General features: G+C 60.7%; 46 protein-coding genes and 1 pseudogene. 17 read left to right on the forward strand and 30 right to left on the reverse strand.

From position 1 onward, the window contains the following. Nucleotides 1-448: 448 nt before the first annotated feature. Entirely contained in the window at nt 449-2,098 is a 1,650-nt protein-coding gene (locus VSR72_RS40745) for a thiamine pyrophosphate-binding protein (RefSeq protein ID WP_342957845.1), read from the reverse strand. Between the two features lie 453 nt (nt 2,099-2,551). Here VSR72_RS40745 and VSR72_RS40750 point away from each other — a divergent pair, with 453 nt between their 5' ends. Further along, the gene (locus tag VSR72_RS40750) at nt 2,552-2,977 is read left to right on the forward strand and encodes a tripartite tricarboxylate transporter TctB family protein (protein WP_342957884.1); all 426 of its coding nucleotides are present in this window, start codon (nt 2,552-2,554) and stop codon (nt 2,975-2,977) included. An 8-nt stretch (nt 2,978-2,985) separates the two neighbouring features. After that, nucleotides 2,986-4,545, forward strand: coding sequence for a tripartite tricarboxylate transporter permease (locus VSR72_RS40755; protein WP_342957885.1), 1,560 nt, complete (start codon nt 2,986-2,988; stop codon nt 4,543-4,545). A 511-nt stretch (nt 4,546-5,056) separates the two neighbouring features. On the opposite strand, the gene VSR72_RS40760 is transcribed toward VSR72_RS40755, so the two are convergent. The 10 genes from VSR72_RS40760 to VSR72_RS40805 form a co-directional block, all read right to left on the reverse strand. Continuing rightward, nucleotides 5,057-6,052: a tripartite tricarboxylate transporter substrate binding protein gene (locus VSR72_RS40760; RefSeq protein ID WP_342957846.1), complete on the reverse strand. Its 996-nt coding sequence runs from the start codon at nt 6,050-6,052 to the stop codon at nt 5,057-5,059. Between the two features lie 98 nt (nt 6,053-6,150). Beyond that, complete coding sequence (locus tag VSR72_RS40765; protein WP_342957847.1) at nt 6,151-7,881, reverse strand: FAD-binding protein; 1,731 nt, start codon at nt 7,879-7,881, stop codon at nt 6,151-6,153. Then, entirely contained in the window at nt 7,878-8,492 is a 615-nt protein-coding gene (locus VSR72_RS40770; RefSeq protein ID WP_342957848.1) for a fumarate hydratase C-terminal domain-containing protein, read from the reverse strand. The genes VSR72_RS40765 and VSR72_RS40770 overlap by 4 nt, the downstream gene beginning before the upstream one ends. A 1-nt stretch (nt 8,493) precedes the next feature. Next, a complete protein-coding gene (locus tag VSR72_RS40775; RefSeq protein WP_342957849.1) occupies nt 8,494-9,369 on the reverse strand; it encodes a fumarate hydratase in 876 nt (291 codons plus the stop codon). A gap of 70 nt (nt 9,370-9,439) precedes the next feature. Continuing rightward, a complete protein-coding gene (gene sdhC, locus VSR72_RS40780; RefSeq protein ID WP_342957886.1) occupies nt 9,440-9,793 on the reverse strand; it encodes a succinate dehydrogenase, cytochrome b556 subunit in 354 nt (117 codons plus the stop codon). Beyond that, a complete protein-coding gene (locus VSR72_RS40785) occupies nt 9,793-10,140 on the reverse strand; it encodes a succinate dehydrogenase (protein ID WP_342957850.1) in 348 nt (115 codons plus the stop codon). Before VSR72_RS40785 ends, sdhC begins: the two co-directional genes overlap by 1 nt. After that, a complete protein-coding gene (locus VSR72_RS40790) occupies nt 10,140-10,856 on the reverse strand; it encodes a succinate dehydrogenase/fumarate reductase iron-sulfur subunit (RefSeq protein WP_342957851.1) in 717 nt (238 codons plus the stop codon). The genes VSR72_RS40785 and VSR72_RS40790 overlap by 1 nt, the downstream gene beginning before the upstream one ends. Nucleotides 10,857-10,971: 115 nt before the next feature. Then, complete coding sequence (dctA, locus tag VSR72_RS40795) at nt 10,972-12,246, reverse strand: C4-dicarboxylate transporter DctA (protein WP_342957852.1); 1,275 nt, start codon at nt 12,244-12,246, stop codon at nt 10,972-10,974. 166 nt (nt 12,247-12,412) lie between these two features. Next, nucleotides 12,413-12,694, reverse strand: a complete 282-nt coding sequence (locus VSR72_RS40800) for a UxaA family hydrolase (protein WP_133180037.1) — start codon at nt 12,692-12,694, stop codon at nt 12,413-12,415. 41 nt (nt 12,695-12,735) lie between these two features. Continuing rightward, entirely contained in the window at nt 12,736-13,527 is a 792-nt protein-coding gene (locus VSR72_RS40805) for a sulfite exporter TauE/SafE family protein (RefSeq protein ID WP_342957853.1), read from the reverse strand. Nucleotides 13,528-13,761: 234 nt separating this feature from the next. On the opposite strand from VSR72_RS40805, the gene VSR72_RS40810 reads away from it, so the two are divergent. Then, the gene (locus VSR72_RS40810) at nt 13,762-14,640 is read left to right on the forward strand and encodes a LysR family transcriptional regulator (RefSeq protein ID WP_342957854.1); all 879 of its coding nucleotides are present in this window, start codon (nt 13,762-13,764) and stop codon (nt 14,638-14,640) included. A gap of 25 nt (nt 14,641-14,665) precedes the next feature. On the opposite strand, the gene VSR72_RS40815 is transcribed toward VSR72_RS40810, so the two are convergent. From VSR72_RS40815 to VSR72_RS40835, 5 genes are all read right to left on the reverse strand, one after another. After that, nucleotides 14,666-15,667 (reverse strand): Ldh family oxidoreductase, encoded by a 1,002-nt coding sequence (locus VSR72_RS40815; RefSeq protein WP_342957855.1) that lies wholly within the window; start codon nt 15,665-15,667, stop codon nt 14,666-14,668. Between the two features lies 1 nt (nt 15,668). Next, nucleotides 15,669-16,643: a hydroxyacid dehydrogenase gene (locus tag VSR72_RS40820; protein ID WP_342957856.1), complete on the reverse strand. Its 975-nt coding sequence runs from the start codon at nt 16,641-16,643 to the stop codon at nt 15,669-15,671. Next, entirely contained in the window at nt 16,640-17,983 is a 1,344-nt protein-coding gene (gene dctA, locus VSR72_RS40825; protein WP_342957887.1) for a C4-dicarboxylate transporter DctA, read from the reverse strand. The genes VSR72_RS40820 and dctA (VSR72_RS40825) overlap by 4 nt, the downstream gene beginning before the upstream one ends. 123 nt (nt 17,984-18,106) lie before the next feature. Beyond that, nucleotides 18,107-19,282, reverse strand: coding sequence for a UxaA family hydrolase (locus VSR72_RS40830; protein ID WP_342957857.1), 1,176 nt, complete (start codon nt 19,280-19,282; stop codon nt 18,107-18,109). A gap of 62 nt (nt 19,283-19,344) precedes the next feature. Then, nucleotides 19,345-19,614, reverse strand: a complete 270-nt coding sequence (locus VSR72_RS40835) for a UxaA family hydrolase (protein WP_342957888.1) — start codon at nt 19,612-19,614, stop codon at nt 19,345-19,347. A 250-nt stretch (nt 19,615-19,864) separates the two neighbouring features. Between VSR72_RS40835 and VSR72_RS40840 the strand changes: the two genes are divergently transcribed. Then, nucleotides 19,865-20,650 (forward strand): GntR family transcriptional regulator, encoded by a 786-nt coding sequence (locus VSR72_RS40840; protein ID WP_342957858.1) that lies wholly within the window; start codon nt 19,865-19,867, stop codon nt 20,648-20,650. Nucleotides 20,651-20,713: 63 nt separating this feature from the next. On the opposite strand, the pseudogene VSR72_RS40845 reads toward VSR72_RS40840, so the two are convergent. The 3 genes and pseudogenes from VSR72_RS40845 to VSR72_RS40855 all read right to left on the reverse strand — a co-directional run. Continuing rightward, nucleotides 20,714-20,926: pseudogene (locus VSR72_RS40845) on the reverse strand (hypothetical protein); the annotation flags it as partial. Nucleotides 20,927-21,070: 144 nt separating this feature from the next. Next, a complete protein-coding gene (locus VSR72_RS40850) occupies nt 21,071-22,285 on the reverse strand; it encodes a Xaa-Pro peptidase family protein (RefSeq protein ID WP_342957859.1) in 1,215 nt (404 codons plus the stop codon). A 95-nt stretch (nt 22,286-22,380) separates the two neighbouring features. Then, entirely contained in the window at nt 22,381-23,961 is a 1,581-nt protein-coding gene (locus VSR72_RS40855; RefSeq protein WP_342957889.1) for an ABC transporter substrate-binding protein, read from the reverse strand. Between the two features lie 989 nt (nt 23,962-24,950). Here VSR72_RS40855 and VSR72_RS40860 point away from each other — a divergent pair. After that, nucleotides 24,951-25,082, forward strand: coding sequence for a hypothetical protein (locus VSR72_RS40860; RefSeq protein WP_342957860.1), 132 nt, complete (start codon nt 24,951-24,953; stop codon nt 25,080-25,082). Nucleotides 25,083-25,086: 4 nt separating this feature from the next. On the opposite strand, the gene VSR72_RS40865 is transcribed toward VSR72_RS40860, so the two are convergent. The 7 genes from VSR72_RS40865 to VSR72_RS40895 all read right to left on the reverse strand — a co-directional run bounded on the left by VSR72_RS40865 (nt 25,087) and on the right by VSR72_RS40895 (nt 29,891). Next, complete coding sequence (locus VSR72_RS40865; protein WP_342957861.1) at nt 25,087-26,472, reverse strand: FAD-dependent oxidoreductase; 1,386 nt, start codon at nt 26,470-26,472, stop codon at nt 25,087-25,089. Nucleotides 26,473-26,893: 421 nt separating this feature from the next. Then, nucleotides 26,894-27,694, reverse strand: coding sequence for a CbtA family protein (locus tag VSR72_RS40870; RefSeq protein ID WP_342957862.1), 801 nt, complete (start codon nt 27,692-27,694; stop codon nt 26,894-26,896). Nucleotides 27,695-27,706: 12 nt separating this feature from the next. Next, nucleotides 27,707-27,916 (reverse strand): CbtB-domain containing protein, encoded by a 210-nt coding sequence (locus tag VSR72_RS40875; protein ID WP_342957863.1) that lies wholly within the window; start codon nt 27,914-27,916, stop codon nt 27,707-27,709. A gap of 115 nt (nt 27,917-28,031) precedes the next feature. Further along, the gene (locus VSR72_RS40880; protein WP_342957864.1) at nt 28,032-28,418 is read right to left on the reverse strand and encodes a hypothetical protein; all 387 of its coding nucleotides are present in this window, start codon (nt 28,416-28,418) and stop codon (nt 28,032-28,034) included. Then, nucleotides 28,415-29,140: a thiocyanate hydrolase subunit gamma gene (gene scnC / locus VSR72_RS40885; protein WP_342957865.1), complete on the reverse strand. Its 726-nt coding sequence runs from the start codon at nt 29,138-29,140 to the stop codon at nt 28,415-28,417. The genes VSR72_RS40880 and scnC overlap by 4 nt, the downstream gene beginning before the upstream one ends. Nucleotides 29,141-29,167: 27 nt before the next feature. After that, nucleotides 29,168-29,479, reverse strand: coding sequence for an SH3-like domain-containing protein (locus VSR72_RS40890; RefSeq protein WP_342957866.1), 312 nt, complete (start codon nt 29,477-29,479; stop codon nt 29,168-29,170). Then, nucleotides 29,466-29,891, reverse strand: a complete 426-nt coding sequence (locus VSR72_RS40895) for a hypothetical protein (protein ID WP_342957867.1) — start codon at nt 29,889-29,891, stop codon at nt 29,466-29,468. Before VSR72_RS40895 ends, VSR72_RS40890 begins: the two co-directional genes overlap by 14 nt. A 975-nt stretch (nt 29,892-30,866) precedes the next feature. Between VSR72_RS40895 and VSR72_RS40900 the strand changes: the two genes are divergently transcribed. Then, nucleotides 30,867-32,585, forward strand: coding sequence for a SulP family inorganic anion transporter (locus VSR72_RS40900; RefSeq protein WP_342957868.1), 1,719 nt, complete (start codon nt 30,867-30,869; stop codon nt 32,583-32,585). A 54-nt stretch (nt 32,586-32,639) separates the two neighbouring features. On the opposite strand, the gene VSR72_RS40905 is transcribed toward VSR72_RS40900, so the two are convergent. Then, entirely contained in the window at nt 32,640-33,635 is a 996-nt protein-coding gene (locus tag VSR72_RS40905; RefSeq protein ID WP_342957869.1) for a hypothetical protein, read from the reverse strand. A gap of 345 nt (nt 33,636-33,980) precedes the next feature. Beyond that, complete coding sequence (locus VSR72_RS40910; protein WP_342957870.1) at nt 33,981-34,226, reverse strand: hypothetical protein; 246 nt, start codon at nt 34,224-34,226, stop codon at nt 33,981-33,983. A 336-nt stretch (nt 34,227-34,562) separates the two neighbouring features. Here VSR72_RS40910 and VSR72_RS40915 point away from each other — a divergent pair, with 336 nt between their 5' ends. From VSR72_RS40915 to VSR72_RS40925, 3 genes are all read left to right on the forward strand, one after another. Further along, nucleotides 34,563-34,874 carry a hypothetical protein gene (locus VSR72_RS40915; protein WP_342957871.1) on the forward strand — a complete coding sequence of 104 codons (312 nt, stop codon included), beginning with the start codon at nt 34,563-34,565 and terminating at the stop codon, nt 34,872-34,874. A 479-nt stretch (nt 34,875-35,353) separates the two neighbouring features. Further along, nucleotides 35,354-37,738, forward strand: coding sequence for a heavy metal translocating P-type ATPase (locus tag VSR72_RS40920; RefSeq protein ID WP_342957872.1), 2,385 nt, complete (start codon nt 35,354-35,356; stop codon nt 37,736-37,738). Nucleotides 37,739-37,783: 45 nt separating this feature from the next. Then, the gene (locus VSR72_RS40925; protein ID WP_342957873.1) at nt 37,784-39,193 is read left to right on the forward strand and encodes a hypothetical protein; all 1,410 of its coding nucleotides are present in this window, start codon (nt 37,784-37,786) and stop codon (nt 39,191-39,193) included. Nucleotides 39,194-39,451: 258 nt separating this feature from the next. On the opposite strand, the gene VSR72_RS40930 is transcribed toward VSR72_RS40925, so the two are convergent. Then, a complete protein-coding gene (locus VSR72_RS40930) occupies nt 39,452-40,465 on the reverse strand; it encodes an SLAC1 anion channel family protein (protein ID WP_342957874.1) in 1,014 nt (337 codons plus the stop codon). A 624-nt stretch (nt 40,466-41,089) separates the two neighbouring features. Continuing rightward, the gene (locus VSR72_RS40935) at nt 41,090-41,254 is read right to left on the reverse strand and encodes a hypothetical protein (protein WP_342957875.1); all 165 of its coding nucleotides are present in this window, start codon (nt 41,252-41,254) and stop codon (nt 41,090-41,092) included. Between the two features lie 862 nt (nt 41,255-42,116). Here VSR72_RS40935 and VSR72_RS40940 point away from each other — a divergent pair. From VSR72_RS40940 to VSR72_RS40975, 8 genes are all read left to right on the forward strand, one after another. Next, nucleotides 42,117-43,328, forward strand: a complete 1,212-nt coding sequence (locus VSR72_RS40940; RefSeq protein ID WP_342957876.1) for a CoA transferase — start codon at nt 42,117-42,119, stop codon at nt 43,326-43,328. After that, nucleotides 43,325-43,780: a MaoC/PaaZ C-terminal domain-containing protein gene (locus VSR72_RS40945; protein WP_342957877.1), complete on the forward strand. Its 456-nt coding sequence runs from the start codon at nt 43,325-43,327 to the stop codon at nt 43,778-43,780. Before VSR72_RS40940 ends, VSR72_RS40945 begins: the two co-directional genes overlap by 4 nt. A gap of 65 nt (nt 43,781-43,845) precedes the next feature. Beyond that, a complete protein-coding gene (locus VSR72_RS40950; protein WP_342957878.1) occupies nt 43,846-44,802 on the forward strand; it encodes a sugar ABC transporter substrate-binding protein in 957 nt (318 codons plus the stop codon). After that, nucleotides 44,796-46,370 carry a sugar ABC transporter ATP-binding protein gene (locus tag VSR72_RS40955; protein ID WP_342957879.1) on the forward strand — a complete coding sequence of 525 codons (1,575 nt, stop codon included), beginning with the start codon at nt 44,796-44,798 and terminating at the stop codon, nt 46,368-46,370. The genes VSR72_RS40950 and VSR72_RS40955 overlap by 7 nt, the downstream gene beginning before the upstream one ends. Beyond that, on the forward strand, nt 46,367-47,599 hold the full coding sequence (locus VSR72_RS40960) for an ABC transporter permease (RefSeq protein ID WP_342957880.1): 1,233 nt from the start codon (nt 46,367-46,369) through the stop codon (nt 47,597-47,599). The genes VSR72_RS40955 and VSR72_RS40960 overlap by 4 nt, the downstream gene beginning before the upstream one ends. An 11-nt stretch (nt 47,600-47,610) precedes the next feature. After that, nucleotides 47,611-48,450, forward strand: coding sequence for an IclR family transcriptional regulator (locus tag VSR72_RS40965; protein ID WP_342957881.1), 840 nt, complete (start codon nt 47,611-47,613; stop codon nt 48,448-48,450). A 13-nt stretch (nt 48,451-48,463) separates the two neighbouring features. After that, entirely contained in the window at nt 48,464-49,663 is a 1,200-nt protein-coding gene (locus tag VSR72_RS40970; RefSeq protein WP_342957882.1) for a sugar ABC transporter substrate-binding protein, read from the forward strand. Then, the coding region (locus tag VSR72_RS40975; RefSeq protein ID WP_342957883.1) for a Gfo/Idh/MocA family oxidoreductase at nt 49,660-50,718 on the forward strand (1,059 nt) is incomplete at its 3' end. The genes VSR72_RS40970 and VSR72_RS40975, both read left to right, overlap by 4 nt.

Consider the following 50,718-nt stretch of genomic DNA (forward strand, 5'->3'; position numbering starts at 1 on the left):
CAGTGTCACCAGTTCGCCTGGTCGCATGGCTGGCTCCGCAGTTCGCACGAGCCGACCAGCATGCCAGTGGTCAAAAACACGACATCTGTAAATAGCCAGAACACGACATTAGGATATAGCTCCTACAACAAAAACTTCGCTAAATTATATTATGTAAAATTAGTGAGATTCCTAATTTAGTTCGAGCGACGGATCCTCACATTCAGCCGCATAACGCGAGGCCTCTGGAAGGCGAAAAACCGAGGCAATATCCCACCGCATCTGAGAATGAGAGCCAACAAATCATGGACCGAAAAATTTTTTAGTTCTCAACCTCTCGTTCCCGCCTTTTTTCCTGTTTAGCGCTCTTGCAATATTCGCAACAGCAGCGTTCCTGGCGCTCAAGCAGCATTAACTCCTGGCACGCGCCGTCTGATATGAGCATCTGACGGCGGTGCTCCATTGTGGGCTAGCTGGCGCGGCTCTTGAAAGACGGAGCCGCCACACCTTCGATCATGATGTTCACGCATGCTGGCAGCTTCGAGCCATGCGCTGCCTGCGCCTGTTCCATCGCGTCTTTTACGTCGTCCGCCTGTTCGACAAACGCGCCCGCTCCACCGAAAGCCTCGGTTACGCGATCGTAGCGCGCAGGCAGCAACTCGCAGCCAATCAACCGCTCAGGGCCATAACTGCGCAACTGGATCTGATATTCGGCGTTCCAGCGCGCATCGTTGCCAACGACGGCCACGAACGGCAATCCGTAGCGCACGGCAGTATCGATCTCCGCCGCATGAAAGCCGAAGGTGCCATCGCCCATTACGGCGATCACGGGCGCATCAGGGTGCGCAACGCGCGCGGCCAGCGCGAATGGAAGCGCGGCGCCGATCGCTCCGGCGACGCCGTTGATCACGCGGTTGGGTGCGCGCAGGCAGGCTTGCGCCCACTGCCCGAATTCGCCGCCATCGGAGATGAAGACCGCATCGGGATGGCTATCGAGCAACGCCTGAAACGGCGCGAGCGCCTGAACCGGATGAACACGCTTTGCAAGCGACGATGACGCCGTGCGCCACTGCTCGGGCCGCCATGCAATCGCGCCCCGCACGTCATGCGCCCATCGTTCATCGCACTTGTGGGCATTGCGGGAAACGGTAGCCAACATGTCGAGCGCGGGGAAGCTATCCGCGACAGCGCTGCCGATCAAGCGCTCGCCCACAGCGCGACGCGTGCGTGCAATCTCTTGCGGCTCCGGGTCGATCTGGGCAAACGTGCAACCCGGCGCAAACGCTGGCGATTTCCCGAAGGCCAGCGTGAAATCCATCCGCTTGCCCAGCAACATCACGCGGTCAGCTTGCGCGAGGACTTCAGCGAAGGCGCCGAGGCTCGGATCGTTGATGCCTCGCGGGCTCTCCATACCGATGACCGGAACGCCAAGCGCCGCCGCTAGCGCGTCGTTCCGTTCGCGGCCAGCGCCAGTCATGCACGCCGGCCCCACGAGAATCAGCGGGCGCGACGCGTCGGCCAGGCTCGAGACCAGGCGCCTCGCCGTTGTATCGTCAAGCATCTGACGTACCGGCAAAAAGCGCTCGGCGGTGATTTCATCAGGCATGTGAGCGGCGCCTTCCAATACGTCCGTTGGAAGGCTCAGGTGAACGCACCCGGGCCGCCCCGACTGCGCGACGCGCATTGCGTGGACCAGTTCGTCGACCAGCGTGTCTGGATGCTGTGCGGTGCCAGCCATCTTCACGAGCGGTGCCGCAACATCCGCCTGCCGCATCTCCTGAAAGGCGCCCATGCCCAACAGGTCGTGCGGTGCATGCCCGGAAAGAAGCAGAACGGGAGATTCCGCCATCTGCGCCGTATAGAGCGCCGAAACTGCATTCGCGTGACCGGGACCGCCCGTCACCAACGCCACACCAACTTTGCCGGTCAAGCGTGCATAGGCGTCCGCCATGTGCACGGCCGCGGCCTCATGGCGCGTGTGAAACAACTCGATACCCGCGCCAATGCATGCGTCGAACACCGGCATGATGTGGTTTCCCGACAAAGTGAAGATGTGCTTCACCCCTGCTTTCGACAACGCCTTTACCAGCGCGTCAGCGCCGCGGCATGCAATCGACATTGCAATATCTCCTGTTCACGAGCGGCTGATTTCCGCATTAAATGGGTGTCGAGTGAATTATTCGCGTCATCTATCGCGACGAAAAGTCAGTAATTCTTGAAGTCGACGAAAGAATCGCGTCGTCTCGCGTTCGATGCGCTGACACCCATGTTTTCCCTGATGGCAATCCGTAGGCTAACACATTACATTGCAACTCATACAGATGAGTTGTATGACCGTGTCGGACAGGTGACGCTCCTTGCGGAGCCGTATGCGTGCCCTGGTTACACAGCCAATTTCAATTCGCAGTGCTACCTTTATGCCCTGCCACACACGGGCCGGTCAACGTTGCCGGACCTCGTTCTCCAGACTTCATGCGCCGGGCTGCGCTGCGGATGTCAATCGCTCAGGCGGCGGAGGTGTGCGTTGAACCTCAGACTTTCTTTCAGCAAGGATTACTACGCCGGCGCACTGATGGTCGTGATCGGCGTGAGCGCGGCGTACGCCGGCATGTCCTATGACGTTGGATCGCTGACGAGCATGGGTGCGGGTTTCTTTCCCGTTGCCGTGGGCACGCTTCTGGCTTTTATCGGCATTCTGATTGCTCTCGCGGCCAAGGATCTGCCCAAACCCGCCTCGAACACGGGGGAGGCGCATTCGCGGCTGCCCGACCTGCGTGGTGCCGTTTGCATTATCTCGGGCACGCTCGCCTTCATCCTGATCGGCAAGTATGGCGGCCTGATTCCCGCCACGTTCGCGATCGTCTTCATTTCGGCGCTCGGAGACAGAACCAATACCGTGTTTCGCGCAGCCGCGTTGTCGATCGTCATGTGTGCGATCGCCCTCGTTGTCTTCTCATGGGCGCTAAAGCTTCAGCTGGCGCCATTTGCCTGGGGATAGTGAGCAACATGATCGAACAATCCTTGCACGACCTCTTTTACGGCTTCTCGGTTGCGCTTCAAGGCACCAACTTGATGTGGTCGTTCTTCGGCGTCCTCGTGGGCAACATGGTGGGCGTGTTGCCTGGCATGGGCGCGCTGTCGGCAATCTCCATCCTGTTGCCGCTGACCTATGTGATGCATCCTGTACCGGCAATATTGATGCTCGCCGGTATTTTCTACGGATCCCAATACGGCGGCGCAATCGGCGCCATTCTGCTCAATCTGCCTTCTCACCCTCCGCATGCGATTACCTGCCTCGACGGGTATCCCATGGCAAAGGCCGGCAGAGGCGGCGCGGCGCTGGGCATCACGATGTTGAGTTCGTTCTTTGCCGCGTCGACGGGCATTATCCTGATGATTTTCGCTTCGCCCTTGCTCACGGCAATGGCGTTCAAGTTCGGCCCCTCGGAAATTTTCTCCGTCATGCTGCTGGGTCTTCTTGCGGGCTCGACGATGTCGAGAGGCTCGGCGCTCAAAGGCATCGCCATGACGCTTTTTGGCTTGCTTTGCGGCATGGTCGGCACCGACGTCAATACGGGCACGTTCCGCTTCACGTTTGGCCTGACTGACATGAACGATGGGCTCGAACTGGTAGCAATCGCCATGGGGCTCTTTGGTGTGGCCGACTTCCTCTGCAACGTGAACAGAATGCAGGTGTCGAGCAAGTCTCTCAGCGTGCGTTTCAAGGACATGCGCCCCACGCGAGACGAACTCAAAGCCACCTTCTGGCCAATGACACGAGGAACGGCGGTGGGCGCGCTGTTCGGCGCCATGCCGGGAACCGGCCCTACGATCACAACGTTCGTGGCCTATGCGCTGGAGCGAAAGCTCTCGAAGCGTCCTCAAGACTTCGGCACCGGTGTGATTGCTGGCGTCGCGGCGCCCGAAGCGTCGTCGCACTCGAAAACGCAAGTCGATTTCATTCCGACGATGAGCCTTGGCATACCCGGCGATCCGGTGATGGCGCTGATTCTGGGCGCGCTCATCATTCAGGGCATTACGCCCGGCCCTCAGCTGATTTCCGAGCACCCCGATATCTTCTGGGGACTCATTGCGAGCTTCTGGATCGGCAATATTCTTCTCGTTCTGCTCAATGTGCCGATGATCGGCGTGTGGGTCAAATTGCTCAGGCTGCCGTACCGGTATCTCTTTCCCTCTGCGATGTTCTTTATTGCCGTTGGCGTATTCAGCACCCAGAACAGCCTTTTCGAAGTGTGGCAAGTTCTGGCGTTCGGCTTGATCGGCACCATGTTCAACTATCTTGGCTTTTCAGTTGCGCCTATCCTGCTCGGCTTCGTCCTCGGACCGATGATCGAAGAGAACTTTCGCCGTGCACTTCTCATTTCGCACGGGAATATGTCTATTTTCATCGAGCGGCCCATTAGCTGCGGATTCCTCATTGCATCGCTGTTGCTCGTCGTGATGGTCACGCTTTCCGCACAACGCAACCGCCGCCGCGCGAGTAAGACGGAACGCGTGCGCCAGAGTGCGGCGCGAGCCGAAATGCCTCGGGCAAGCAGCGATTAAACGGGGGCAGTAGAAGGACCGCCCGGCTGCAGTTTGCCCGGGCGGTTCCGTTTGTTCCTTTGGCGTAATGGCGCCCAGAAATCTGTTGTAAGCAGGCCATAGCATCGAATGCGTGCGAGCACCTGTCCATCGCAACACGCGTACAATACGGGTTACTACCTAACTGAAGACCCGGTTGCCCGTGAATACCCCCTCCTCGCCCGTTCGCACTTCCTCCGATACCTTCCAACGCATTCAACGCCAGATCGCCGCTGCTGCACGGTGGATGCTCGAATTGCACGACGACATCAGCGATCTCAAAGCGGCCGTCAATCGCCGCTCGATTCAGTCCTGACATCGGTCCGGCCATTGCGCTTGCGATACGGAGCCGAGAATCCGCTGACAAAATAAAAAGCCCGCCAGGATATCTCATCCTGGCAGGCTCAATAACAATGAAGTTCAGCGATTAGATAGTCACGCCAGCGTCTTTTTCATGTCGGCGCATTAGCTGGATCCGCAGTGGCGGTGCACGTCAATTCGCAGTGATATGGCTCGAGCTGACGATTTTTTGCCACTTCGCCGATTCCGTGGCGATCCTGGCCTGAAGTTGTTGAGGCGTGTCGCCGACCGGATCCATGCCGAGAACGGCCAGGTGTTGGCGAGTATCAGGCTGCGCTAGCACCTTCACCGTATCTTGCTGAATCTTGTTGATGACGTTCGCAGGCGTGCCGGCCGGCGCCACGAGTGCGAACCAGCCCGTCACATTGAAGCCGGGCAGCCCGGCTTCGCTCACGGTCGGAATATCGGGCCACGCCGCTGAACGATGGTCGCCGGTCACGGCGATCACCTTGATCGTCTTGCCCTTCATGAAAGGCATGGCCGCGGCGATGTTGGGCAATACGACCTGCACGCGGTCCGCCATCAGATCGTTGAGCGCAAGGACCTCGCCCTTATAGGGCACGTGAACCATGGGAATGCCCGCCGCGCCCGAAAACGCTTCGTCGGCCATGTGCACCTGACTCCCGATGCCGGCCGAACCAAAGTTCAGCTTGGGATGTTGCGTTTTCCCGTACGCGATCAGCTCCTTCACATTCGAAATGGGCAGCGAGGGCGCCACGGCAACGACCATCGGATTACTCGCGACCGTCGTGATATAGCTGAAGTCCTTGCCCGTATACGGGAGCTTTTTGTAGATGTACTGATTGACGGTGAACATGCTCCCCGACGCCAGCATCAACGTGTAACCGTCTGGCGGAGACTTCGCCTCCACCTCTGCGGCGATCATGCCACCCGCGCCGGGACGATTGTCGATCACCACGGACTGCTTCCATAGCGTCCCCAACCCCTGGCCGATCGTCCGGGCCAGCACATCGGTCGAACCTCCGGCAGAGAAGGGAACGATGATCCGGATCGGTTGGGAAGGCCAGGCGTCTTCTGCATGAGCGGCCGACTGCACTTGCAGGACAGCGGAAAGTGCGGCAGCGAGCACGAACCCGCGCCGAAGCGTCCGAACGAATTTGGGGGGCATTGCGTTGTCTCCGTTTGAAATAATATGGAACGGCAGTGATTCGATTCAAGCCGGACAGCAAAGTCGTTTCTGGAAATGCGCTTGTCACGCGGCATCCCTCATTGCGCCATCTGCTCGCAAAGAATCGTTTCTCCCGGCCGTACCCGGCTAAATGTCACTGGCTCCTGTTTGATCTCGACCTCTCCTCCACTTTTGCGAATCGTCGTGTAAGCGGACATCTCCAGATCGCCTGCCTCCGGATAGTCTTCACGGAAATGAGCACCTCGCGAATTCTCGCGGGAGATAGCCGCCTCGGTGATGATCTGGCTAACTGAAATCAGATTCTTCAGGTTCAGCCAGTCGTGCCACTGTGCGTTGAACGCGCGATCGCCATCCACGACGCCCGTGAGCATCAACCGTTCATGGAGCTCGCTCAGAACCTTGCGTGCCCGCAAGAGCCCATCGCGATCGCGAATGATGCCGACGTGCGTCCACATGCATTCGTAGAGCGCTTCCCGAATGCTCTCGAGCCCTTTTCCGTTTTTGGAAAACGGAACCTCGGCTTCCTTGATGGCGCCTTCGATGGCATGCGAATCGGGTTCGCGAAACTGGCCTTGCGCTTTCACCCACTTCGCCATGTTGTCGCCAGCAATTCCACCGAATACCGTGGAATTTGCCACACCATTGCCGCCTAGCCGGTTCGCTCCGTGCACGCCCCCCGTGTCTTCTCCCGCGGCGAAAAGACCATTGAGTTCGGTGCTGCAGTCGGTGTGGAACGTGACGCCACCCATCATGTAGTGCGCGGTTGGCACCACTTCGACGAGGCCGCCGGCTAGATCGAACCCGCAATCCGCGCAGCGTTCCACCATGCCCTTGAACTGCTTGCGGACCTTGTCCCGGCCAAGGTGGCTCATCTGGATGTACACGCCGCCGTTAGGCGAAGTTCGCCCCTCGCGCATTTCAGAATAAATGCCGCGCGATACGATATCGCGCGTTGCACGTTCGCCGCGCTTGTCGTAGTTATCCATGAACCGCGTTTTCGAGCCGTTCAACAGGTGCCCGCCTGCACCGCGAAGTCCTTCTTCGAGCACCGTTCCGGTCATCCGCGTGTGACTGCCGGCTAGCAACCCCGTAGGATGGAACTGCACCATTTCCATGTCGCGCAATGTGAGGCCTGCGCGCAACGCCATCGCAAGTCCGTCGCAGCTCTTGTCCCCTGATGGCGTATGGAACTTGTACATCGTCGGTCCGCCGCCCGTTGCGAGCAGCACCGCCCTCGCCTGCACGAATACGAACTTGCCCGTGCGCATGTCGATCATCAGCACGCCCGCGACATGCTTGCCGTCGGCGGTCTTGATCAACTCGATGGCCCGGTGCTCCTCCAGGCGATGGATGCCGCGGCTCCACACCTGCTCGGCCAGCCGGTTGATGATCTCGATTCCGGTGAGGTCGCCTTTGTGGACCGTTCGGTCGAACGTCTGGCCCGCGAACGCTTTCTGGTGAATCGACCCATCCGGGTTGCGGTCGAAAAAGCAGCCGAGTTCGTTTTCGAGTTCGCGCACGCGCTCGACAGCCGTGCTCACCAACGCCCACGCGAGGTCCTGATTGGACAACCACTTGCTTCCCTCGATCGTGTCCATGAAGTGACGTTCGACCGAATCTCCGGGAGCCAGCGCGACGTTATAGCCGCCCTGCACCATGCGCGTACAGCCGCACTTTCCGAGCAACCCTTTCACGGCAACTGTGATCGAGAGGTCGGACGCTTGCTTGTGCGCATGAAGCGCAGCAAAAAGACCGGCGCCGCCCGACCCCAGAATCAGGATATCCGTCTTGATGCGCTCGATATTCATTTTATCTGTACTCCAAGGCTTTCGAGCACTTCTGCCCGTCGCGCGGCGGTGTCGCCCTTCACTTCGTCGTACAGGCTCCCACCATGGCTGTCCATGGCCACCAGCAGCGGACCAAAACCCTTGATTCTGAATTTCCAGAGCGACTCAGGATTGAGGTCATCCAGATCGACGGCTTCGATCTTTTCGATCCAGGTGGTTTCGAGCGCTGCGGTACCGCCAATGATCGCGAGGTAGACGCCGCCCAGATCCTGGAACGCCGACTTCGATCCTTCGCGCAACCCGCCTTTTCCGACGATCATGCGCACGCCGTATTGCTCCATCAGCGGACGCGTGAAACGTTCCATGCGGTCCGACGTGGTCGTGCCAATGCAGACCGGTTGATATCCCGCCGGGAATTCGTTGCTCGGTGCCACCTTGCGTACGTTCGGCGCCGTATGAATGACCGCGTGCCCGCGAAGGTCGAATTCCGTCGTGCGCCCCTTGTCGAACAAATGAATCTGCGTGGCGTCGCGAATGCCGAATAGCGTTTGATGCAATGTCACCGTATCGTTCACTCGCAGCTTGCGGATCTGCGACTCGTCGACAGGCGTATGGAGGTCGTAGTGAGCCATTTCAGAATCCGTAAATGAGACCGTCTGTGGTAAGCCGCGCCTTCGCGCGCCGCGCGGAGTGACATTGCATGTTGACCGCAATGGGATTCATCGTGATGTGCGTCGACGCTAGTTCGATATGCACCGCAAACGCCGTACTGTCGCCTCCCAGACCCTGCGGCCCGACACCGAGGCGGTTCACCGCTTCGGTCAACTCACGCTCGAGCGCGGCGCCCTCCGGATCGGCGCACGCGGTGCCCAGCGCCCGCGTCGCGGCACGCTTGGCTAGCGCGATGGACAGATCGGACGTGCCGCCGAGGCCCACTCCCACGATCGTCGGCGGACATGTCTTGCCGCCTGCCGAGATCACGCAGTCGACGACAAACGTCTTGATCGCGTCGATTCCCTCGGCGGGCACGGCCATCTTCAGGAAAGAATTGTTCTCCGAGCCGCTGCCTTTCGGCACCATCTCGATCGTGGCGGTTTCGTTCTCGTCCGTGAAGTCGACGTGGATGACGGGAACCTCGATGCCGCACGACGTGTGATTGTTCTTGCGCGTAAGCGGATGCACGACCGACGAGCGCAGCGGGTGCTCCCGCGTGGCGCGCTCGCACCCTTTGCGGATGGCCGCCTTCAATTCGAATCCGTCGAACTCGACATTGCGGCCAAGCGCGACGTTGTAAATAGGAATGCCTGTATCCTGGCAAAGCAGGTTCTCCGTATCCTCGGCCACACGGATGTTGGTCCGCATCGTTTCGAGAACCCGCTGCGCGACCGGCGACGTTTCGCTAGCAGAAAGTCTTTTAATGCCATCTTTTACGTCGGGCGGGAGCAACTTGAGGGCGCGGATATACAGTTCTTTCGAGGCTTCCTCGACGACGTCAAGATCAAGTTTCATGACCGTCTCTTCCGGATTGGTGAAGCTGATTGTGGGTGTCTGGCTTGATGTGCACGCTCAAAGCGCGGCGCTAATGAATCAGCGCGAGCAGGAATGCGAGGCCGGTACAGGTGCTCGCTCCCAAACCGAAGGCGAGCCAGTTTTTTCTCAAGCCTGTCCACGGCAGAAATTCGATCAGCAGGAGGCGAATGCCGCCCATCATGTGAAGCGAGAGCAGAACCACGAGGCCCCACTCGCCAGACTTGAACAGCGGCTGATCGGTCACACGCAAAAAGCCGTCGAGAGAAGCCTCGCCCGTAATAGCGTGGCCGAGTGCCCAGAAATGAACCGGCAGGAACAAGGCCAGCGCGAGGCCAGAAAGACGATGCACCAGAAAAGCCCACCAGGCAGGATGCGTGCGGGCGCGATAGTCGTTCTTTCGCATCACGATACGACTCCATAAACGGCTCGCAAGCCCATCATCGCGATGACCGCGGAAAATGCGAAACAGGCGACCTGTGCCGGCTTTGCGCGCCAATGCAGCCACTCTTCCGCGATTCTGAGCAGACCGATAGGCACGTGGATCGCGCACGCCATCACGAATACCGTATAGAAGGCGCCAAACACCAGATTCCCGCGCGTGCGACCGAGAATGGCCGATGCGCTCAAGCCGCTATGGACGGCGTAGATGATCACGCCCAGATGAACGAACACGCAGAGCGCGAGCACGCTCGCACTCATGCGCTGCCAGTACCAAAGGCGGGCCTGCGTGCGAAGAGATAGGCCTTGCATTACAGGTCTCCTTCGCGCGCGGCCTTCATCGTCATGCGTTTGAGGCCGGCAATACCGGCTGTCGGCGAAAGATGCTTGGGACAGCGTTCCGTACACGTGGCCTGCGTATGACACGAGTGACACCCCGCATCGCCCGCCACGGCTCGCAGGCGTTCCAGTGTTTGCGTGTCGCGTTCGTCGTTGACGAGCGTCCACGCGCGATTCAGCGCGGCAGGCCCCAGATAATCCGGACGCCACGTCACGACGTCACAAGACGAATAGCACACGCCGCAACCGATACACTCGATCCCGGCGTCCGCCGTTTTGCGTTGCGCGCTTTCGGGACTCACCCTGGCGAAATCGTCGTGGCGTGTATGGCTTCCCGAAAACTGCCCCTTCGCCCGGCTCCACTTGTCGAAGAAGTCGCTCATGTCGGTCACGAGATCCTTGATGACCGGCAGGTTCGAAAGCGGCGCGATCTCCAATTCGTCGTTCACCGCGACTTTCGACACGTGCGTACGGCACGTCCAGCGCGCCTTGCCGTTGACGTTCATCGCACAGGATCCGCACATGCCCACGCGGCACGCGAACCGGTATGCAAGGTCGGGCTGCAGTTGCCGCTGGATGAACGTCACAACGTCCAGCACCGTTTGACTTTCGTAACGCGGCACCTCATAAGTGGCCAGCGCTCGGCTAGCACTTCTCCAGACTCTGACTCGAAGTTTGTCGGTATTCACGATGCCTCTCGAATGGCTGCTGTCTCAGTACGATTGAACGGGTTTCGTACTTCGATTGTTCAGCAAATCATCATCAAGAAAAATCGAATAATTCTGACGTTCAGACAAAGGTTTCCTATGCCTCGCCGCGCACGCGCCGAAGCTTCAGCACGGTAGCCATTTGCGCGTTGTCGCGCTCCTTTTCGAGGCCCGAAACCACAAGCGTGGCGACGGCATTGCCGATCATGTTGGTCACGGCCCGCACTTCCGAAATGAAGCGGTCGACGCCGAGAATGAGCGCGGCGCCTTCAATGGGAATCTGCTTGAATGCCGTGAGCGTGGCGAGCAGCGTGACGAATCCCGCGCCCGATACCCCAGCCGCGCCTTTCGAGCTGATCATCGAGAGGACCATCAGCCCGATCTGATCTCCCCACGACAGCGGCACGTTGTACGCTTGAGCGATGAACATCGCGCAGATCACCTGGGCCACACAGGTGCCGTCGAGGTTGAATGAATAGCCCATAGGCATCACGATACCGACGACCTGCTTCGGACACCCCATGCCTTCGAGCTTGCGGATCAACTGCGGGAACACGGATTCAGACGACGTCGTGGCAAGAACGAGAAGAATTTCTCCCTTCAAATAGTTCACCAATCGAAGCAGCCTGAAACCGCTCATCCGGCAGATGGTGCCCAGCACGACCACAAGGAAAAAGATCGTTGCCACGTAAATCGTGATGAGCAGCATGCCGAGCGAGTTCAACGCCGACAGCCCATATTTCCCGACTGCGAAGCCCATCGCGCCCAACGCGCCCAGCGGCGCAAGTTTCATGATGAAGCCGACGATCTTGAAGAGCACCTCCGACACGGACTCGAAGAACGTCAGGACCGGCTTCCCCTTCTCGCCGACATACGACAATCCCACCGCGAATAAGCAGGCAATCACAACGATCTGAAGCATGTCGCCCGAAGCAAAGGGACTCAGGAAACTCGAAGGGATGATGTTGAGGAAGAATCCCGTGAGTCCGCCTCCGTGATGCACTTCCGTTTGAAATTGCGCCAGCACGTGGACATCGGCCGTGCCGGGCTGGATATTCATGCCGACACCCGGCCCGATCAGGTTCACCATCAGCATGCCGATGAGCAAGGCTAGCGTGGTCACCACCTCGAAATAAATAATGGTCTTGCCCGCGATCCGCCCCAGCGTGCGCATCTCGCCAATCTGCGAGGCACCGCATACGATCGTGGTGAAGATCAACGGCGGCGTGATCATCTTGATCAGACGAATGAAAGCGTCGGATAGCGGCTTGAGGGATTGGGCGAACGTCGGGAAAAAGTGTCCGATTGCGATCCCGATCAGAATTGCGATCAGGACTTGGACATAGATGTGCCTGCAAATACGACGCAACATGGTGTCTCCTTGATCTCGCCTCACGCCGCGCGCACGCGACGTTGGCGAGAAAGATGCCGGGCCGCGCAGACCCGCCACTCTGACCAGTTGTGGCAACAACCTGGAGATCGCCTCTGCCGGGCGAATGTTTCCAGGCCGTCTCATGCATTCAATGTTGACCGCCGTTTTACCAGCGCTTCGTCTTGATGTTGTGAACGTGAGCGTGCTCGCCCGCCTTGATGGGCGCCACTACCTTGCCAATATCGACGCCGTATTTGTAGACGGTGTCGCCCACGGCCATGTCCTTGAGCGCTACCTTGTGACCGATCGGAATGTCCTGCTGAGCGACGATCGCGACGACCTTGTCGTCATCCATAATCCAGGCATTCAACGCCAGGCCCGCCTTGATGCCCTCCACCACGGCAACGCCAACCGTGTCTTCGCGCTCATGCAATACCGCGTGAATCATCGTCTACTCCTTGTTTAAGGTGAACGAGGTGTGAATCCGGCCTAGCCGAACAAGGCAGGCACCGAACGAATGATCAAATTGACCGCCGCGACGATAAGAACGATCCAAAGCAGCGTGAGGACGCGTGCCGCCGAAATGGCGCTGCGCAGCCTCGCACCCGCGAACAATCCCACCGCGCCACAAGGCAATAGAAAGCTGGCGAGCGGCAAAACCGCAGGGTTTCTATAGAGTCCTGAAACAGAGAAGAGAATCAGCCGGGCGACCGCCGTGGCGGTAATGAGTGTGCTGATCGTGGCTCGCCGCTGGTCGGGATCGCGCAGGCGACCGGCCAGATAAATCGTGTAAACCGGGCCGCCAGTACCGAATACTGCGGTCAGGCATCCGCCCCAAAAACCCAGGGGAAGTGCCCAGCGCCCGCCTATCTCGCGAAATTCGCCGCGAGACGTGACCTTCCAGAGCGAGTAGGTCAAGAGGCACACGCCCAGAATCAATTCGAGCGGCTTTTCCGGCACGCAAACCAGTACGCTCACACCCAGTAGAAGCCCGATGCACAGCCACGGCCCGAGCCTTTTGAGTTCCTGTGTCTGCACAGACTGAAGGTTGCGCATGCCCACGAGCATCCCGGCGACGAGATCCAGCACCAGCATCACGGGAGTTGCCGTGCGCAGTGGAACCAGTTGCGTGAGCAACGGGATGGCGACGATCGACGAACCAAAGCCCGTCATCCCGTAAACCAGATACGCGATCGCCACGACACCGCCTGCCACTGCGATCGAACTGACACCGATTCCGATGGCGCAGGCGGCGATTTGCGCATTCAACCAGGCAATCATTGATGAGGGGTCCGGAAGCGACTTTCAGCGTTGTGGGGGACAAGCGGGCGACGCATCAGCTGCACCGCCCCGGAAATTCTGGTCGCGAATTTCGGCCGCGTTGCTGCGTCCATTGTCGCTTGCGGCTTGCTAAAGATAAACGCAGTAATGGTTTTCCTGAGACCAGGAAATACTTTAGTTTGCGTAAAATTTCGGGGATCGAAGCGAGCATGTCTTCTCCGCGAAACGCGAGCAATGCCATCCATTCGCACCCTCAAAATATTTCTCTCCGTCGCGCGATGTGGCACCTTTGCCGCCGCAGGCAACAAGGTTGGCCTCACCGCTGCTGCCATTGGCCTGCAGATTCGCGCGCTCGAAAGCGATCTCAATGTTCAGCTTTTTGACCGCAACGCACGCGCTGCCGTGCTGAATCCGGTTGGCCGCGCACTCATTCCCGAGATCGAAGAAATCGTTCGCCGTTACGAGCTCCTCGAGGTCGCCGCCGGCGGCGACGAAATGTCGGGAACGGTCGTGATCGGCGCGCTCGTCTCCGCGTTGATGGGTGCGTTCGCCGATGCCCTATGGTCAATCCGTCAACGCCATCCTCGCCTGGATGTGCATCTGCTCGCAGGCATGTCCAGCGATTTCGCGCACCAGGTCGAAGTCGGCGAACTCGATGCGGCGGTCGTTACGCAGTCTCCGCACCCCTTGGCGTCCACACTCCTTTGGACACCTCTGTACTCCGAGCCGATGATTCTCATCGTGCCAACGGCTCCGCACTTCGATTTGCCGCCCGAGCAGGATGAAATCATCCGTGACGCGCCGTTCATGCGCTTCGACCGCAGCACCTGGACCGGGCACCTCGTGCAGAACGTGCTCGATCAATGCAAGGCCGAAGTCAACGAGGCGATGGAACTGAACTCCGTCGAAGCGATCGTCGCGCTCGTGCGCCAGGGCTTCGGTATTTCGATCGTTCCTGAACTCGCGAACGTCGATTTCGCCAACGATCGCGCGATCCGCGTCATGTCGCTAGACGGCGTCGACGTGCGGCGCCACGTCGGCTTGCTCGAACGCGCCAGGCACAGCCGCACTGCATTCACCGACGCGATCAAGAGTTATTTCACTGCAAGCTGACACGTCTGGCGATCGATCGCCGCAATCATCCCGCCAGCGCTCGCAACTGATTGAGCAGGGCGTCCTGAATATCGATGCCATCGCGCGCAGCGGTATCGGCGAGATCGGCGCGCCGTTGTCCCGGCAACCGCACATCGGCGTCCTGCAACATCACTTCGATCAACGCCTCGACGCGCGAAAGATAGGCGGCATTGCCCGCCAGCGCACCCGGATCGATCGCCCAGAACAGGTGGCCCACGCGCGACTTTTCGCCCGCTTCGGTCAGGAACGAACCTGCCTCGTAGCCAAAGTTCGCCCCGGCCAGCGCCGCCGCAAGCAATTCGACCATGAGCGCGAGCATCGCCCCTTTCGCCCCGCCGAATGGCAGCATCATGCCTTCCAGCGCGGCCTTTGCATCGGTTGTCGGCCGGCCGTCGCGCGAGGTCGCCCACCCTTCGGGAATGGGCTTGTCTTCGCGAGCGGCCACCATGATCTTGCCGCGCGCGACATTGGACAACGACAGATCGATCATCAACGGCTTGCCGTCGCGGCGCGGAAACACGGCCGCCACGGGATTCGTGCCGAAGACGGCATGCCGCCCGCCCCACGCAGGCATCGCGGCGGGCGTGTTGCTGAACGCAAGCCCGACCATGCCAGCTGCGCCGACCGGCTCCAGATGCCACGCGCCCGCGCCGAGATGATGGCTGCGCTTCACGCTCACGACCGCGCTGCCGTGTTCGCGCGCGCGGCCCACGAGCGTTTCGACGGCGAGTTCGCAAGCCGGAAACGCCATGCCGTCCGCCGCGTCGATCAGCACGGCTGCATTGCGCGATTCGACGATCGCCGGACTCGCCTTCGCATCGACACGGCCGTTGCGCAACTGCGCGACATACATCGGCAAACGTGCGACGCCGTGTGATGACAAGCCGCGTTCGTCGGCGTAGACGAGCGCGCGTGCGGTGGCCTGAGCCGTGCGCGGCGTGGCGCCGGCGGCAAGCATCGTGCGCGTAGCAAGGTCGTGAAGATCACCTGACGAAATCCGCGTCATATCAAAGTTCCCTCGTAGTCGTTGAATCATGCTCGCCCGCGAGCAACGCATCCATCACGCGCGACGCAACCAGTGTGCTGACGCGCTCATTCGATTGCACCGTCAAGCCCGCAATATGTGGCGTGAGGATCAGGTTCGGCGCGCCCGCAAGCGGCGACCCTGCCTTGAGGGGTTCGTCGGCGAACACATCGAGCGCAGCGCCGCCGAGGCGCCCTTGCTTCAGCGCTTCGGCCAGCGCAGTTTCGTCGATCACGCCGCCTCGCGACGTATTGATCAGGACTGCATGCGGTTTGAGCATCTTCAGTTGGGCCAGACCAATCAGATTATGCGTGCTCTCGACGAGCGGCACGTGAACGGTCACGACGTCGGCGGCGCGCAGTGCGTCGTCGAACGACATACCCTTCGCGCCCGTCTCCTGCCAGCAGGCCGCATCCACCGGAATCTGCGGATCAAAGCCCACCACCTGCATGCCGATGCCCCGCGCGAGTTGCGCGACGAGGCGCCCGATACCGCCAAAGCCGATCACGGCCATGGTGCCGCCCGCCGCTTCGCGCCCGTTCGAGAGCGCGGCGCGCGGCCACTGCCCCTGTGCGACGGCCGCGCTCGACAGGTACGCGCCGCGCAGCAGCATCAGTGACGTGGCGAGTACATACTCGGCCACAGCTGCCGCATTGGCACCCGTCGCCGGAAAGACCTGCACGCCGCGTTCCCTGCATGCACCGAGTGCGATGTTGTCCAGCCCGACGCCGAGCCGTCCGACCACCGACAAACGCGGTGCGCCGTCCAGCAGTGCGGCGGTGACCTGGGTCCGGTTGCGCACGATCAGCGCGTCGGCATCCGCGAGCAGGTCGCGCAGCCGGTCGGGTTCATCGACGAGCGACGCTTGCGCGTGCACGTCGAAATGACGACGCAGCGACTCTACCGCCGGCGCATCCATGAACTCGCTGATAACGACTTTCTTGCGATCGCTTTTCAATTCTGACGCTCCTGTGCATAAGCGGGCGCCTTTCTTTCGTTGACGCTCTCGACCGGTGCCGACTCCGGATTACTCGCATCACACACGCCATGAACGGCGCGTGGCGCGGCCAGCACCTTGCGAGCCGTATCGGCGTCGAACACACCCTCCCAGCGCGCAACCACGATCGTCGCAACCGCATTGCCGATCAGATTGACGATCGCGCGAATCTCGTTGAGCACGCGGTCAATGCCGATAATGAGCGTGATGCCCGCGACAGGAATGATGTTGTGGGTGGATAGCGTCGCCGTGAGCGCGACCAGTGCCGCGCCCGCAACGCCGGCACCACCCTTGGACGTCAACAACATGACGGCGAGCAAGCCGAGTTGCTGCAACAGCGACAGATGCGTATTGGTGGCCTGCGCGATAAAGAGCGACGTCATCGTGAGATAGATGGCCGCGCCATCGAGGTTGAACGAATAGCCTGTTGGCAGCACGAGACCGACGACAGGCTTCGGGCAACCCAGGCGTTCGAGCTTGTCCATCAGGCGCGGCAGCACCGATTCGGTGGTCGATGTGCCGAGCACGATGAGCAGTTCCTCGCGCAAATAGTTGAGCAGCGGCCACAAGCCGACGCCCGCCCAGCGGCAGATCGAGCCGAGCACCAGTACGATGAACAGGATACTGGTGAGATAAAAGCATACGATCAGCAACCCTAACTGCTGCAGCGTACCGATGCCATACTTGCCTACCGTGAACGCCATGGCGCCGAACGCACCGAGCGGCGCAAGCCGCATGATCATCTCGACGATACGCATGAGCGCTTCGCCGCTCTGCTCGATCACACGCGACAGGAAACGGCTGCGGCGCGACATGATCGACAATGCCACGCCGAACAGCACCGAGAACAGCAGCACCTGCAACAGGTTGCCGCGCGCAAACGCGCCGACCACCGAATTCGGCACGATCTCTTCGAGAATGCTTTGCGACGCCGCCGCATGCGCTTCGCTCATGTAGTGGCTAACGGCCTGCGTGTCGAGCGTAGCCGGGTCAATATTGAGTCCCTCGCCCGGGTGCAGCACGTTCGCCACCACCAGACCGATCACCAGCGCAAGCGTCGTGACGGCTTCGAAATACACGATCGTTTTGACGCCGACTCGCCCGACATGCTTGAGATTTTCCATCCGTGCGATGCCAAGCGACACGGTGCAGAAAATCACCAGCGTAATGAGCATTTTGATCAGGCGAATGAACGTATCGCCCAATGGCTTCATTTCCACGCCGAAGTGCGGCCAGAAATAGCCGACGAGAATACCGGCCGCAAGTCCCACGAGGACCTGGGCATAGAGATGTTTTAGCACGCGCAAGATGGTGTCTCCTCCACTCGCTGCTGCCTGGTCATTATGAAAACGCCGCGAAACTGCCTTCGCAAAAGCCCGCTGCATGAGCGGGCTTTCACAGTATTGCTTATGAACTCACGTGTTTTACGCGCTCTCGAACAGGCGCGTGAGCACAAACTCGCGATGGCCCAGCGTTTCCGCCGCGGTCCAGCGGCCGTTCGCCGTGGCGAGCATCGACTCGAGCAGCTTGTCGCCCGCCTGATCGAGGTTCTGCTCGCGCTGCAGCAGACCCGAAACATCGACGTCGATGTGCTCGTTCATCGTGCGCACCGTACGCGGATTCGCGCAGATCTTGATCACCGGCACGATCGGATTGCCAATCACATTGCCCTGCCCCGTCGGGAAGAAGTGCACGGCGAAACCCGAGGCCGCGCACAGCGTCACCATCTCCGCTGCCGCCGAGGACGAGTCCATGAACCACAGGCCCGAATGGGTCGGCTCCTCGGCCTTGTCGAGCACGCCATCCACGCGGCATTTCTTGCCGATCTTCTGGATGTTGCCGAGCGCCTTTTCCTCGATCGTGGTCAGGCCGCCAGCGATGTTGCCCTTGGTCGGCTGCGACTCGGAGAGGTCATCGGTCTTCCATCGGTTGATCATGTCCTGATAGCGGTCGAACATGAACTGGAAGCGCTCGCGCACTTGGTCGTTCGCGCAGCGCGCCGAGACGATCTGCTCGCCGCCCGTCAACTCCGACGTCTCGCCGAACACGAGCGTCGTGCCGAGGCCATAGAGCTTGTCGAACGCATTACCGACCGTCGGGTTCGCGCCGCAGCCCGAGGTCGTATCCGACTCGCCGCACTTGGTCGACACCCACAGATCGGCGATCGGGCACTCCTCGCGCTCGAGCGTCGTTGCCCACTGCACCATTTCCTTCGCGGCCTTCGAGGCACGCATGATCGTGTCATGGTCGCCGTGCAGTTCGATGCCGAAGCCCATCACCGGCTTGCCCGACTTCGCGATGCCGTCCACCACGCGCTTGGTCCAGCCTTCCTCGATGCCGATGACAATCACGCCGGCCACGTTCGGATTGCAGCCCGCGCCAATCAGTGTACGGAAATGCAGGTCGAGGTCCGCGCCGAACTGCAGGCGGCCGTACGGATGCGGCAGCGCCATGGTGCCCTTGATGTTGTGCTCGACCGCTTGGGCGGCTGCATTCGAAAGGTCGTCGACGGGCAGGATGATGACGTGGTTACGCACGCCGACGCGGCCGTTCGAGCGGCGATAGCCGCGAAAAATGGTGTTCTGGTCAATCACGCTCATGGTGTCTCTCTCTGAATGGGAGGGGTTCGACTGGTTGGCTCGATCGCCGTATGACCCGCGGCTTACCAGCGCTTCGTCTTGATGTTGTGAACGTGAGCGTGCTCACCCGCCTTGATGGGCGCTACCACCTTGCCGATATCGACGCCGTACTTGTAGACGGTGTCGCCCACGGCCATGTCCTTGAGCGCCACCTTGTGACCGATCGGAATGTCCTGCTTCGCCTGGACAGTGACGATTTCGTCCTCGTCCATGATCCACGCGTTCAGTTGCGTGCCCGCCTTGATGCCCTCGACGACCGCGACGCCCACCGTGTCTTTCGCCTCGTGCAGCACGATGTGTATCGTCCTGCGCGCCGGATCGGCATGGGCCGCCGTTGAATCAGCCTGCTGTGGTGCTTGAGCTGCCTGGCTCATATGAGTGTCTCCAGTTTTGTTCACGGGGGATCTGGCGCGTGGCCATGCTGCGCATCTTAGACACCCAACTCATCCATGTCAACCATATCATCTATATGTGTTGAATCAGCCAGATGGGGTAAAATCGCGCAAACGTCTGGAAGGCACACCAGGAAGGGAGCACAGCGCTATGAACACGTTGAAGAACAGCGTGCCCCAAGTGAGCGGGGCAGCGAACGCGCCCGTCATCGGGGGCACGCGTTACAAGGAAGTCAAAAACGGGATCCTCGCCGCTCTGGCGGCGAAGGAATGGAAAGGCGGCGAGGCGATCCCTTCGGAGAAGCGCCTTTCGGAACGCTTTGGTGTCTCGATCGGGACGCTGCGCAAGGCGATCGACGAACTGGTGGCGGACAACATCCTCGTGCGCCACCAGGGGCTCGGCACGTTCGTCGCGCAACATCAGCGGGATCGCTATTTCTTCCGTTTTTTCCGTGTGGTGCGCCAGGACGGCGACAAGACCTATCCCACGGTGAGCCTCGTGTCCTTCACGAAGGCGAAGGCGACGCGGGATGTCGCCGCGATTCTCGGCATCGAACCGAACGCACGGGTCTACACGTTCGTGAACCGTCTGGCGCTGCATGGCGAGACCGTCATGATCGACAGCATCACCGTTGCCGAGGAGCGCTTCGCGGGACTGACCGAAGCCGCGTTGCGCGAGCGTCCCAGCACACTTTACAACTTCTACCAGGACGCGTTCCACATCAATGTGGTCGGGACCGAAGAGCGGTTGCGCGTGGCGACGGCCAACGAGGTCGAAAGCGAACTGCTGGAAGTGGCGCCCGGTACACCGTTGCTCGAAGTCCGGCGCATTGCGTATTCCTATCATCAGGAGCCGGTCGAGCTTCGCATCTCGCACGTGAACACGGCGCGCTACGAATACGTCGGTCCTTCTGCATCACACGAAGAACCGCTCTAGCGGGCCAGGCTTTGCACGCTCCCGCTGCGCTCGCCCGTTGGACGAACGCAGCGGCGACATCACTCAGGCGGCGAGATGAAACACGCTCATCGCCCTTTCGAGCAGCCTCGCCTGATCCTGCATGGATTGCGCTGCCGCCGAAGCCTGCTCCACGAGTGCAGCGTTTTGCTGCGTCGCTTCGTCAATCTGGCTGAGCGCCCGGTTGACCTGTTCGATACCCTCCGTCTGCTCATGGATGGCCTCCGAAATCTCGGCCATGATGCCGGTCACGCCACGCGCCCCACGCTCTCGACGATTCGTGGGAAGCCAACTTCGGCCTTTGCGGGATCGTTAAAACGCGTTCGCGTGAACCAGGAGGTTCGTGACCTCCAACCGTGCCGACGACGTCATGTGGCGCGCCCGAAAGCGCGCCGCGAAGCATCATCCCTCTCCGAACGGGTCGTCAATGCTGAGTGCCGGCTGCGTAAACCACCGGGGGCCCGTCTCCGTCACGTAAGCGTGATCCTCGTGTCGAACGCCGAATGCGCCGGGCACGCAGATCATCGGCTCGACGCTGAAGCACATGCCGACGTCCAGCGGCGTACGATTGCCCTTGACGAGATAAGGTGCCTCGTGGAGTTCCAGTCCGATGCCGTGTCCTGTCCGGTGCGGCAGTCCTGGAAGACCGTAATTAGTTCGATATCCGACGCTTTCCACGTAACCGCGTGCGGCCCCGTCCACCTGCTCGGCGAAGACGCCGCGCTGCGCCGCTTCGAATGCGTGCCGCTGCGCTTCCTTCTCGTGGAGCCACACCGTGCGCTGCTGTTCGCTCGCCTGGCCGAAGACATAGGTACGCGTAATGTCGGACTGGTAGCCGTACAGATCGCATCCGGTGTCGATCAAAACCATATCGTCGTGGTCCAGCGCCTTGGGCGACTTCACGCCGTGCGGGAATGCCGTATCCGGACCGAAGAGCACGATGCAGAACGTCGAACCCCGGCGCGCGCCCACCTTTCGATGCGCCTTGTCGATGAAGTCCACGACCTCGGCCGTCGTGATTCCTTCTCGCAGAATGCGGGCAGCGGCGCGCTGCACGCGCAGTGTCATGTCGTTGGCACGCTGCATGAGCGCGATTTCGGTGACTGACTTGCGCATTCTGCAAGCGCTGGTGACGCCGGCCGCGGTGATGATCGCCAGCTCCGGGGCGCGCTCGCGCAGGCGGCTGTACATGAAGAACGGCGCCGTTTCGTCGAAACCCAGGGTGCCGTTCAACGCGTCAAGCCCGGAAAGCGTTTCAACCACCAGTTGGGCCGGATCCTCATGTTCGTGCCAGAGATTCATCTTGCCGGGGATCTGAAGCATGCCGTCGAACGTTCCCTTCTCGAACGCCGGAACGATGTATTCGATCGCACCGTGTGCGGGAATGATTGCGCCCGTCATGCGTTCGCTGCGACGCCATGGCACTCCGGTGAAATACAGCAAGTTGCTGTTCGATTCGACGAACAGCGCAGCCATGCCCTGCTCGCGCATCATGCGTTGCGCGGTCGCGATGCGGGCCCGATATTCGTCTGGCTGTATGGGTTCCATGCCCGACGTCATGTCGTGCAATTGCGAGAGCTCCGTTTCTGCAGTCGATCCGCCGATGTTCTTTGTCATGTTGTCAACTCCTTCACTTGTGCAACCTGGTTGTTCGATCCGTCCTCAGTCGTTGCCGCTCTTCGTGGCGAAGCGGATTCTCGCGGAGAATCTGGTCAGTTCAACGAGACTCCGTCGAACCGGACGTAGCCGAGCGGCTCGATACGCATGTCGACCACTCTCTTGCTCACCGGTTGGTAGACGGTCGAGTGGGCGATCGGTGAGAACGGCAGTTGCTGCGCGAAGATCTGCTGGGCTTCCGTGTAGTAGCTGGTACGTTGCGCCGGGTCAGGCGTCTGGCGTCCTTTCTGGACGAGATCGTCGAACGGTTTGTAGCACCAGTGCGCAAAGTTGTTGCCATGGACCGCATCGCAACCAAGCAGCGTGCCGAGCCAGTTGTCCGGATCGCCGTTGTCGCCGGTGAAGCCGATCAGCATGGCGTCCTGCTCGCCCGCATGTCCGCGCTTGATGTATTCACCCCACTCGTAGGTCACCATCCTCGCCTTTACGCCGACCTTCGCCCAGTCGGCCTGGATCATCTCGGCCATCAGACGCGCGTTCGGGTTGTAGGGGCGCTGCACCGGCATCGCCCAGAGTGTGATCTCGAAGCCGTTCGGCAGACCTGCCTTCGCGAGCAGCGCCTTCGCCTTCTCCGGATCGTAGGCGCTGCCTTTCAGGCTCTTGTCGTACGACCATTGAGTCGGCGGCATCGGGTTCGTTGCGGGCTGGCCCGCGCCCTGGTACACCGAGTCGATGATCGCCTTTTTGTTGATCGCCATGTCGAGCGCCTGGCGCACTTCCGCCTTGTCGAGCGGCTTGTGCTCGACGTTGTACGACACGTAGCCGACATTGAAACCGGGCTGCGACGGCATCGCGATGTCTGAATCGGCCTTCAGCGGCGCGATGTCGGCGGGACGCGGATAGCTCATTACCTGGCATTCGTCGCGCTTGATCTTCTGCACGCGCACGCTCGCATCCGGCGTGATCGAGAAGATCAGCTTGGAGAGCTTCACGGCGCCCGGCTTCCAGTAGTCAGGATTGCCGTCGAAGCGGATGGTCGCGTCCTTCGTGTAGCTCTTGAAGATGAACGGACCCGTGCCGACCGGGTACTGGTTCATGTCGGCGGCCTTGCCGGCCTTCATCAGCTGGTCTGCGTATTCAGCCGAGAGGATCGAGGCGAATTCCATCGCCATGTTCTGGATGAACGGCGCGTTCGGCTCGTTCAGCGTGAACTTGACCGTGTACGGATCGACCTTTTCGACCTTCGCGATCAGTTTGTCGAGACCCATGTCGGTGAAGTACGGAAACGACACCGGGTACGCCTTGCGGAACGCGTTGTTCGCATCGAGCATGCGGTCGAACGTGAATACGACGTCGTCCGCGTTGAATTCGCGCGAGGGCTTGAAGAACGAGGTCGTCTGGAACTTTACGCCATGGCGAAGATGGAACGTGTAGGTCTTGCCGTCCGGGGAAACATCCCACGACTCTGCGAGGCCCGGTTCGACCTTGGTGCCGCCACGCTCGAATTCGACGAGGCGGTTGTAGACGGTGAATGTGTTCGCGGTGAAATCCGTACCCGTGGTGTACTGCGCCGGGTCAAAACCGGCCGGGCTGCCTTCCGAGCAGTAGACGAGCGTCTTGTCGGCAGCGGTGGCGGGCGAAGTCCACGCGGCGAGCAAGGGCAGCACAACGCCGATCGCAAGCGACACGCCCCGTGTACGGGCTGAATGGATGAATTTCATGGTTCTCCTGGCAGCGTCAGAGGAGCGCGCGAGTACCGCTCCATGGTTTGAAATATTCTTCTTTGCTGCGCGCCTTGATGGGCGATGTCGACATTCTTTTAATTCATCACAGTGCCAGGCGACGCGTATGCTTCCGGTTTTGCACCGCTGCATTCTTTCTGCTCAAAATGACCGCGTCTAGGCCGCATTCGGGCATCTCGATGACGAAATCGGCACACTTGCAGCGAGGCTCAATCGATCGTTGGCTACGCTCCCAACAATGAAGGCATTTGGACCTTGCTTACCCGAGTTCCAATGCGTATTGCGCCCGAGCCAGTAATCGATTTTGAAGACGCAAGATATCGAGCGGAGGTTGTCGAGCATAGGCGTTGGACGCATTACCCAGTTGCGTTCTCGAACCTGATGTAGGGGACGGAGGTGGTACGGAATGGCCGCTTTTGCATTTTTCGAAAGGCGGCTCAGGGTCGGGCTATGCCGTTTGCATGATGCGCCTGCCCCAGATGTTCAGCGCGTGTCGCCGTCGGGCTCTGGTCGGCCACTAGCGGTTGTTAGCCCGCACGAAGCGCCGATCACTTGAATGTCGCTCCCGCGGCAGCAAACGGACGTTCAGCCCCGCCCCGTCGCCCGCGTAGCTAAGTCCTTGAACTCCTGCCTTGCCGCTTTCAACAAAGCGTCAATTCGGGGATGGGCCGCCTCAAACGTGTTGAAAAGGCCTTCAGGCGTGGTGAATAGAGCGGCTGCGATAGAGGCCGGGTAGTCCTGCGCGAGCAACTCGGCGTCGACCACCTTGATTGGACGAAACAATTATCTGCCGTCCAATTCCGAGAATCCGAAGTTTCGCCAGGCCTTGCAAGAGATGGTCAGTCAGGTATGCGTTCCATGCTGGATCCGCTTTGGAGCTTTTGAGTTGGGCGAGGCGCTTAGCGCCCGTAGATACGGAGAAGGTGGACGCGCTCGGCGTGCTTTATCCGTTCGTCGCCCTGCTGCTATCGCTGATAATCGCCGCGCTCGCGATGAGCCTTAGTTCCGCGATCGTCGTCGCGAACACATTGCGTTTGAGAAACGCGAAGTTCTAACCGGTCAGCCGCGCGCAGGAACCAGCGCGAAAAGGAGATTCAGTCCTTCTGCCAGCGTCGGATGCGTGAGCGGCGCATCGCGCAGCACCGTATACGGCAACTTGCCGAGCATCGCGACCTGCACCGTCGATACGATCTCGCCCGCCTCGCTGCCGAGCATTGCGAAGCCGAGAATCTCGTCCGAATCGGCGGATACGAGCACTTTCATGAAGCCGCGGGTGTCAGAATTCGTGCGAGCGCGCGGCACGGCTTTCATCGGCAACGTCGCAACTCGTACTGCAATGCCCTTCTCGACCGCCTCAGTTTCGTTCAGGCCGATGCGGCTGAGTTCCGGCTCGATGAACATCGCGTACGGAATGATCCGGCCGCGCGTCGTTTTCGTGCCGCCCGCAAGCTGCGAACTCAGCACGCGGTAGTCGTCGAACGACGCGTGTGTGAACATCGGCGTGCCGGCTACCTCGCCGATCGCAAAGACGTTGTTTGCAGTCGTCTGCAGTTTTTCGTCGACCTTGATGATGCCTCGCGCATCGACTTCGACACCTGCGATGTCGAGTCCGATGTCCTTCGTATTCGGCACACGCCCAGTCGCGGCCAGCAGGTGCGAGCCCGAGAGTGTTTCGCCGCCGGCCAGCCTGACCGTCACATGCTCGCCCGAAAGGCCGGATACCGATTCGAGGACCACGTTCGTGCGAACGTCGATGCCGTCCGCCCTAAACGCGTCGGCGATCGCGTCGCTGATGTCCGCGTCTTCGCGCGGGGCCACCCGCGAATTGCGCTGAAGCACAGTGACGCCGGCGCGGAGCTCACGCATCGCATGCGCCAGTTCAAGACCGACATAGCCGCCTCCAATAACGATCAGATGCGACGGTACCTCTTCAATCTGCAACAGCTCGACGTGCGTGAGCGGATGTGCCTCGCGTAAGCCCGGTACCGCAGGCACGGCCGCGTGCGTGCCCGTGTTGATGTAAACACGCTCGCCTTCGACGACCCGTACGCCCCCATCGTTGAGCCGAACCTCGATCGTGCGCGGAGCAACGAAGCGTCCGCTGCCGAGCAGCAGATCGAAACCAGCCGCCTTGAAACCGTTGAGATTCACTTCGACAAGGCTGTCCACCACGCCCTTCACACGCGCGCGTACGCGTTTCATATCTATACGCGATACCTCGTCCTCGACGCCGAACGAATCCGCCTGCTGTACCGTCTGAGCGACGCGCGCGCTGCGGATCAGTGCTTTCGTCGGAATGCACGCGACGTTGATGCACGAGCCGCCGATCATGCCGCGCTCGACGAGTGCCACACGCTTGCCGGCTTTGGCCAGTTCCATCGCTAGCGATTTCCCACCCTTGCCGCCGCCAAGAAACACGTATTCGAACTGCTCTGTCTTCTGCATCGCGATGCTCCGCGGAAGTGATGCCGTGCGGGACGCCCGGTCGTGCGACGGTTGAAGTCGGAGTTGTACAAGAGATATGCCGGATTTAGCGATGTCCGGCCACGGGATATCTAACGCGCTATTCCGGTGTATCACTTTTGTCGTTTCTACCGCACACGCCTGTCTTTTTTCTGATGGTGCGCGTGTGCGGCCGGCTTCGAAGGCGTGGTATCAAGTCGACATGCAAACGAAAGCAGACGTCGAAATATAGGACTTGCGTTGGCATGCCTGGTTCCGCGTTTTCGCGTCAACCATCGCTTGCCATCGCGAGCCAGCCGCGCTGAGACGCGGCACTGGCATGTATTTACCGCTGTCTTGTCTTGCGGCTGATTCCCCCGTCTGGATCATCGCGGTCGCCAATTAGATCCGTACTGCACGGGCCTTAAGCGTGCCTGGCCCTCCCCGGAACGCGCGCTCGTGGCCGGCTTGCTCGCGCAGCTGCTCGCTCGGTCAGGGCGCCGAAGGCAAAGCCGAAAGTCATCCACATGACGACCTGGCCGCCTAGCGATGCGATCCGGAAACGCCAGAGCACGACCGCCGGGAATGCGGCGGGTACTTCGTTGACAGGCGGGAGCACGAATCCCGCGACAACCACGACGATCAGATACGCTCCCGCTGCGATCAGAAACGCATTCCAGGGACCGAGGCGCGGAAGCAACCGCAAGCGCAGCGTCACCGCCGCGATCATCGCCGCGAGAGAGATCGCGACCATGCCGAAATACAGCGCTGTTCGCGCGCCGATCGTCTCCGGATCACCAACCGCGGGCGGGTTTGCCGGGTATTTGAGAATTGGGACGACATAGACGGCGACAAGGCCAAGAATCGCTAGCAGGACTGCCGTGGTCCGAGCATCGAAATTGCCCATCCGTCCATAGGCGCAAGCATAGGTCAGCGCAAATAACCCGCCGAAGGCGACGCTATAGACCATGACGGCGGTAAAGAGACCGATGCCGGCCTGAACCGGGCGGCTGACAAGTTCAGGCATTTCCATCTTCTGTGGAACCGGCGATCCCTTGGCAATCAGGGCTTGAGCCGTGGCTACTTCCTTGGCGTGGTCGAGTTGGGTTTCGAAAGTGATCGCTGCGTTAACCTGCGGCTCGCCAATAATCCTGAGCAAGCCGAAGCAGAGCAGGCCCGCGAGAATGCCGACTATCATCCCGCGCGCCAGTAGCGTGCTCACCATGTCATGAACTCCTCAGTGGCAGGGCGCACCTAAGAGGTGGCGGCCATCGTGCACGAACTCGTGGATATACATCCCGGAGAAAATCGAAGTTGCGCCTTGTTCAGCGCTTACGAAATAAATTGCCAGGAGGCAGAGTACCCCGCCAAACACGGCCCACGGAATAATGTCGCGTACCGGTATGATGGTCGGAGTTGATACTGGTGCAAAACTAGCGATGTCCATACTTTCTCTCCTGATTTCGCAAGTGCAATGAAGACCGCTTTACGAATGAAAACTAGCAACAAGATCGATGCCCGACGTTCAACTAGCCGGGCGACCGACACCGTTGAATTTCTCTCTATCTCATTTCCAGGCGCGTTCGAATAGCGCTCATGCGTTTGGCCAGTTCCTCCTCACTGAGCAGTCCGCGTTTCAGCATGGTGTGTGCCAGCGACAACAACTGCTGCTCAGGCGCGGGGGTTTCACTGTACAGGGTCTCACCAAGCCGATCTTCTGCATGGCGGCGCTGTAGCGAAGGTAGTGCATTACACCCAGAAAGACACTCGAAGGTTGCTTCCATGGTGACTTTCCACGGAGGGTCCGGGTTGGTGACGCCGTAATGTGGCGCGAGCCTTTCCCACGTTTTGTCCTTCTTGCTTCTTATGGCTTCGAGTAATGGGACCGGGGAAAGATCTACCGGGACATCATGCGTAGCAGCACTGATCGGGTCGTCCGGTTGATTCATCGGCTGGCCCTCTCGTGGTGACGCGCAACGGGTACCGGTCGGGCAGCCCTATGGACGGGACGGGCATCGTCGGCCTTCCGACCGGGCCGAGGAAAGGCAATGCCGATCATGCAGTCGCGCGTGACGATTTCCTCCAGTTGCTTCTCGGTCCAATTCTCAGTGCCCGCGGGTCTTACGGGAAGAACCATAAAGCGGCATTTCTGGTTGGAATCCTCGACCCGGATTTCGACCTCGGGAGGAAGCACCACGCCGAACTCCGCGAGTACCTCACGCGGCCAGCGCACAATCCGGCGACGATAGTTCGGCGAGCGGTACCAATAAGGGGAGTGGCCGAGCAACGGCCGCGGATAACACGAGCACAAGGTGCAGACGATCACATGATGCAGCGTCGGCGTATCTTCGAGTACGACCAGATGCATGTAGTCGCTCGGGGTGCCATGGCCGGTAGGTTCGGTCCAGTCGATGCCGATCTCCTTGCAGGCGGTGACGGCGTCGGCCAGAACCCGGGCCTTGAATGTTGGGTCGGCCCATGCTTTCGCGACCAGACGCGAGCCCCCGGCCGGTCCGATCGAATCGGCGAACTCGCTGAACTTCCGGTGATCTTCAGCGGTGAACAGCCCCTTCTCGATTGCCAGTTCGCGCACGGCAATCTCGAGAACCTCAAAATCGGTAATTTCATCGACCATCGGCGCTGGCGGATGGGCGTGCTTCTGGTTTGACATGCGATTCCTCCACTCTGGAAATGTCAATCAGTGCGTCACCGGTTCGAGGGCGCTATCGGGAAACTCGCTCTGCAGCGTGTCGTTCTCGAACGGGTACTCCTCCCAGAGATCTTTCTGGCGAAACCGGACAATGTAGTACTGCTGCTGCGGGTCGTTCTCCCGGTTCCAGGCCTCGTCTTGCGGCATGAAGTCGAAATAGTTCAGACGGGCAACCGTTCCCACCACACCCCGCGTATACATCTGGGTACGGCTGTAGAACATGGCCGGCAGTTCCCTCACTCGAACCCGGTCGCCAATCTTGAAACGGGCCGGCACGTTCGTGGTCTTAGCCTTTTGCATGGCGCCCCCTTATCTCAGCAATTTTCTCTTGCAACTCAAGCACTGATATGTGGTTCTTGTCGACCAGCATTCGCGCAGCGGCCCAGATCCAGCGTCCGTAATAGGGCAAACCGTAATAGAGCGACAACCCGACGTCGTTGTCTGCCCTGCGACGCCTTTCTTCGGAGTTCCAAATTCCTCTCCAGCCGAGGCACTCACAGGTCACATAAACTCTGGCCTCCCACTCCTCCTCCTCTTTCTCTTCGAATACGGCAGGCGGAGCGGCGTGGCCCCCGACATCATGTAGCGGCCATATATAGGCCTCGTACAGGGTGTGAGGAACCTCGTAGGGCCAATCCTGAGGTTGATGGTGCGCCGGCGTCAGTTTCGCTCCGGCGTCGTAAAGCTCACGCAGATCGCTTCGTGAGGGCATCGTATTTCCTCCTTGATTTTAAGGAGAGGGAACAGCGGCGGCGTAACGTGCCCCAGTGATGCTGGGCAATAACCGAACACCAGCTCAACTCAGAGTTGGGTTTCAGATCTTCCGCCCAGCGACGGAATGCAGCGCCCGCTTTGCAGATGCCGCACTGCCACAGGTGATTCACCAGGATGCGACACCGTCTTCCGCCGACAGCGGACTCGCGTGCATGATTCAGGGGTGCATCGCGCCCCCGCCTTTCGACGCGATCACATCCTGCATGAGATCACGATGTATATTAGTTCACCGATGCAAAATTTAAAAATTAATAACTTTACAGACCGTCAGAATATTTATATCTACCACACAACGTTATCATTTATATCGGTTTATCATTAGTTTTCGTTGCAATGTAATTGCACTTTAATGAAATCAGTCAGAAAAACGAATCTAGTTTGTTAGCATTGCAATGCAAATTAAGAGGCATTAAATCAACTCGGACCCGTTAAATTTCTGGGCGGACACTTCCCGATCAACAGCAGATATTGCGAAGATCCGGCACGTAAACTGAAATGAGCATTTTCAGTGCCAGCTTGTGAACAGATCGCGCATGCTCCGCTCGGACCGAAGAGCTCATGATCGATACTTACGACTATCTTCTGTGCTTATTGAGACCCACCGCCGACATGCACCGACGGCGCCTCGAAACGCCGAAAGCGCAGAGCATTGTCCAGAACGAACGCGCACAGATAATGCCATGGCATCCGCCGCAAAGACCGGCGGCGAGGAAGTCCGTATTGAAACAAACGCGCGCGCTACCCAGCAGCGTCACTGATTGCCGTGTGCGACGCACGTTTAGAGGGAGGCGATGAATCCAATCGCCAATCAGTCGCCGATTAGTTGGGTTGACCTTCCGTGTGAATTCCCAAACCCCCGAACACGGAAACTCTGACAACCTCACAAGCTCGCTGTCCGTGCGGAGATGCCGACATGAAGCCCGACCTCCCAACCGATGCACATGGGCATCGCCTGCTGATCCTGCAAGGACTCCTGCCCATCGATCGCGCTCAATTGCCACGCGACATCGTCGCCGGCGTCACGCTTGCCGCGCTCGACATTCCCATGATGATGGGATACACGAAGATTGCGGGGACACCTGCTGTCACGGGTCTCTACACGATCTTGCTACCGCTGGTTGCGTTTGCTCTGTTCGGCGCGTCGCGGCATCTCGTGGTCGCCGCGGATTCCGCCACGGCCGCTATCCTGGCCGGCACGCTCGTATCGGTCGCCGCACTGGGCAGCAACGAATACGTCGCGCTGACCGGTTCCGTCGCATTGGTCGTCGCGGTCATGCTGCTTCTGGCACGTGTCTTCCGTCTCGGTTTTCTGGCGGACTTTCTGTCGCGAAGCGCGCTGATCGGATTTTTGACCGGTGTTGGCGTTCAGGTCGCGGCGGGGGCGCTTGCTGGGCTGATTGGGCTAGAAAAGCATGGGCGCGGGCCACTGACCCAACTCATGTCGGTGTTTCAGGATCTCGGCAGCGCGAGTTACGCCACAACAGCGCTATCCGTTGCGGTACTTGCCGTGATTATCGGGTGCGAGCGCTTCGTGCCTCGCGTACCGGGCGCGCTGATTGCAGTCATCGGCACAATCGCCGCTAGCGCTCTCTTCGGCTTCGCGCAGCGTGGCATCGCGATAATTGGCGCGGTTCCGGGCGGATTGCCGCCGCTGACGATGCCGCCGCTGCGGCTTGCCGACATGGATCAGGTGCTGGCTACGGCCGCTTCGTGCTTCATCGTCATCATCTCGCAGAGTGCGGCGACCGCTCGGGCCTATGCGAACCGGTACGACGAGCGTGGCGACATAAACGTCGACATCGTCGGCCTTGCGGCAGCTAACACGGCGGCGGCTTTCTCTGGCACGTTCGTCGTGAACGGCAGTCCGACACAAACGGAAATGGTCGCTGACGCGGGCGGGCGGAGCCAGGTCTCTCACCTGACAACTGCCGCCATCGTGGCGCTCGTGCTGCTGTTTTTCACGCGGCCGCTTGGTTTTTTGCCGACTGCGGTGTTGTCCGCGATCGTCTTCTTGATGGGCATGAAGCTGATTAACGTAAAAGGCATGGTGGAGTTATTCCGCCTGCAGCGAGACGAATTCGTGGTTGCCTTGATCACAGCGTGCATCGTCGTGTTCGTCGACGTGCAGCACGGCATCATTGCCTCCGTGATCCTTTCGCTGATCGACCATGCGCGATACAGCTACCAGTTGCGTACGCGTGTGATGACACGGACCGACAGCGGGCATTGGGTGCCGCACAAGGTCGCGCCCAATTTGTCTGCAGCACCGGGAATCGTCGTCTATCGGTTCGAGGCCGACCTCTTTTACGCCAACGCCGGTCGCTTCCTCGGAGAAATCCTGAATATTGTCGAGCAGGCACATCCACCCGTGCGCTGGGTGGTGCTCGACGCAACTCAAATCGACAACATCGACTACACGGCCGGCAAGACACTGGTTCAATTGCGCGCGGAACTCTATCGGCGCGCCGTGGGGCTAGCATCGGTCGCGTTTCCCGAAGGTGTACTTGCCGAGATACAACGTTATCAGACGCTAAGTTGCCCAGCCCCGCGCCAAAGGATGTTTGCGACCGTAGACGAAGCGATCAGGATACTGGCTGATGCGCCTCCCCCGGCGCACTGTGACGTGCCGTGACCATCGGCTGGCGATTTCATTTCGAAGCCTGCATGGCAGGCGGTGATTTCAGGCCTATTGAAGTACCTTGTCGTCGGCCGCCTTCAGCGGCACCAGCAGGCTTCCGTGTGCGGGCACAAGCAGACCCGCGGCCAAGTCCGAGAGCGCGGACTCGTACTCTGCGCGGAGCTCAACAAAGCGAAGCCAGCATGCATCGCGATCGGGCTTGATCGCGGCGCCAAGCCGAGCAAACCGCTCGCAGGCCGCATCAAAACTGGACCGCGTGAGACGTTGCGCGTTCCGAGCCTCAGGTGCGCCCGGGCGAGCGGACAGCGCTGCGGTGATCAATCGCAAGGCGTCGACACCTGTACGATGGCACACGACGGCCGATGAAGCACTTCGTGTCTCGATCGCAGACAGATAGAACGAGACCGAATCAAGAGCGACGGCGGCAGCTGCGAGCCATGTCTGACCGCGTTGCACTGTCGGGACAAAAGCTAGTATTGGCGCCAGCGCGTGAGTCTCAGCCATAGTACGGAACCACGACTCCCAGCCCTCCCATAGCGCGTTCCAGTCGTTCGAGCCGGAGAGCAGAAACCATTCGACGAGCGAAAAATTCGTGAGCCCGGTGGCGGCGCGCGCGTAGAGCCAGGCCACCTTGGCCTCCCGCAGTTGGATCGTCGTCTGATATCCGGGGATAAAAGTGAAGTAGAACACAACGACACCTAGCCCCATCGCGCCCTCCACGATGGCAAGCTGCTGCCCCGCAAGGTTTGGTGGCGTAAGGAAACCGAGTGTGCTGAGAGCAGAGCCGCTGGAGATCACTGCCTGCAAAAAGCTCTGCTCGGCGCGGAACGTCCAGATCAGCAACGAAAAACCGGCGAGCACAATGCCAAACCACACGATGATCAGCAGCAGCATATACAGCGGCAGCACCCATGCCAGCACATCCTGGATGTCGGCGTAGCTTTGCCGTTTCGCAGCCCGGCGCGCGAGTGCCGTGTAGATGAGCCACCCGACGAAGCGCGACAGTCGATCCCCCCGCTGTCGATTGACAACTGCCACTTTCATCACCGACCGCAGAAAGGTCAATATAAGCAGAAGCCCAACCAAGCAAGAGCCAACTCGCAGCGATACATGCAAGAGAGTATCCATATCAAGGCCATGGAAGAGTTCACTGCCCCCCTAAAACCATGAGCGTGCGCCAGGCCTGTACCAGCGACTGGAACGCGCACCCCTTGCTTCATCGATCTTCACCGCACGGAAACGCAAGCCACCACCGGGAGCGATCTAGAAGCGGTATCTGCGACCGACTCACGCTGCGGTTACGGCCGCAACCGGGTACAAGCAGTAGCACCAGGACCAATCTGAATTACGAAAACAATACAACTCGAATTGGTTCTGGTACTCAGCGCTTTAATGGGCGAATCTCTGGCGGGTTCTAAGGATGATTGCGACCCTGATGATACTCTCAGATAAAGCAAACCATTTACCCGATTTCACTTCTGGAAGAATTCCGCGTGCGGTCGGCACACTCCTTGGTGAAACATAGCAGAGCACCACCTTGACCATCAATTCAGGAGTCCTACTAACAAACGGCATCGACACGTTTGCATTGATCGGTGCGCCTCGACAAAAGGCGAGCGCGATGAGCAGTTGCAAGACTGTGACACCTGCGACACGTATCCCAACATCACTGGAATGCCGAATATGGCATGCATGATGCCTTCAACGATTTTGCGCGCGATCTATTGGCAAGATTCCTTTCTGGAATGACAGCGCCATGTCACGATCAACTCCTTCCTGTTTTCTTTCAAATTCATAAGTTAGTTATCTATCTCACGATTCGTCATAAATCGGTGGAAATCACGAGAAATTGATAGCACATCAACTCGTTCCAACGAAAATTTTGTAACTGGAGAACAGCGGTTGTACTATGCTGTAGCTCATCGAACTGAAGCTGGATTTTGTGGGGCGTGCGCTCCGAGGAGGTTGAAAATGGCGGAGTTCGAAAAGAGACTGGCTTGCGTCATCAAAGCGGATGGCAGCGTCATGCGCGGTTACTTGATAGACAGCTGCAAGTTGAACGGAGCGAATGAGTACACCATCACCTGGAAGGTACCGTTGCAAGGTGACGCAAAAACCAATTTTGCCGCGACTATCGGCAGCGCGATGGATGAACCGGTCGAGCCCGGTTTCATCACGGTCGGCGTGACCAAGAACCCATTGCAAATGCAGGTTCACACCTATGATGCTTCGGGCAAGCCGGCGCCTAGATCGTTCCACATTGCGGCTTTCCGGGATCAGTAGCATATTGCGGGCGTTGCAATGTAATAAATCCGAGCGTGTCGAAAATCACCGGCCCCAAAATCTGACTTTGAGCGCGAGCCGGTCCCTCCGTGATCCTGGCGTCTTCAATCCGCCAACCATCACTAAGTAGAGCGTAAGGATCGGACGTGCGACGCGTGAGAATGCAGTGTGTCGTGTCGACTAGCAACGCGCACCAACCGCGAACAACGTCGGGAACACGAATACCCGCCAGAACAACATTTCACTCGCGGCCTCGCTTGCCAACATCCCGGTGAGGCTGACCTCGGTTACCGCGTCGAACCCCATCCGAATAGAAAGCAAAGCCGATTGGAAACGTCTGAACAGGTGTCGATAGACGACCGCGCCGGTCTACTTCTACGCAGAGACGTGCGCGTGGGGACGCTTGCACGCGCTCTCGCCGCACCGGGCTTATCGGGAGCGCACTAAGAAATATAACAAGGACTGTTATAGGAGGTTCCATGACTAACCAAACCCAAGTCCACCATGGCGCTGTTGGTCAGCGTCACGCCCCTGACGAGTCCGAGCATCACGTCCACGCAACAGCAGACACCGCGCAGGATGCGGAGAAGCCATTTACCGACCCGGTCTGCGGCATGAAGGTTGTCGCCAGTCCTGACAAGAAAATCGCACACAACGGAACGGACTACTTTTTCTGCAGCACCCGCTGCATGGAAAAATTCCGGGCCAATCCGCAGCAATACCTGTGCCCACCATCGCTTGAGCCAGTTCATACAGCACAGGACGGGACGATCTTCACCTGCCCGATGCATCCCGAAATACGGCAGCCGAAGCCGGGAAACTGCCCCATCTGCGGAATGGCGCTGGAAGCTCTCATACCGGCACTCGAAGAAGGGGAAAATCCGGAGTTGGTCGACTTTCGCCGCCGTTTCTGGTGGACCTTGCTGCCGACGCTGATTGTGGCCGTGCTGGCGATGGGCTCGCATCAATTCTTCCACGGCGGGATCCCCTACCAGAACTGGGTTGAACTGGTGCTCAGCACCCCCGTGGTGGTGTGGGCCGCTTTGCCATTCTTTGAACGCTGGTGGCAGTCGGTGCTGAATCGCAGCCCGAATATGTGGACATTGATTGGCACCGGAGTTGCAGCGGCCTATGCCTACAGCGTCGTCGCGACTGTTGCACCGGAGCGGTTTCCTGCAGCGTTCAGGACGGAAGGTCGGGTCGCCGTCTATTTCGAAGCGGCGGCCGTTATCGTTTCCCTGACGCTGCTCGGGCAAATTCTTGAGTTGCGCGCGCGCTCACAGACCTCGGCGGCAATCAAGGCGCTGCTTGGAATGGCGCCCAAAACCGCCCGCCGTATCAATCCAGATGGCACAGAGGAAGACATTCCCCTTACTCATGTTCATATCGGAGACACGCTTCGGATTCGTCCGGGCGAGAAAGTGCCGGTCGACGGTATCGTCGTCGAAGGCGAAAGCGCAGTGGACGAGTCGATGCTGACCGGTGAGCCGATTCCCGTCACGAAGCGGGCCGACGAAAAGGTCATCGGTGCGACCCTGAACACCAGCGGCAGCCTGGTGATGCGCGCGGAAGCGGTGGGCTCGCAAACCATGCTGTCGCAAATCGTGCAGATGGTGGCGCAGGCGCAGCGCTCACGCGCGCCGATGCAGCGACTGGCGGACGTCGTGGCCGGCTACTTCGTCGTCATCGTCGTCGGCGTTGCGCTGCTCACGTTCATCGGCTGGGGCCTGTTCGGTCCCGAACCAAGCTGGGTGTTTGGGTTCGTCAACGCAGTGGCGGTGCTGATTATCGCCTGCCCCTGCGCCCTAGGACTGGCCACCCCGATGTCCGTCATGGCGGCCACCGGGCGCGCGGCAACCCAGGGAATATTGTTTCGCGACGCGGCTGCGATTGAAGGATTGAAAAAAGTCGATACCCTCATTGTCGACAAGACCGGCACCCTGACGGAAGGCAAGCCCGCATTCGATCGCATCGTTCCAGCCGCGGGCTTTACCGAAGAGGACGTACTACGGGACGCGGCCAGCATCGACCAGGGAAGCGAACATCCGCTCGCGCACGCCATCGTTGCCGAAGCTCGCAGGCGCGGCATGAAGTTGTTCAAGCCGGAAAGCTTCGAATCCTCGTCCGGCATCGGCGTGCGCGGCACGGTCGGCGGCCGTGGTATCACGCTAGGCAATACCGCGCTGATGGAAACGGAAAAGGTGAACTGGAGTCCCCTTGCGAATGCCGCGGAAGCACTACGCAAGCAAGGCGCGAGCGTGATGTATCTTGCCGTTGACGGCACGCTCGTGGGCTTGATCGCGGTATCCGATCCGGTCAAGGCCACTACGCCGGAAGCGCTCAAGACGCTAAAAGACACCGGTATGACGGTCGTAATGGCAACCGGAGACGGCTTGACTACAGCCCGGTCGGTCGCCAGCAAACTTGGCATCGCCGAGCTCTATGGAGAAGTCAAACCGCAGGACAAGCTAACGCTGGTGGAGCGTTATCAGTCGGAGGGTCGGGTAGTTGCGATGGCGGGCGACGGCATCAACGACGCGCCGGCGCTGGCCAAGGCTAATGTCGGCATCGCGATGGGCACTGGAACCGATGTTGCAATGAGCAGTGCGCATGTGACCCTGGTGAAGGGCGATTTGCGCGGCATCGCACATGCCAGGGAGCTTTCGGTAGCCACAGTACGCAACATGCGGCAGAACCTGACCTTTGCTTTCGCCTATAACGCGCTGGGGATTCCGGTGGCCGCCGGCGTACTCTATCCAATCACGGGACATCTGCTGTCGCCCATTGTTGCAGCGCTCGCCATGAGCCTGAGCTCGGTGTCCGTGATTACTAACGCGCTCAGGTTACGAGGAACAGCAAAATGAGTCCCACGCACCATGACCGGCACAGCCTTCTAATGGAAGACGAATATGAATCAGCGCGATAGGGATGCCACGGCTAACGGCGAATCGACTTCCTGCCAGCAGTCCGGCGCGGGCGCAAAACAGGGTGCACAGATGAGCGAGCGGCTTAACAGCGCATGCTTTTGTGTCAGCCTTGATCATTCAGCCCTACGGCAGGCCCTGGCGTCCGAATTGGGCTTGCCAGAGTTGGTCGCCCTGGTCGAAGAGCGCTGCCCCTACCTTTTCTCCATGCAACCGGTATTTATTTCGGATAACCAGGCAGATCGCATGGAAAAGGTTGTGAGTGCAATTGAGGTTGTCGTTGCACTACCTGCCTGGCGTGAACGCGTACTTGCCGACGCGCCGGCCGTTGCCCGCCACGACCCGGGTGGCGCCAAAGGCGTGTTCTTTGGTTATGATTTTCATCTGCGCAATGGAAGCGTTGGCCTCATTGAAGTGAATACCAATGCCGGTGGTGCAATGCTGAATGCAGTGACGGCGCGAGCCCATCATGCCTGCTGTCTCGATGAGGAGCGGCTGGCTGCGGCGACAGACTCTGCGGCAGCACTCGAGAAGAACATCGTCGACATGTTCTTGAATGAATGGCAGCTCTCGAATCGTCATCGCCCGCTGAAAACCATCGCCATTGTCGATACAGACCCGCAACAGCAATATCTGTATCCCGAGTTTCTGCTGTTTCAGCGTTTATTCCAACGCTACGGCCTGCACGCCGTCATTGCAGACCCATCCAGACTGGAACTGGAGGACGGCGTGCTGATGCACAACGGCACTCCGATCGACCTGGTATACAACCGGCTGACCGATTTCATGCTGGAGGAACCGGCAAGCGCGGTCCTGCGCCGCGCTTATCTGGACAATGCGGTCGTGCTGACGCCGCACCCGCAGGCCCATGCACTCTACGCGGACAAACGGAATCTGGCGGTGCTCTGCGATACGAATCAACTACAAAAGATGGCTGTGCCGCAGCGTGTACAGGATGTACTTCTGTCGAGCATCCCTCATACGGAAGTTGTAATCGCCGCCCATGCCGAGCGCTTATGGCGCGAGCGGCGCCGCCTCTTTTTTAAACCGACCGCAGGATTCGGTAGCCGCGCGGCGTTTCGAGGCGACAAGCTGACCAAACGCGTCTGGCAAGACATTTTGGCTGGTGACTACGTTGCGCAGGCCATCATGGCGCCTGGAGAAAGGGGCACGGGCACGCAGTCCAATCCGGGATCGCTCAAGTTCGACATGCGCGTGTACACGTATCAAGGCGATGTTCAGTGGAAGGCAGCTCGCATGTATCAGGGACAAACAACCAACTTCCGCACCCCGGGCGGCGGATTTGCTCCCGTCTACACACTTCCGGACGTCCAGGTCGAAACATTGATGGCGTCCGGCGCCGGATCAGGTTGTTGTGACAAGACGTGCCTTTAGTCGTTCTGTTGCAGCAAGACGGCCTGGTCTACTAGCCGGGTGAAAGTTGACGGTGTGAACGTAAACAGGCTTGTAGAGCGATCTGGGAGGTCACATGTTCGCGAACTTGTCCCGCGACGCGAGAGAAGGCGTTTTTCAACACTATCGGTCACTAACGGCCACTCCAAAACAGGTTGAATCCGCCATTCGTAACCTGCCCGATGCATCGGCAGGGAAGATAACGCCGAGCCCACACGGCGCAGCTCGAGCGCGCAATATCTAGATACTCAGGGTGCGCAGTTCGCCAAAGAGCAATCCCTTCAGCGTCCGCAGGAATAGACCCAGAATGACAAGACTGGTGACGGCAAGCAGCAGCAAGGCGATGCTATTGGTGAAGAGACCGGGACTATCTGCTGCAACCATAAGTGAGCAAAGTGCCGACGCAGACAGAGGAAAACTGATCGCCCACCATGCAACACGAAAGGGACAGCAGCCAGCCAGGTAACGCATCTGCACGAAGAGCACCGCGAGCAAGAACAAGGTTAGAAAATAGAGCACTTCCGCGAATAGATCGTTGCTTCCGGTTACCGTGATATAGGTCGAGCAGCCGACGGCGAAGGGCGCAACGAGAATCATCAACGACGGTCGCAAACCGTGCGGCATCGGGTCCTCGAACAACAATCGCGCGAAGATCAGCGTAAAGATTGGTACCGCGAAGAATAGCCCAACCGCGAGCGCGAACACGCCAAGTTCCGACGTGGCCGGTAGGCCAAGAGCCGGCATTGCAACAGGCAGATCGAGCAGGCCAACAAATGGAATGATCCATGCCGGAGTAGCGTGAAGCATCTGCTGGCGACGACTCATCCACCGGCTGACGATCAACCAGGCGAACAGCATCATGCCGACTGCGCCCACTACCCACGTGCCGAACGCAAGTTCATAGCTGACACGAACCAGGACGATTGGCAGCAGCAGAAGACTGATCGGTACCGTCCCGAACATACAGCTTGCAATCGGGTGCTCAAACTCCCTCTTAACCGCCTGCCAGGCAGTCAGGCATTTCCAGCCATACCCTAGAACCAGTGATATAAAGGCCACTACCGCGACGGTGCCTATACTGTCAGCGATGAATTCAGTCACACCATACAGTTGCGCTGCCGCACGCCAAGTGGAGGCGAGTCCAGACAGCCCGATGACCGACCCGAAAAGTCCGATCGGCAGGTAGTCGAACGCTCGTCCAGTTTGGGGCGAGCGACTTGCAATCATTTGCGTCTCTGGGTCGTCGAAGTTCATCGGATGCTCCGGAGCAATGAGGGAACCTGGGAGAACTGATCAACGTTCTGAAACCTTCTATTGCGATACAGACACGTGAATCGTCCCGATGCAATACCACACCTGAACTTCAGTTCGGTCAACGAGATCTTGGTCCAACAGGTCAGGAATTTCGAAGGGCTGACGGCATCCGGACGCGAGTAGGGACGCCGTGCTGATCGCAGCGCCGCGCGGGCCTCGGCTGTCAGCCGACCCGGATGTGGGGATGGCCGTTAAACACCTCAAAACGGCGGTAGAAGTGAGGCCGGGTTCAAGGTCCGCAGTGGGTCGAACTGGGACATACAACTAAAATCTCGTTGGAAACAAAAGCCGGTCGAGCGCCCACGCCTGCCTGCACGGTGTTCAGGCGTGCCGTCTATTGCCTGGCCGCCCGGTGATTGTCTGGTCGAGGCCCGCGAGGTATTCAGGACACCTTTAGGTATGCGGTGCAGCGCATATGGATGCGTTGCACGACCGGTGAACGATAGTCCAGAAACCAGCCGGAACGCAGATTGAAGAGTCTGTGTAAATGCGCATCATCCTTCGGAAAGGAGACAGCACTCTCCTCTTCAGTGATCGCGCGGGACGCCGCAACCAGCCGGGCGCTCACATTTCGCAACCGTTCGATGCCAGCCCGATCTGTGCCGATTCAATCAGGTGACCGGTGCGCAGCCAGACGCCCTCGCGGGCGAAGGCAAAGAGCTGGCCGACCACGTGGAAGCGGAGCAGTGCGGCGCGTGCTTCGTTATCAAAGTTCTTCACCACTCGCATGCACCCTTGACCGGTTTGGGTTTGGGTTTGCGCTTCGAGGCGCGCGGCGGCGCGCCGTGGTTACTGTGAGGATAGGCTTCTGGGTATAGACGGCGCCAAATATTACTGATACCTTACACATAGGTTGCGTCCAGACCCCGCAACCTCCAGCGCCTCCCAAGCTGGAAGACAAAGCTTAAGGCCGTCGTATTCACTCAGAATCGGCGGCCTCTTTTCATCATGCAGAGCCTGGCGGTGCGTGCTTCGCGTCAAGACGTCCTGCCACTTCCGCTCCATTGCGTGGGTCCCTCGCGGGGCCGCAATCGGGCTGATTCCCCCTTCGGCGCCGCCTGCACAGCCCGATCACTTTAGCGCGCCGGACGGAAGGTCACGGGGATTCGCCCTGAAAGACGCCTTGCCCTCCTGCCCGTTCGCGTGGCCGGGGCTAGTTGCTCCGATCTGTACCGAGCGACCGTTAGTCGCGTAAATGCGTTACGAATCTATCCCGGTGACCCATAGCTAACGTAGAGCGAACAATCAACCGTGACATGACGATCCCCTTTTATGGGCCGGTGAAAGGGACACTCTGTGAGTACCGCCTCGCAGCTCGGCCAGGACACGAATGAAATTGACGGTGCCCAACCGCGCGTCCGCCGCGGGTCAATGGCAAGAAGGTTGTCCACCCATCTAATCGCACGACCACCGGACCGTCTCTAAATTTGCCGCTCGGAAAGGTCGGTGCGCTGGCAAAGAAACCTGCACGAAAATCAAGGGCACCCCTGTGTGCGACTGTGCGCCCACCCGCCCGGGAAATCCCTAAATTGATATCGTTCACCTGCGAACATATAGTTCGCACATGAACGACAAACGGGAGCCCCCCAGTATGGCCGCCCACGACCCAGCAAGCGCGAGCGCGACGCTCGAGTCCATGCCGCTCGAAGGCGTGTTCGTCGTCGATTTCAGCCAGTTCCTCGCCGGCCCCTCGTGTTCGCTGCGCCTCGCCGACCTGGGCGCGGACGTCGTCAAGATCGAGCGTCCGCAAGGCGGCGACCTGTGCCGGCAATTGAGCATTTCCGACCAGTTGCTCGGCAATGACAGCGTGCTTTTTCACACCATCAATCGCAATAAGCGCAGTTTCGCCGCCGACCTCAAGCAGGCCGGCGATCTGCGCCGCGTGAAGGCGCTCGTCGCGCGCGCGGACGTGGTGATCCACAATTTCCGCCCCGGCGTGATGGAGCGTCTCGGTCTGGGCTACGACGTCGTGCGCGAGTTGAACCCGCGCGTCGTCTACGCGAACGTGACCGGCTACGGCGAAACCGGTCCGTGGCGCGACAAGCCGGGGCAGGACCTGCTTGCGCAATCGCTGTCCGGCATCGCCTGGCTTTCGGGCGACGCGGCACAAGGGCCGGTGCCGGTTGGCGTGTCGATCGCCGATATCGTGACCGGCGCGCATCTCGCGCAAGGCGTGCTCGCCGCGCTCGTGCGGCGCGGCGTGACCGGGCGCGGCGCGCGCGTGGAGGTGAGCCTGATGGAATCGATTCTCGACGTGCAGTTCGAGCAGATCACCGCCTGGCTGCGCGGCGACGGCGCGCTCCCGCGCCGCTCGGCCGTGAACAACGCGAGCGTTTATGGAGCGGCGCCCTACGGCATTTTTGCCACGTCCGACGGCTATCTCGCCATCGCTATGGCGCCCATCGGGCAACTTGCACGCCTGCTGGATTGCACGCCGCTCGAAGCCTTTGCCGACCCCGCGCTCTCGTTCGCCCGCCGCGACGACATCAAGGCGCTCCTGCGCGAGCATTTGCGCACGCACGGCACGCAGCACTGGCTGGATCTGCTGGAACCCGCCGACATCTGGTGTGCGCAGGTGCAGAACTACGCAGAGCTAATTAATCATCCGGGTTTCGCGGCGCTCGACATGACGCAGCGCGTACTCACGCAGGAAGGCGCCGGCTTGACGACCTTGCGCTGCCCTATCCGCATTGACGGCGCGGTGCTCAAGTCACCGCGTGCTGCGCCCGCACTTGGCGAACACACGCAGGAACTCGCCGCAGCTTTTGCGCTGGACGAACATATACCGGAGGCCATGCCGTGATCAGGGAACAGTTCTACGAAGAGTACGAGATCGGCTTCTCGCGCCGCACCTTCGGGCGCACCATCACCGAAACCGATGTCGTGATGCATGCGGGCCAGACCGGCGACTTCTTCCCGCATCACATGGACGCGCAGTGGTGCGCCACGCAGGACTTTGGCCAGCGCATCGCACACGGCACGCTCGTGTTCAGCGTGGGCATCGGCATGACGGCGGGCACCATCAATCCACGCGCGATGTCCACGGGCTATGACCGCGTGCGTTTCGTGAAGCCGGTGTTCATTGGCGACACAATTACGGTCACGGCGAGCATCACCGAAAAGCGGCCCCACGCGAAACGCGAAACGCACGGCGTGGTGGTGGAGCGTATCGACATCGCGAACCAGCTTGGCGACACCGTGCTCGTGTGCGATCACCTGTATCTCGTCGAGCGGCGGACGCCCGGCGCGGATTGACCCCTTAGCCGTTCAACCCAAGCGGGCTCTCGACCCGCATAGCACGATCATTTCAGGAGACGTCAATGCGGAAGAACCTCTGGACGCTCGGCGCGCTCGCGCTCGTCTGCGCGTCGGGCACACTGTGCGCGAAAGAAGTGACACTCGGCTATTCGAGCGTCGGTTTGAGCTACCCGTTTGCGGCCGCGATCGCCAAGGGCTTTGAAAATGCGGCGAAACAGGCGGGCGTGAAGACCGTCGTGCTCGACGCCAAAGGCGACGTCCAGAAGCAGGCCAACGACATCGACGATCTGATCGCGCAAAAGGTCGACGGCATCGCGATCATGCCGCTCGATTCGACAGTCGCGCAGGGCTGGGTCGATCGTGCCGCCGCGCGCGACATTCCCACCGTGGGCGTCGCGTCGGAAATCGGCGATCCGCACAAGCGTCCCATCAAGCAGGTCTACGAAAAGCTCTCCGCGCTCGTCACGCAGGACGAAGTCACCGCGGGCGCGAAAGCCGGCGCGATGGCCGCGCCCATGCTGCCCAATGGCCGCGTCGCGAACATTGCCATCGTGGAGGGCTCGGCGGGCTTCGCCGAGGTTTCGCAGCGCACCGAAGGCTTCAAGCAAGGGCTCGACAAGGCGGGCGCCAAGTACAAGATCGTCGCGTCACAGCCGGGCGACTGGACTTCCGAAAAGGGCGAATCGACCTGCCAGAATATCCTCGCTGCCCACCCCGGAGTCGACCTGATCTTCGCGCAATCCGACGACATGGCGGTGGGCTGCGCGCTCGCGCTGCGCACGGCAAGCTCGAACGCGAAGCTGATCGGCATGGGCGGCTCGAAGCTCGCCATCAACGCAATCAAGGTCGGCGACGTGACCGGCACGGTGTGCTATAAGCCCGAGGAGATCGGCAAGCTCGCGTTTGACGCGCTCTATGGCACGGTCACGAAAAAGAACGTGCAGAAAGCTGTGTTCGTCGCCTACGACACGCCCGCCATCACGAAGGTGAATCTCGCGAGCTGCGTGCCGCAATGGTGAGCGACGCAAGCGCCGGCGCGCTCCTGCGTTTCGAGCGCATCGAGAAGATCTTTCCGAACGGCACCGTCGCGCTGCGCGGCGTCGACCTGGAGGTCGAGCGCGGTAGCGTGCACGGCTTGCTCGGCGCGAACGGCGCTGGCAAGTCGACGCTCATCAAGATTCTCTCGGGCGCGTTTGCCGCGTCGGCCGGACGCATCGTGTGGCACGGCGAAGCGGCGCGCTGGACGAGCCCGAAAGAAGCCAATGCGATGGGCGTCGCGACCATCCATCAGCACATTCCGCTCGTGCCGACTCTGTCCGTTCTGGAGAACGTTTTCCTCGGCGATAGCGGCCGCTGGCGGCGCGATCAGGCGTATCGCGAGCGCTTCGCGCAATTGTGCGAGCAGGTCGGCTACGCGCTCGAGCCCGATGCGCTCGTTGCCGATCTCTCCATCGGCGAGCGCCAGATGGTGGCGATCTTTCAGGCTTTGGGAACCGGGGCGGAGCTCATCGTGATGGACGAGCCGACCGCCTCGCTTGCCAACGAAGAGCGCGAGATCGTCTACCGGACCGTGCGGCATCTCGCGCGCGCCGAGGGCAAGGCCATCTTGTTCGTCTCGCATTTTCTCGACGAAGTGATCGCCCTCACCGACTGCGTGAGCGTGCTGCGCGACGGCGTCGTGGTCATGCATGCGAAGACGGACGAACTCGACGAAGCGCGTATTGCCGAGGCCATTGCGGGCCGCGAGATCGTCGCGCTGGAACGCGCCGCGCCGCCAGCGCGTGCGCCGCATGCGAGCGTGCTGCTCGAACTCGACGCCCTCGCCTCGCCGGGCAAGCTCGCGCCGCTCACGCTGAACGTGGCCGCCGGCGAGGTGATCGGCGTGGCGGGTTTGCTCGGCTCGGGACGCAGCGAATTGCTGCACGCGATTTTTGGCGCGGACGCCGCCGCGACAGGCACCGTGCGCGTGCGAGGCAATCCGATTGGCCGCTCGACCGGCGCGGCGGTCGCTGCGGGCCTTGCGCTCGTGCCGGAAGACCGGATGCGCCAAGGGCTCGTTCCGCTCTTTGAAGTCTGGCGCAACATCACCCTGCCCGCGCTCGAAGGCGTCTCGTGGCGGCGCTGGCTGCCTTCGCGCGAGCAGGAACGCAAGCGCGGCGAGGAAGCCATCCGGCGCCTGCAGATCAAGGCGCAGTCGCCTGACGTGCTCGTCACGGAACTCAGCGGCGGCAATGCGCAGAAGGTGACCATCGCCAAATGGCTCTTCAGCGACGTCGAGGTATTTCTGCTCGACGAACCCACGGCGGGCATCGACATCGGCGCGAAGACGGACATTCTGCTGCTGGTGCGCGAGCTTGCGGCGGCAGGCAAGGCGGTAATCATCGTTTCGTCCGAGTTCGAGGAACTGCTGGCGGTCAGCGAGCGGATCATCGTCATGCGCGACGGCAAGTGCATCGCCACCCGCATGGGACGGGATACTTCGGAGCACGAACTCATCTTGCTGGCGGGCGGACGCGGCGCGGCAGCGCCCGAAGGCGCGCCGGCAACGGCTGACTTGAGCACAGTCACATCGGGCAGGCAACCATGAATCTATCGACGTCGAACCGGCATCCCGCTACCACGAGCAATGTCGGCGCCAACGCACAACGCGCCACAAGCCACGCCGTGGACTGGCGGCGCGTTTTCGGGCTGCGGGAAATGGGCGTGTATTACGCGCTGATCCTGCTCGTCGCCGTGCTCTCTGCGGTGACGGCCTATACCGGGCGCCCGAACTACTTCAGCATCATCAACGTGACGAACGTGCTGTATCAGGCTTCGCTCATCGCCATCATGGCGGTCGCGATGACCGTGATTCTCATCACCGGCAATTTCGATCTCTCGGTGGCCTCCGTCGCCGCGCTTTCGGCGGCGGTGATGATCGGTCTCGCGGATTCCATCGGCTTCGTGCCCGCCGCGCTCGTGGCCATGCTCGTCGCCGTGCTTGCGGGCGTGCTCAACGGCGCCATCGTGCAACTGCTCGGCATCAACGCATTCATCGTCACGCTCGGCACCTTGACGGCTATTCGCGGGGTCGTGCTCATCGTCACCGACGGCCGCTCGCTTTCCGTCGAATCCGTCGATACGATCGCCGCCATGCGCGCATTCGAGTCCGGCCGTGTGCCGCTCGGACATGCATTCGTCGCACTCGGCATCGTGCTGATCGCCGCAGCCGCGCTGATTTCGTTGCGCGCGAAACGTTCTGACGGGACGCTCGGCACGAGGGCACCCGTCGTGCTCGGTATGCTGGCCACCGGCGCGTGCGTACTCGCGCTCGGCTGGTATGGCGGCGAGCGGCTCGCGGTGGCGAAACCTGTCATCTACATGGCCGTGTTCACAGCGCTCGTGTGGTTCGTGCTCACGTTCACCAATACGGGCCGGCGCATCTATGCGGTAGGCGGCAACGCGGAAGCCGCACGCCTCTCGGGCATCAACGTGGGCCGGTATAAAATGGCCGGATTCATTCTGTGCAGCGCGGCGGCCGGCTTCGGCGGCATTCTGTTCGGCAGCCGGCTCGGCGCAATCAATCCCACGGCATTTCAGGGCGCGGAGCTGACCGTGATCGCCTCTGCGATCCTCGGCGGCACCTCGCTCTACGGCGGCGCGGGCAGCGTGATCAAGACGCTTTGCGGCGCGCTCCTGCTGTTCACGCTGACCAACGGGTTCAATATCCTGAACCTGGGCGCGAACTTCCAGGGCGTGATCGAAGGCAGCGTCGTCGTCGTGGCCGCGGCGATCTATACCGTGGGAGGAACCCGCCGTCGCGCACGGACACGTTAAAGGATCGACCCATGCCCCGCACCAAAGCCCTGTCCGAAACGCTCGCGGCCGACCTGGACGACGAATCGTCTTCCGGCGGCAAGCCCAACTACTCCGTGCCGGCCGTCGAAAAAGCGCTGGACATCATCGAATATCTGGCCGCCGAAGGCGTGCCGATGACGCGCGCCCAACTCGCGCGCGCGCTCAACCGCCAGCCGCCCGAACTCTTTCGCATGCTCACGTGCCTCGAATCACGCGGCTACCTGTGGCGCGATGCGGGATCGAACGCGTACGCGCTCACGCTCAAGCTGTTCGAACTGAGCCGCACACATTCACCGTATGAAGGATTGCTGCGCGTGGCCGAGCCGCATATGCGCGAGCTTGCGGCCCAAACGCGCGAGTCACTGCACCTTTCGATGCTCCACGGCCACCAGGTGATGGTGATCGCGCAAGAGGAAAGTCCGAAGCCGTTCAGGCTTTCGGTTGAAGTCGGCTCGCTCCATGCGCTCGCGAGCACGACCTCGGGACGCGTACTGCTCGCCAGTCTTCCCGAGGAAGACGCCGCGGCGCTGCTCAAGCGCGATCCGGCGCACCGCCAGCTTTCGGCGGCCGGCCGGCAGACCCTGCGCGAACGGCTTGCGCTCATCCGCTCGCAAGGCTACGAATGGAGCGAAGGCGAATGGTTCGAAAGCGGTATCGACCTTGGCGTGCTGATCGGCTCGCCTGGGTCCCAGGTGAAGGCCGCGCTCGTCGTGGCGACCCTGCGGCGCAAAGGCGAAGGGCCGACGCTCGAACAGGTGCTGCCCGCCCTGCAGGCGTGCGCACAGGCCATTGGCGTCGCGGCAGGCATTGTCAAAGCTGACGCGGCTTGAACGGAGATTCGATTTGACCACTACCCTGCGCGTCGCCGTGCGGCAGTTCGGGCCGTTCGAAAGCGGCATCGTCAAGCAGTTCGACGACTTCGCCGCCTCGACGGGCGTCGACGCCCGCATCGAAATCGCGCCGATGGATCTGAACCCGCTGCACGACGCGCTAATCAGCCGGCGCGAACTTGCGGGCGGCGCGTGGGATCTTGCGTTTTTGTCCACCGACTGGCTGGCGCAGGCCCACGCGCTCGGGCTCGTGGAGAACCTGCTGCCGTTTCAGGCGCGCGAGCCGATCGCGGACTTTCCCGACGCCTGGAGCCCGTCGTTGCTCGGGCTTCAAAGCTTCGACGGCGGCTTCTGGGGCATGCCGTATCACGACGGCCCGGAGTGCCTGATCTATCGCACGGATCTGTTCGACGATGCCGGGCTCGAGCCGCCCGCGACATGGGACGCGTTCGTAAGCACGGCGCGGCGTTTGCATGCACCGCACAAGGGCGTCAACGGCACCGCGCTCGCGCTCTTTCCAGACGGGCACAACGGCTTCTACGACTTCTGCATGCACGTATGGTCGCGCAATGGCGAGTTGTTCACGCGCGACGGTGCGCCCACCCTGCCCGGCCCCGCCGCGTGCGAAGCGCTCGACTTCATCCGCGCGCTCGCGCGCGATGAGGCGGCGCTCGCGCCCAATGCGCAGGCAATCGACAGCGTGCGCTCGGGCCTCATGTTCGCGGCGGGCGAAGTCGCCATGATGGTCAACTGGTTCGGCTTCGCCGCGTACGCACAGACCGCGCCCGAGAGCCGCCTGGCGGGCCTGGGCCGCGTGGGCGTGGCGCCGGTTCCGCGCGGCGCGCACGGCACGAGCGTGTCGCTCAACGTCTTCTGGATGCTCTCGATGGCCTCCGGCTCGCGGCACAAGGACCTCGTATGGCGCTTCATGCGCCACTGCGCGAGCGCGCCGATGGACCGGCTCGCGACGCTCGAAGGCACGATCGGCACGCGCATTTCGACCTGGCACGACGCCGAGGTCAACGCGCGCATTCCGTTCTTCCACCGTCTCGAAGCGCTGCACAGCGTAGCGCGCGAGTTGCCGCGGCATGCGCGCCTTGCGGACATCTCGCACGTGATCGACGCGATGCTCGCACGCGCCATCGAAAGCGACACGCCAAGCGACGCGCTGCTCTCGCAGGCGCAGGCACAAATCGAGGAAATCGTGCGATGAACGCGACGCTGCAAGCCCTCCAGCAAGCGTGGCCGATGCCCGCATTGCGCAAGCCGGTCGTCCTGATCGGCGCGGGCGGCATTGCGCAGGACGCCCATTTGCCGGCCTATCGCAAGGCGCAATTCGACGTGCGCGGCGTGTTCGACGTCGATACGGCGAAGGCGCGCGAAGTCGCGCAACGCTGGTCGATACCCAATGTGTACGCGTCGCTCGACGAGGCCTTTGCCGCGCAAGACGCCGTATTCGACGTCTGCGCGCCCGCGGCGGTGCATGCCGGCATCGTCGAGTGCGCCCCCGAAGGCGCGACCGTGCTGCTGCAAAAGCCGCTTGGCCTCGACCTCGCGCAGGCGAGCCGCTTGCTCGCGCTGTGCGAAGCGCGCGGATTGAAAGCGGCGGTGAACTTCCAGTTGCGTTTCGCGCCGATGATGCTCGCCGTGCGCGACGCCATCAGGCAAGGCCTGCTCGGCGAACTCGTCGACGTCGAAGTGCATCTGAATCTCGCCACGCCGTGGCATCTGTTCCCGCATCTGAAAGCGGACAAGCGCGTCGAGGTGGTGTCGCATTCGATCCACTATCTCGACCTGATCCGCGCGCTGATCGGCGAGCCGCGCGGCGTGCTCGCGCGTGGCTACACGTACCCCGGCAGCGGTCTTGCCGATACGCGCACGAGCGCGATTCTCGATTACGGCCCGACGCTGCGCTGCACGCTCTCGCTCAATCATCATCACGATTTCGGGCGGCGCTTTCAGGACGCGGGTTTCCGCTTCGAAGGGCGCGACGGCGTGCTGATGGTCAAGCTCGGCGCGCTGCTCGACTACCCGTTGGGTGAGCCCGACGAACTCTGGTTCTGCGCGCGCGGCGGCGAGTGGACGCAGGTGCCTCTGCGGGGCGCGTGGTTTCCGCATGCGTTCATCGGCACGATGGCGAACCTGCAGCGCTTTGCGAGCGGCGAGGACGAAAAGCTCGTCTCGGGCGTTGCCGATGCGTGGCGAACGATGGCGCTGGTCGAAGCGTGTTATCGCAGCGAAGCGGCCGCGGCACAAGCCATCCCCGCC

The sequence above is a fragment of the Paraburkholderia sp. JHI869 genome, assembly GCF_038900775.1.
Taxonomy (GTDB): Bacteria; Pseudomonadota; Gammaproteobacteria; order Burkholderiales; family Burkholderiaceae; genus Paraburkholderia.

Bases quoted from the DNA above. Each gene is read 5' to 3' on its own strand.
- VSR72_RS40745 (WP_342957845.1), bottom strand. From the start codon at position 2,098: ATGTCGATTGCATGCCGCGGCGCTGACGCGCTGGTAAAGGCGTTGTCG.
- VSR72_RS40750 (WP_342957884.1), top strand. From the start codon at position 2,552: ATGGTCGTGATCGGCGTGAGCGCGGCGTACGCCGGCATGTCCTATGAC.
- VSR72_RS40755 (WP_342957885.1), top strand. From the start codon at position 2,986: ATGATCGAACAATCCTTGCACGACCTCTTTTACGGCTTCTCGGTTGCG.
- VSR72_RS40760 (WP_342957846.1), bottom strand. From the start codon at position 6,052: ATGCCCCCCAAATTCGTTCGGACGCTTCGGCGCGGGTTCGTGCTCGCT.
- VSR72_RS40765 (WP_342957847.1), bottom strand. From the start codon at position 7,881: ATGAATATCGAGCGCATCAAGACGGATATCCTGATTCTGGGGTCGGGC.
- VSR72_RS40770 (WP_342957848.1), bottom strand. From the start codon at position 8,492: ATGGCTCACTACGACCTCCATACGCCTGTCGACGAGTCGCAGATCCGC.
- VSR72_RS40775 (WP_342957849.1), bottom strand. From the start codon at position 9,369: ATGAAACTTGATCTTGACGTCGTCGAGGAAGCCTCGAAAGAACTGTAT.
- sdhC (WP_342957886.1), bottom strand. From the start codon at position 9,793: ATGCGAAAGAACGACTATCGCGCCCGCACGCATCCTGCCTGGTGGGCT.
- VSR72_RS40785 (WP_342957850.1), bottom strand. From the start codon at position 10,140: ATGCAAGGCCTATCTCTTCGCACGCAGGCCCGCCTTTGGTACTGGCAG.
- dctA (WP_342957852.1), bottom strand. From the start codon at position 12,246: ATGTTGCGTCGTATTTGCAGGCACATCTATGTCCAAGTCCTGATCGCA.
- VSR72_RS40800 (WP_133180037.1), bottom strand. From the start codon at position 12,694: ATGATTCACGCGGTATTGCATGAGCGCGAAGACACGGTTGGCGTTGCC.
- VSR72_RS40805 (WP_342957853.1), bottom strand. From the start codon at position 13,527: ATGATTGCCTGGTTGAATGCGCAAATCGCCGCCTGCGCCATCGGAATC.
- VSR72_RS40810 (WP_342957854.1), top strand. From the start codon at position 13,762: ATGCCATCCATTCGCACCCTCAAAATATTTCTCTCCGTCGCGCGATGT.
- VSR72_RS40815 (WP_342957855.1), bottom strand. From the start codon at position 15,667: ATGACGCGGATTTCGTCAGGTGATCTTCACGACCTTGCTACGCGCACG.
- VSR72_RS40830 (WP_342957857.1), bottom strand. From the start codon at position 19,282: ATGAGCGTGATTGACCAGAACACCATTTTTCGCGGCTATCGCCGCTCG.
- VSR72_RS40840 (WP_342957858.1), top strand. From the start codon at position 19,865: ATGAACACGTTGAAGAACAGCGTGCCCCAAGTGAGCGGGGCAGCGAAC.
- VSR72_RS40850 (WP_342957859.1), bottom strand. From the start codon at position 22,285: ATGACAAAGAACATCGGCGGATCGACTGCAGAAACGGAGCTCTCGCAA.
- VSR72_RS40865 (WP_342957861.1), bottom strand. From the start codon at position 26,472: ATGCAGAAGACAGAGCAGTTCGAATACGTGTTTCTTGGCGGCGGCAAG.
- VSR72_RS40870 (WP_342957862.1), bottom strand. From the start codon at position 27,694: ATGGTGAGCACGCTACTGGCGCGCGGGATGATAGTCGGCATTCTCGCG.
- VSR72_RS40875 (WP_342957863.1), bottom strand. From the start codon at position 27,916: ATGGACATCGCTAGTTTTGCACCAGTATCAACTCCGACCATCATACCG.
- VSR72_RS40880 (WP_342957864.1), bottom strand. From the start codon at position 28,418: ATGAATCAACCGGACGACCCGATCAGTGCTGCTACGCATGATGTCCCG.
- scnC (WP_342957865.1), bottom strand. From the start codon at position 29,140: ATGTCAAACCAGAAGCACGCCCATCCGCCAGCGCCGATGGTCGATGAA.
- VSR72_RS40890 (WP_342957866.1), bottom strand. From the start codon at position 29,479: ATGCAAAAGGCTAAGACCACGAACGTGCCGGCCCGTTTCAAGATTGGC.
- VSR72_RS40895 (WP_342957867.1), bottom strand. From the start codon at position 29,891: ATGCCCTCACGAAGCGATCTGCGTGAGCTTTACGACGCCGGAGCGAAA.
- VSR72_RS40900 (WP_342957868.1), top strand. From the start codon at position 30,867: ATGAAGCCCGACCTCCCAACCGATGCACATGGGCATCGCCTGCTGATC.
- VSR72_RS40905 (WP_342957869.1), bottom strand. From the start codon at position 33,635: ATGAAAGTGGCAGTTGTCAATCGACAGCGGGGGGATCGACTGTCGCGC.
- VSR72_RS40915 (WP_342957871.1), top strand. From the start codon at position 34,563: ATGGCGGAGTTCGAAAAGAGACTGGCTTGCGTCATCAAAGCGGATGGC.
- VSR72_RS40920 (WP_342957872.1), top strand. From the start codon at position 35,354: ATGACTAACCAAACCCAAGTCCACCATGGCGCTGTTGGTCAGCGTCAC.
- VSR72_RS40925 (WP_342957873.1), top strand. From the start codon at position 37,784: ATGAATCAGCGCGATAGGGATGCCACGGCTAACGGCGAATCGACTTCC.
- VSR72_RS40930 (WP_342957874.1), bottom strand. From the start codon at position 40,465: ATGAACTTCGACGACCCAGAGACGCAAATGATTGCAAGTCGCTCGCCC.
- VSR72_RS40935 (WP_342957875.1), bottom strand. From the start codon at position 41,254: ATGCGAGTGGTGAAGAACTTTGATAACGAAGCACGCGCCGCACTGCTC.
- VSR72_RS40940 (WP_342957876.1), top strand. From the start codon at position 42,117: ATGGCCGCCCACGACCCAGCAAGCGCGAGCGCGACGCTCGAGTCCATG.
- VSR72_RS40950 (WP_342957878.1), top strand. From the start codon at position 43,846: ATGCGGAAGAACCTCTGGACGCTCGGCGCGCTCGCGCTCGTCTGCGCG.
- VSR72_RS40955 (WP_342957879.1), top strand. From the start codon at position 44,796: ATGGTGAGCGACGCAAGCGCCGGCGCGCTCCTGCGTTTCGAGCGCATC.
- VSR72_RS40960 (WP_342957880.1), top strand. From the start codon at position 46,367: ATGAATCTATCGACGTCGAACCGGCATCCCGCTACCACGAGCAATGTC.
- VSR72_RS40965 (WP_342957881.1), top strand. From the start codon at position 47,611: ATGCCCCGCACCAAAGCCCTGTCCGAAACGCTCGCGGCCGACCTGGAC.